Source organism: Thalassotalea piscium (genome assembly GCF_030295935.1).
In the GTDB taxonomy this organism is placed as follows: domain Bacteria; phylum Pseudomonadota; class Gammaproteobacteria; order Enterobacterales; family Alteromonadaceae; genus Thalassotalea_B; species Thalassotalea_B piscium.
The window spans coordinates 403,701-461,371 of the sequence record NZ_AP027362.1 but is presented as its reverse complement, the minus strand read 5'-3'; the positions used below and the strand labels follow the sequence as shown (position 1 = coordinate 461,371).

Annotated in this window: 55 protein-coding genes (2 of these 55 cut by a window edge); 25 read left to right on the top strand and 30 right to left on the bottom strand. The window is 38.2% G+C overall.

Annotated features, from left to right (window positions below):
* The 6 genes from hutC to QUD79_RS01870 all read left to right on the top strand — a co-directional run.
* Positions 1–34, top strand: partial view of a histidine utilization transcriptional repressor HutC gene (gene hutC / locus QUD79_RS01895; protein WP_184425999.1) — the final stretch only. 686 nt of this gene lie to the left of the window's left edge; 34 of the gene's 720 nt are visible here — the last part of the coding sequence; its start codon lies beyond the left edge, outside the window; it ends in the stop codon at positions 32–34.
* A gap of 20 nt (positions 35–54) precedes the next feature.
* On the top strand, positions 55–1,755 hold the full coding sequence (gene hutU / locus QUD79_RS01890; protein ID WP_184426001.1) for a urocanate hydratase: 1,701 nt from the start codon (positions 55–57) through the stop codon (positions 1,753–1,755).
* Positions 1,755–3,302 carry a histidine ammonia-lyase gene (gene hutH, locus QUD79_RS01885; RefSeq protein WP_184426003.1) on the top strand — a complete coding sequence of 516 codons (1,548 nt, stop codon included), beginning with the start codon at positions 1,755–1,757 and terminating at the stop codon, positions 3,300–3,302. Before hutU ends, hutH begins: the two co-directional genes overlap by 1 nt.
* Before the next feature lie 525 nt (positions 3,303–3,827).
* Positions 3,828–4,289, top strand: a complete 462-nt coding sequence (locus tag QUD79_RS01880; RefSeq protein ID WP_184426005.1) for an NfeD family protein — start codon at positions 3,828–3,830, stop codon at positions 4,287–4,289.
* Positions 4,290–4,347: 58 nt separating this feature from the next.
* On the top strand, positions 4,348–5,265 hold the full coding sequence (locus tag QUD79_RS01875; RefSeq protein ID WP_184426007.1) for an SPFH domain-containing protein: 918 nt from the start codon (positions 4,348–4,350) through the stop codon (positions 5,263–5,265).
* Positions 5,265–6,200, top strand: a complete 936-nt coding sequence (locus QUD79_RS01870) for an SPFH domain-containing protein (RefSeq protein WP_184426009.1) — start codon at positions 5,265–5,267, stop codon at positions 6,198–6,200. The genes QUD79_RS01875 and QUD79_RS01870 overlap by 1 nt, the downstream gene beginning before the upstream one ends.
* A gap of 115 nt (positions 6,201–6,315) precedes the next feature.
* On the opposite strand, the gene QUD79_RS01865 is transcribed toward QUD79_RS01870, so the two are convergent.
* The 5 genes from QUD79_RS01865 to QUD79_RS01845 form a co-directional block, all read right to left on the bottom strand.
* Positions 6,316–6,720, bottom strand: coding sequence for a DUF1801 domain-containing protein (locus tag QUD79_RS01865; RefSeq protein WP_184426011.1), 405 nt, complete (start codon positions 6,718–6,720; stop codon positions 6,316–6,318).
* 109 nt (positions 6,721–6,829) lie between these two features.
* A complete protein-coding gene (locus QUD79_RS01860; protein ID WP_184426013.1) occupies positions 6,830–7,129 on the bottom strand; it encodes a hypothetical protein in 300 nt (99 codons plus the stop codon).
* Between the two features lie 59 nt (positions 7,130–7,188).
* Positions 7,189–8,025 (bottom strand): NAD(P)H-binding protein, encoded by an 837-nt coding sequence (locus tag QUD79_RS01855; protein WP_184426015.1) that lies wholly within the window; start codon positions 8,023–8,025, stop codon positions 7,189–7,191.
* Positions 8,026–8,039: 14 nt separating this feature from the next.
* A complete protein-coding gene (locus QUD79_RS01850) occupies positions 8,040–8,510 on the bottom strand; it encodes a nuclear transport factor 2 family protein (RefSeq protein ID WP_184426017.1) in 471 nt (156 codons plus the stop codon).
* Complete coding sequence (locus QUD79_RS01845) at positions 8,510–9,409, bottom strand: bifunctional GNAT family N-acetyltransferase/hotdog fold thioesterase (RefSeq protein ID WP_184426019.1); 900 nt, start codon at positions 9,407–9,409, stop codon at positions 8,510–8,512. The genes QUD79_RS01850 and QUD79_RS01845 overlap by 1 nt, the downstream gene beginning before the upstream one ends.
* Positions 9,410–9,453: 44 nt before the next feature.
* Between QUD79_RS01845 and QUD79_RS01840 the strand changes: the two genes are divergently transcribed.
* Positions 9,454–10,197, top strand: a complete 744-nt coding sequence (locus QUD79_RS01840) for a class I SAM-dependent methyltransferase (RefSeq protein ID WP_184426021.1) — start codon at positions 9,454–9,456, stop codon at positions 10,195–10,197.
* Between the two features lie 40 nt (positions 10,198–10,237).
* On the opposite strand, the gene dtd is transcribed toward QUD79_RS01840, so the two are convergent.
* The 3 genes from dtd to QUD79_RS01825 are packed head-to-tail and all read right to left on the bottom strand — an operon-like array spanning position 10,238 to position 12,543.
* The gene (gene dtd / locus QUD79_RS01835) at positions 10,238–10,675 is read right to left on the bottom strand and encodes a D-aminoacyl-tRNA deacylase (RefSeq protein ID WP_184426023.1); all 438 of its coding nucleotides are present in this window, start codon (positions 10,673–10,675) and stop codon (positions 10,238–10,240) included.
* The gene (pip, locus tag QUD79_RS01830) at positions 10,672–11,640 is read right to left on the bottom strand and encodes a prolyl aminopeptidase (protein WP_184426025.1); all 969 of its coding nucleotides are present in this window, start codon (positions 11,638–11,640) and stop codon (positions 10,672–10,674) included. The genes dtd and pip overlap by 4 nt, the downstream gene beginning before the upstream one ends.
* Positions 11,641–11,655: 15 nt before the next feature.
* Complete coding sequence (locus tag QUD79_RS01825) at positions 11,656–12,543, bottom strand: virulence factor BrkB family protein (RefSeq protein ID WP_184426027.1); 888 nt, start codon at positions 12,541–12,543, stop codon at positions 11,656–11,658.
* A gap of 86 nt (positions 12,544–12,629) precedes the next feature.
* On the opposite strand from QUD79_RS01825, the gene QUD79_RS01820 reads away from it, so the two are divergent.
* Positions 12,630–12,854, top strand: a complete 225-nt coding sequence (locus QUD79_RS01820) for a hypothetical protein (RefSeq protein ID WP_184426029.1) — start codon at positions 12,630–12,632, stop codon at positions 12,852–12,854.
* A gap of 5 nt (positions 12,855–12,859) precedes the next feature.
* The gene (locus QUD79_RS01815) at positions 12,860–13,504 is read left to right on the top strand and encodes a DUF2959 domain-containing protein (RefSeq protein ID WP_184426031.1); all 645 of its coding nucleotides are present in this window, start codon (positions 12,860–12,862) and stop codon (positions 13,502–13,504) included.
* Positions 13,505–14,006: 502 nt separating this feature from the next.
* On the opposite strand, the gene QUD79_RS01810 is transcribed toward QUD79_RS01815, so the two are convergent.
* The 3 genes from QUD79_RS01810 to typA form a co-directional block, all read right to left on the bottom strand.
* Complete coding sequence (locus tag QUD79_RS01810; protein ID WP_184426033.1) at positions 14,007–14,165, bottom strand: hypothetical protein; 159 nt, start codon at positions 14,163–14,165, stop codon at positions 14,007–14,009.
* Between the two features lie 26 nt (positions 14,166–14,191).
* The gene (locus tag QUD79_RS01805; protein WP_184426035.1) at positions 14,192–14,377 is read right to left on the bottom strand and encodes a hypothetical protein; all 186 of its coding nucleotides are present in this window, start codon (positions 14,375–14,377) and stop codon (positions 14,192–14,194) included.
* Between the two features lie 353 nt (positions 14,378–14,730).
* Entirely contained in the window at positions 14,731–16,551 is a 1,821-nt protein-coding gene (gene typA, locus QUD79_RS01800; RefSeq protein WP_184426036.1) for a translational GTPase TypA, read from the bottom strand.
* 298 nt (positions 16,552–16,849) lie between these two features.
* On the opposite strand from typA, the gene glnA reads away from it, so the two are divergent.
* The 4 genes from glnA (at position 16,850) to glnG (ending at position 21,445) form a co-directional block, all read left to right on the top strand.
* Complete coding sequence (gene glnA, locus QUD79_RS01795) at positions 16,850–18,256, top strand: glutamate--ammonia ligase (protein WP_184426038.1); 1,407 nt, start codon at positions 16,850–16,852, stop codon at positions 18,254–18,256.
* Positions 18,257–18,367: 111 nt separating this feature from the next.
* Positions 18,368–18,895 (top strand): DUF4124 domain-containing protein, encoded by a 528-nt coding sequence (locus QUD79_RS01790; protein WP_221435261.1) that lies wholly within the window; start codon positions 18,368–18,370, stop codon positions 18,893–18,895.
* 67 nt (positions 18,896–18,962) lie between these two features.
* Positions 18,963–20,051, top strand: a complete 1,089-nt coding sequence (glnL, locus tag QUD79_RS01785; protein WP_425584432.1) for a nitrogen regulation protein NR(II) — start codon at positions 18,963–18,965, stop codon at positions 20,049–20,051.
* Positions 20,048–21,445, top strand: a complete 1,398-nt coding sequence (glnG, locus tag QUD79_RS01780; RefSeq protein ID WP_184426042.1) for a nitrogen regulation protein NR(I) — start codon at positions 20,048–20,050, stop codon at positions 21,443–21,445. Before glnL ends, glnG begins: the two co-directional genes overlap by 4 nt.
* A gap of 26 nt (positions 21,446–21,471) precedes the next feature.
* Here glnG and QUD79_RS01775 read toward each other — a convergent pair whose 3' ends face one another.
* The 7 genes from QUD79_RS01775 to QUD79_RS01745 form a co-directional block, all read right to left on the bottom strand.
* Positions 21,472–21,852, bottom strand: a complete 381-nt coding sequence (locus tag QUD79_RS01775) for a MerC domain-containing protein (protein WP_184426045.1) — start codon at positions 21,850–21,852, stop codon at positions 21,472–21,474.
* Positions 21,853–22,178: 326 nt separating this feature from the next.
* Positions 22,179–23,153 carry an elongation factor P--(R)-beta-lysine ligase gene (gene epmA / locus QUD79_RS01770; RefSeq protein WP_184426047.1) on the bottom strand — a complete coding sequence of 325 codons (975 nt, stop codon included), beginning with the start codon at positions 23,151–23,153 and terminating at the stop codon, positions 22,179–22,181.
* Positions 23,154–23,566: 413 nt separating this feature from the next.
* Positions 23,567–23,716 carry a hypothetical protein gene (locus QUD79_RS01765; protein ID WP_184426065.1) on the bottom strand — a complete coding sequence of 50 codons (150 nt, stop codon included), beginning with the start codon at positions 23,714–23,716 and terminating at the stop codon, positions 23,567–23,569.
* Between the two features lie 223 nt (positions 23,717–23,939).
* Complete coding sequence (gene panP / locus QUD79_RS01760) at positions 23,940–25,586, bottom strand: pyridoxal-dependent aspartate 1-decarboxylase PanP (protein ID WP_184426049.1); 1,647 nt, start codon at positions 25,584–25,586, stop codon at positions 23,940–23,942.
* 384 nt (positions 25,587–25,970) lie between these two features.
* The gene (trmB, locus tag QUD79_RS01755; RefSeq protein WP_184426051.1) at positions 25,971–26,657 is read right to left on the bottom strand and encodes a tRNA (guanine(46)-N(7))-methyltransferase TrmB; all 687 of its coding nucleotides are present in this window, start codon (positions 26,655–26,657) and stop codon (positions 25,971–25,973) included.
* 25 nt (positions 26,658–26,682) lie between these two features.
* Positions 26,683–27,456, bottom strand: a complete 774-nt coding sequence (locus QUD79_RS01750) for an ABC transporter permease (protein WP_184426053.1) — start codon at positions 27,454–27,456, stop codon at positions 26,683–26,685.
* Complete coding sequence (locus QUD79_RS01745) at positions 27,456–28,400, bottom strand: ABC transporter ATP-binding protein (RefSeq protein ID WP_184426055.1); 945 nt, start codon at positions 28,398–28,400, stop codon at positions 27,456–27,458. The genes QUD79_RS01750 and QUD79_RS01745 overlap by 1 nt, the downstream gene beginning before the upstream one ends.
* Positions 28,401–28,576: 176 nt before the next feature.
* Here QUD79_RS01745 and QUD79_RS01740 point away from each other — a divergent pair, with 176 nt between their 5' ends.
* The 3 genes from QUD79_RS01740 (at position 28,577) to QUD79_RS01730 (ending at position 32,951) form a co-directional block, all read left to right on the top strand.
* Positions 28,577–30,892 (top strand): S9 family peptidase, encoded by a 2,316-nt coding sequence (locus QUD79_RS01740; protein ID WP_184426057.1) that lies wholly within the window; start codon positions 28,577–28,579, stop codon positions 30,890–30,892.
* 142 nt (positions 30,893–31,034) lie between these two features.
* Complete coding sequence (locus QUD79_RS01735) at positions 31,035–32,417, top strand: IS4 family transposase (protein WP_286288804.1); 1,383 nt, start codon at positions 31,035–31,037, stop codon at positions 32,415–32,417.
* Between the two features lie 192 nt (positions 32,418–32,609).
* Entirely contained in the window at positions 32,610–32,951 is a 342-nt protein-coding gene (locus QUD79_RS01730) for a DUF4389 domain-containing protein (RefSeq protein ID WP_184426942.1), read from the top strand.
* A 99-nt stretch (positions 32,952–33,050) separates the two neighbouring features.
* Here QUD79_RS01730 and efp read toward each other — a convergent pair whose 3' ends face one another.
* Positions 33,051–33,620: an elongation factor P gene (efp, locus tag QUD79_RS01725; RefSeq protein WP_184426940.1), complete on the bottom strand. Its 570-nt coding sequence runs from the start codon at positions 33,618–33,620 to the stop codon at positions 33,051–33,053.
* A gap of 47 nt (positions 33,621–33,667) precedes the next feature.
* Between efp and epmB the strand changes: the two genes are divergently transcribed.
* Complete coding sequence (gene epmB, locus QUD79_RS01720; RefSeq protein WP_184426938.1) at positions 33,668–34,684, top strand: EF-P beta-lysylation protein EpmB; 1,017 nt, start codon at positions 33,668–33,670, stop codon at positions 34,682–34,684.
* A 31-nt stretch (positions 34,685–34,715) separates the two neighbouring features.
* On the top strand, positions 34,716–35,027 hold the full coding sequence (locus QUD79_RS01715; protein WP_184426936.1) for a hypothetical protein: 312 nt from the start codon (positions 34,716–34,718) through the stop codon (positions 35,025–35,027).
* A 51-nt stretch (positions 35,028–35,078) separates the two neighbouring features.
* On the opposite strand, the gene QUD79_RS01710 is transcribed toward QUD79_RS01715, so the two are convergent.
* The 3 genes from QUD79_RS01710 to QUD79_RS01700 form a co-directional block, all read right to left on the bottom strand.
* A complete protein-coding gene (locus QUD79_RS01710; RefSeq protein ID WP_184426934.1) occupies positions 35,079–35,573 on the bottom strand; it encodes a DUF3016 domain-containing protein in 495 nt (164 codons plus the stop codon).
* Between the two features lie 190 nt (positions 35,574–35,763).
* Positions 35,764–37,146 carry an IS4 family transposase gene (locus tag QUD79_RS01705; RefSeq protein ID WP_286288804.1) on the bottom strand — a complete coding sequence of 461 codons (1,383 nt, stop codon included), beginning with the start codon at positions 37,144–37,146 and terminating at the stop codon, positions 35,764–35,766.
* A gap of 144 nt (positions 37,147–37,290) precedes the next feature.
* Positions 37,291–40,149, bottom strand: coding sequence for a TonB-dependent receptor domain-containing protein (locus QUD79_RS01700; RefSeq protein ID WP_184425221.1), 2,859 nt, complete (start codon positions 40,147–40,149; stop codon positions 37,291–37,293).
* 167 nt (positions 40,150–40,316) lie between these two features.
* Here QUD79_RS01700 and QUD79_RS01695 point away from each other — a divergent pair, with 167 nt between their 5' ends.
* The 3 genes from QUD79_RS01695 (at position 40,317) to QUD79_RS01685 (ending at position 45,619) form a co-directional block, all read left to right on the top strand.
* Complete coding sequence (locus tag QUD79_RS01695; RefSeq protein WP_184425219.1) at positions 40,317–42,548, top strand: S9 family peptidase; 2,232 nt, start codon at positions 40,317–40,319, stop codon at positions 42,546–42,548.
* A 588-nt stretch (positions 42,549–43,136) separates the two neighbouring features.
* Positions 43,137–43,847 (top strand): VC0807 family protein, encoded by a 711-nt coding sequence (locus QUD79_RS01690; protein ID WP_184425217.1) that lies wholly within the window; start codon positions 43,137–43,139, stop codon positions 43,845–43,847.
* 191 nt (positions 43,848–44,038) lie between these two features.
* Entirely contained in the window at positions 44,039–45,619 is a 1,581-nt protein-coding gene (locus QUD79_RS01685) for an AbgT family transporter (RefSeq protein ID WP_184425215.1), read from the top strand.
* 64 nt (positions 45,620–45,683) lie between these two features.
* On the opposite strand, the gene QUD79_RS01680 is transcribed toward QUD79_RS01685, so the two are convergent.
* The 5 genes from QUD79_RS01680 to QUD79_RS01660 all read right to left on the bottom strand — a co-directional run bounded on the left by QUD79_RS01680 (position 45,684) and on the right by QUD79_RS01660 (position 49,922).
* Complete coding sequence (locus QUD79_RS01680) at positions 45,684–46,349, bottom strand: DsbA family protein (protein ID WP_184425213.1); 666 nt, start codon at positions 46,347–46,349, stop codon at positions 45,684–45,686.
* The gene (locus tag QUD79_RS01675) at positions 46,346–46,861 is read right to left on the bottom strand and encodes a disulfide bond formation protein B (protein WP_184425211.1); all 516 of its coding nucleotides are present in this window, start codon (positions 46,859–46,861) and stop codon (positions 46,346–46,348) included. The genes QUD79_RS01680 and QUD79_RS01675 overlap by 4 nt, the downstream gene beginning before the upstream one ends.
* A 459-nt stretch (positions 46,862–47,320) precedes the next feature.
* Positions 47,321–48,973, bottom strand: coding sequence for a chaperonin GroEL (gene groL / locus QUD79_RS01670; protein ID WP_184425209.1), 1,653 nt, complete (start codon positions 48,971–48,973; stop codon positions 47,321–47,323).
* 89 nt (positions 48,974–49,062) lie between these two features.
* Positions 49,063–49,353: a co-chaperone GroES gene (locus QUD79_RS01665; RefSeq protein ID WP_184425207.1), complete on the bottom strand. Its 291-nt coding sequence runs from the start codon at positions 49,351–49,353 to the stop codon at positions 49,063–49,065.
* Positions 49,354–49,448: 95 nt separating this feature from the next.
* The gene (locus QUD79_RS01660) at positions 49,449–49,922 is read right to left on the bottom strand and encodes an FxsA family protein (protein ID WP_184425205.1); all 474 of its coding nucleotides are present in this window, start codon (positions 49,920–49,922) and stop codon (positions 49,449–49,451) included.
* Positions 49,923–50,095: 173 nt separating this feature from the next.
* On the opposite strand from QUD79_RS01660, the gene cutA reads away from it, so the two are divergent.
* Complete coding sequence (gene cutA / locus QUD79_RS01655; RefSeq protein WP_184425203.1) at positions 50,096–50,407, top strand: divalent-cation tolerance protein CutA; 312 nt, start codon at positions 50,096–50,098, stop codon at positions 50,405–50,407.
* A gap of 3 nt (positions 50,408–50,410) precedes the next feature.
* Complete coding sequence (locus QUD79_RS01650; RefSeq protein ID WP_184425201.1) at positions 50,411–52,270, top strand: protein-disulfide reductase DsbD; 1,860 nt, start codon at positions 50,411–50,413, stop codon at positions 52,268–52,270.
* Positions 52,271–52,495: 225 nt separating this feature from the next.
* On the opposite strand, the gene QUD79_RS01645 is transcribed toward QUD79_RS01650, so the two are convergent.
* The 3 genes from QUD79_RS01645 to QUD79_RS01635 are packed head-to-tail and all read right to left on the bottom strand — an operon-like array spanning position 52,496 to position 56,614.
* Positions 52,496–54,937, bottom strand: a complete 2,442-nt coding sequence (locus tag QUD79_RS01645; RefSeq protein ID WP_184425199.1) for a bifunctional diguanylate cyclase/phosphodiesterase — start codon at positions 54,935–54,937, stop codon at positions 52,496–52,498.
* Between the two features lie 2 nt (positions 54,938–54,939).
* Complete coding sequence (locus QUD79_RS01640) at positions 54,940–56,166, bottom strand: hypothetical protein (RefSeq protein WP_184425197.1); 1,227 nt, start codon at positions 56,164–56,166, stop codon at positions 54,940–54,942.
* Complete coding sequence (locus QUD79_RS01635; RefSeq protein ID WP_221435231.1) at positions 56,144–56,614, bottom strand: type 2 periplasmic-binding domain-containing protein; 471 nt, start codon at positions 56,612–56,614, stop codon at positions 56,144–56,146. Before QUD79_RS01635 ends, QUD79_RS01640 begins: the two co-directional genes overlap by 23 nt.
* A 302-nt stretch (positions 56,615–56,916) precedes the next feature.
* Between QUD79_RS01635 and aroQ the strand changes: the two genes are divergently transcribed.
* Entirely contained in the window at positions 56,917–57,372 is a 456-nt protein-coding gene (gene aroQ / locus QUD79_RS01630) for a type II 3-dehydroquinate dehydratase (RefSeq protein ID WP_184425195.1), read from the top strand.
* Between the two features lie 70 nt (positions 57,373–57,442).
* Positions 57,443–57,671: the 5' portion of an acetyl-CoA carboxylase biotin carboxyl carrier protein gene (gene accB / locus QUD79_RS01625; protein WP_184425193.1), read on the top strand. 218 nt of this gene lie beyond the right edge of the window; 229 of the gene's 447 nt are visible here — the first part of the coding sequence; it begins with the start codon at positions 57,443–57,445; its stop codon lies off the right edge, out of view.

Sequence of the window (57,671 nt, the reverse complement as noted above, 5' to 3'; positions counted from 1 at the left end):
TAAGTATCGCCTAGGTAGCCACTTAGTATTTTGAACACTAAATTAGGAACAGCCATGACTATCGACAAACGTATTGATGAAAGTAGAAAAATTCGCGCCGCACGTGGTAGTAAAATCACTGCCAAAAGTTGGTTAACAGAAGCCGCTAAACGCATGTTAATGAATAACCTTGATGAAGAAGTGGCAGAGCACCCGCAATCCCTTGTTGTTTATGGTGGTATTGGCCGCGCAGCAAGAGACTGGGAATGCTACGACAAAATAGTAGAAACGCTTGACCGTCTAGAAGATGACGAAACCCTATTAGTACAATCAGGTAAGCCTGTTGGCGTATTTCGTACCCATAGCGATGCGCCGCGCGTGTTAATTGCCAACTCAAATCTTGTACCTAATTGGGCAAACTGGGAGCACTTTAATGAGTTAGATAAGCAAGGGCTAATGATGTACGGTCAAATGACTGCAGGCTCTTGGATTTATATTGGTTCGCAAGGAATCGTTCAAGGTACTTATGAAACATTTGTTGCTATGGCAAAACAACACTTTGGAGGAAGTGCCAAAGGTAAGTGGGTACTAACTGGTGGTTTAGGTGGTATGGGCGGTGCTCAGCCACTTGCAGCAACAATGGCAGGATTTTCAGCTTTAGTGGTTGAATGTGACGAAACCCGTATCGATTTTCGTATCAAAACACGTTACGTAGATAAAAAAGCAAAAACATTAGACGAAGCATTAGCCATTATCAACACAGCCAATGCAAAAGGTGAAGCTATTTCAGTTGGCCTTTTAGGCAATGCTGCAGACATATTTCCAGAATTAGTTAAACGTGGCATCACCCCTGATGTAGTAACCGACCAAACCTCAGCTCATGATCCACTTAATGGCTATTTACCACAGGGTTGGACCATGGACCATGCCGCACAAATGCGCTTGAAAGATGAAGCTGCTGTTGTAAAAGCTGCAAAACAGTCAATGGCAGTACAAGTACAAGCAATGCTAGACCTACAAAGTGCAGGAGCTGCAACCACAGACTACGGTAATAATATTCGTCAAATGGCGTTAGAAGAAGGTGTTACCAATGCATTCGACTTTCCAGGCTTTGTACCCGCCTATGTTCGTCCATTATTTTGTGAAGGAATTGGACCATTTCGCTGGGTTGCTTTATCGGGTGATCCTGAAGACATTTATAAAACCGATGCTAAAGTTAAAGAGTTAATACCTGACAACCCTCACCTTCACAACTGGTTAGATATGGCACGTGAGCGCATAGCCTTTCAAGGTTTGCCGGCTCGAATCTGTTGGGTGGGTTTAAAGGATCGCGCTCGTTTGGCTGTTGCCTTTAACGATATGGTAAAAAGTGGTGAACTTTCAGCGCCAGTGGTTATTGGTCGCGACCATTTAGACTCAGGCTCTGTTGCCTCTCCCAACCGTGAAACTGAAAGTATGAAAGACGGTTCAGATGCTGTTTCAGACTGGCCTTTACTTAATGCCTTATTATCAACCTCTGGTGGTGCAACGTGGGTAAGCTTACACCATGGTGGTGGTGTAGGTATGGGCTTTAGCCAACACTCTGGTGTTGTGATTGTTGCAGACGGCACAGAGGCAGCTGAAAAAAGATTAGCCCGAGTACTATGGAACGACCCAGGTACTGGCGTAATGCGCCACGCTGACGCAGGGTATGACATTGCAATTAACTGCGCAAAAGAACAAGGTCTAGACTTACCAATGATAGACGGTGCCAACGGTAAAAGAGGAATAAAATAATGAATGATATAAACAAGTTAAATATAGTACCGGGGCAATTAACCTTGGCACAATTACGTGCTGTTTCTAAGTTTGATGGCATTGAATATAGCTTAGATGAAAGTGCCTTTGACGGTATAAATAAAAGTGCAGAAGCCGTACAAAATGTCATTAAAAAGAACCAAGTAGTTTATGGCATTAATACAGGTTTTGGTTTATTAGCTAGCACTCGCATTAAAGAAGAAGAGTTAGAGTTATTACAACGATCTATTGTGCTTTCGCACTCAGCAGGCTATGGCGAATACATGGAAGACGCTACCGTACGCTTAATGATGGTATTAAAAATCAATTCATTATCTCGCGGTTATTCTGGCATTCGTTTAGAAGTTATTCAGGCGTTAATAGCGCTACTAAACGCAGAGGTTTACCCTTGCGTTCCTAAAAAAGGCTCTGTGGGTGCCTCTGGTGATTTAGCGCCTTTATCGCACATGGTATTGCCTTTATTAGGTGAAGGTGAAGTCTCTTACAATGATGACATTATTCCAGCGGTTGATGGATTAAAAATTGCCGGGCTTGAACCTATTACTCTTGCTGCCAAAGAAGGCTTAGCATTATTAAACGGTACACAAGCGTCAACAGCATTTTCATTAGAAGGGTTATTTTACGCTGAAGATTTATTTGCTGCAGGTGTAGTCATTGGGTCAATGTCTGTTGAAGCGGCATTAGGCAGTCGTGCACCATTTGATGATCGTGTACATCAAGTTCGCGGTCAAAAAGGTCAAATAGATGCGGCAACAGCTTATCGCGCTATTTTAGATGATAACTCAGAAATTGGTTCATCGCACATTGACTGTGAAAAAGTGCAAGATCCATACTCATTGCGTTGTCAGCCACAAGTAATGGGTGCATGTTTAACCCAAATTCGTCAAGCTGCCGAAGTATTACACGTAGAAGCCAATGGTGTTACAGACAACCCACTTGTATTTGCAAACGAAGGTGACTTCATTTCTGCAGGTAATTTCCATGCTGAACCTGTTGCCATGGCGGCAGACAACTTAGCGTTAGCCATTGCAGAAATTGGTTCATTGTCTGAGCGTCGTATGGCATTACTCATTGATGCTAACTTAAGTAAACTTCCACCATTTTTAGTTGAAAATGGCGGCGTAAACTCTGGTTTTATGATCGCACAAGTAACATCAGCAGCTTTAGCGTCTGAAAATAAAACCTTAGCGCATCCCGCTTCAGTTGACAGCTTACCAACATCAGCCAACCAAGAAGACCATGTGTCGATGGCGTGCTTTGCTGGTCGTCGTTTAACTGATATGGCCGAAAACACAACAGGTGTTTTAGCGGTAGAATACTTAGCTGCCGCACAAGGGCTAGACTTTAGAGCACCATTAAAAGGCGCACTAAAAGTAGAGCAAGCAAAAGCAATACTACGTGAATATGTGTCTTTCTATGATAAAGACAGATACTTTGCACCTGATATCGCAGAAGCAGCAGGTATTATTGGCGAAGGTGATTTAAATGAGTTAATACCTACCGGTCTACTACCTAGTTTTTCATAGTTCTTCTTTACAGCAAGAAACAATACTAAGAGTCAAAAGTAAGTGCCAGCAAATAAATTGCTGGCACTTTTTTATTTTGCAGTATAAATTGAAACGCCCTATTGACATAATATGTCATGACTGCTAACGTTATCCCCACAAAGTTAACTGCTATTAATAAGCTAGTGTACTGAGTGAAAGTACTGAGTGAAAATACTTAGCTAAGCTATTTAGACCAGTTTCATTAATTAAGTGATCTACTTTATACGCAGTGAAAATAGTCAAATACAGGCGTTTATTTACATAACTAATTGTTCAGGACAATAATGCTCCTGCATTGTCCACATAAGCTACATCCATGTAGTGATAATTATAAAATAAATAACGCAGTAGTTGATTGGTTTAGCCGGTAGAAATGATCACATAGTTATTGATATTGGTATAAACTAAGCCTCTTAGCTAAATTATTCGGCTAACGTCCTCAGTAGTGTAATAATAAAAAAGAGCATAATTATGTTAACCAATTGCTCACAGAGGGTATAAATAATGGAATACATCTTATTTTTTCAAACATGGTTAGTGCTAGCCGTTATTTTTGCTTTTTTAGAAATATTTATTCCTGGCGGTATTTTACTTAACCTTGCTATCGCCTCAGTATTAGTATCACTTGGTGTTCACCAGCAATGGCTAGACACATGGGTGTTAACGCTTACCACTTGGTTTATCTGCGCATCAATTCTCCTATTTGCACTTTACTTTGTTACCGATAAATTTTTTCAGGGTGAGCAATCGATAAATAACGTTGATGATGAACTCGATATGTATGGAAAAGAGGTTGAAGTTATTGAGAGTATAGGCCCAGGAATAACCGCTGGGCGTGTGATATTTCAAGGAACCACTTGGAGTGCACTAGGTGACGGCTCTGAAATAGCCAAAGGCTCTAAAGTAACGATTATTTGTAAAGAAAATATCTCATTAGTAGTAGAGCCAAGTAATATTAAGCTTTAACACTAATCAATAACAATAACAAACGCCATTTCGGCACAGCATAACGCAAGGAGTTTTTATGCTAGCAACTATCACTTTTATTTTTCTTGGGCTATTAGTCATAGTACTCAAGCTTGTTCTTATTGTTCCCATGCGTGAAGTATGCGTAATTGAACGACTAGGAAAATTTCGCGCGGTAATGCAACCTGGTTTGCATTTTTTGATCCCTTTCTTTGATCGCGTCGCTTACCGACATGAAACCCGCGAGCAAGTACTGGATATTCCGTCACAAAGTTGTATTTCTAAAGATAACATTCAAATAGATGTTGACGGTTTAGTTTACATTCAAGTAATGGACGGTGCAAAAGCCAGTTACGGTATTGAAGACTACCGACGTGCGGGCATTAATTTAGCACAAACCACCATGCGCTCAGAAATAGGCAAGCTAGGCTTAAGCCAGACCTTTTCCGAACGAGACACACTAAACGAGACTATAGTACGTGAAATTGACAAAGCGTCAGATCCATGGGGTATTAAAGTATTGCGTTACGAAGTAAGAAATATAACCCCGTCAGCAAATGTTGTGCATACCTTAGAAAAACAAATGGAAGCAGAACGACAAAAGCGTGCCGAAATCACCTTAGCTGAAGCACAAAAAGAATCAACAATAAACTTATCTGAAGGTGAACGACAAGAGGCGATAAACTTATCTGAAGGCGATAAGCAAAGACAAATTAATGTCGCTCATGGTCGTGCTAAAGAAATCGAAATAATCACCAAAGCAACAGCCGAAGGCATGGATATTATCGCGCAGGCGGCTTCTGTACCAGGTGGTAACAAAGCTATTAAAATGCGGTTAATGGAGCAATTCATTAAAGAAACAGGCAAAATATTAAATACCGCCGACATCTCTGTTTTACCGACAGAAGTGGCTAAATTAGAAGGTTTTTTTAACGGTATGGAACAAGTAACACAACAAGTTCAGGAAGCAAAATAATGAATCCACTTAGCGCAGAACCATTAGAAATATTTGTATTAATTATTTGGGCTTCAATCTTTTTGTTTTTGGCCTTTAAGTTTATTCAAGCAATTTGTTTAGTGCCAACACAATCAGCATACGTAGTAGAGCGATTAGGGAAATACAAATGCACCCTAGAAGCAGGGTTTCATGTTTTACTCCCTTTTATCGACCGTGTTGCATTTATACAAGACCTGAAAGAAGAAACAATTGATGTACCACCACAAGAATGTTTCTCGATGGATGAAGTAAACGTTGAAGTAGATGGCGTAATTTATATACAAATAACTGACCCGTTAAAAGCAAGCTATGGTATTACCGATTACCGCTTTGCCGCAATGCAACTTGCCCAAACTACTACCCGTTCGGTTATTGGTACCTTAGAACTTGACCGCACCTTTGAAGAACGAGACATAATCAGTGCTAAAGTTGTAGAAGTGTTAGACAAAGCAGGTGAGGCATGGGGTGTACGCGTGCATCGCTACGAGATTAAAAATATCACCCCTCCTTTAACTGTTAAGAACGCCATGGAATTGCAAGTAACTGCTGAACGTGAACGCCGCGCAATTTTAGCCAAAAGTTTAGGTGACAAAGCAAGTCGTATTAATCGTTCTGAAGGTCAAATGACAGAAATGATCAATATTTCTGAAGGTGAGAAGCAACGACAAATTAACTCTGCAGAAGGTAAGGCAGAAGAAATTATCGCTATTGCTAAAGCAACAGGCGAATCTATTCGAAGAATTGCTCAGTCGATTGAACAGCCAGGTGGCGAAGAAGCATTAAACATGCAACTTAGCGAGCAATATTTAGACAAGTTAAAAGGTTTAAGTCGCAAAGACAGAAAAATTATTTTACCAAATAATTTACTCGACTTTAATCAATGGATTAACACCCTTGGCTTAGATAAAAAATAACCAATTAAGCACTCTCGGTTGAGTTATGCCGGGAGTGTTTTTTAAATTTACTCTAACCGCACATACTACGATATTGCTATTCGCTCTTTTGCTGTTACTAAAAAGTGCCTGTGATCTACGATCCAAGTAACGGTAGGTGTTTCACACTGTGGTACTTAAGTGCTAATCCGATACAATGCCCCAATGGCCCTTGTTCAACTTTAGCATCTAGAGGAATAACAATTGCTCTTTTTCCTTCATATTCAAAATCATCGTGATAAATTTCTTTGAAAGTATCGATCAAAGTTGTCTGGCAATGAAAGTAAACCTTTATGACATCAGAGTCTTTGGATTTCCAGTCTATTCGAATTGTACTACCACCTTTAACAAGGTAGCTGGCCTCACCCCACTTGCAAGCCTCTTCAACTTCACCTAAACCGTTTTCTTCGGCGACGGTAAAAATTAGGCGGCGAATATTATCAAGCTGCCTTTGAGCCTCTATAGGGTAGAAAGAAAATTTATACTCTAGTTCAGGATCCACGCAACCTCCGAATTAATGATACGTAATAATTGAAGATCAACCAAATAATCAATAAATGATCAGTTAATCGAAATACTATTACTGGTTTTGAATAATTGGGCTCTCAGCATTAAATAAACCAAATAAAATAAGCTATTAGCCCTGCTAATAAGAACGAACTCGCTAACCAAAACTTGTCGCTAACAGGTCGTTTATTTACGGCGCTATAAGCTCGATAATGACTTATGCCAATATAAAATAAAGTAGCGATTAGAGCCGTTGCAAAATGTACTACCAAGGTTAAAGGGGCAAAGTTTTCTTCCCAAAGAAAAACAATTTTAGAGGTGGTTACATAAAACAAATCAAGTACTGTGACATGCAGCCATAAAATTAAAAATACAAGTAAATAACGCTGGGTGTTTTTTGTCATCGTTATGCCAAAGTTAAACCAAATATAAAAAGTTGAAAAGTAAGAGAGGCATAACAGGATTACTTATTACCCGTTGAATTAAGCCAAGCTAACAAGTCGTCATACTGAAATTGGTATGATAACAGCTGTCTAATTTTATCACTAACTACACGCTTACTTTTAGTTTCTTTGTCGGCTGGTTCAAATTCGGGCTTATTATTTCCTATACTTACCGCTGCTTGTTGATAAAAGTGCTGCTTCAACACCTTCATGTTACTGGCAATATTAAAACATCCTGTAATATTAGGTTGTTCAATAATCTTAGCGATACATGTTACTACATCAGCTTGGTGAACAAGGTTTACGTAAGCATTTGGCTCGGTTAACACACGCCCTTGTTTAAAAAAATTACCTGGTAATCGATTAGGGCCAACCAAACCTGCTACCCTTAAAGAAACCGCTGCCAAGCCACTTTCTAATACTATCTTTTCAGCTTGATACAGTTGTGCAACTTTGGCTTGTGTTATGTCTAATTTAGCATCTTCTGTTACTTCTCCGATTAAGCCGCCATAAATGGCGGTGCTGTTAACTAAAATAATATGTTTAACGTTGCCTTTTTTGGCGTGTGCCACAACTTGAGCTAACTTTAGTGCATAATCAGTTTTTCCTGAGCGCATTTGCGGCGTAATAGCAATTACAAGTGTCTGACAATTAAAGCATTGATAGGTATTGGAATCTGCGGTGTTTAACGGCAACACTAAACGCTCTGCAATGGCCCCAAGTGCTGATATTTGGGTAAGCCGTTCTAATGATTGACCTGTACCCACTACCGTATAGTTATGTGCCAATAAATGCATTGTTAATGCTTGTCCCAACCAACCACATCCAATAATGGCAACACTTTTATTTATAGACATTATGCGCCTTGTTGTTAGTGAGTTAGCTTACGAAACTGCTTAATTGAAGTAACAACTTCAGAAGAAACATCGTTTGGTACAACAAAGGTTAAGTTGTATTGTAAAATTTTCCAACCATTGGCTGTATTTATTAACACGCCGCTACCTCGACAATGACCATAAGCTTCATTCATTAATAGTTCATCAAAAAATATCACTTGGTCGGCTTTTGCAGTTGTTAAGTTGCGTTCAATCACTTTATAAGTCCAGCCTCTTCCCTTGCTAAAATAAGGCTCAACAAAGTCTTGAAAAGTTTCTTTTGTCCATCGCTCTGTGCCGTCTGTACCTAATATAATGGCATTGTCTGCCATGGTGTTAAAGTAACGTTCAAAATTAGCGTCTGATGCGGCTTGATGATATTGATCAAGCACTTGGCTAGCGGTGTTTTGTGCCACGCTATAGGTAGAAATAACCGTTAGCATAATAATTACTATATATTTTAACATCAGTTCATTTTCCTGTTTTTAACTACGTAGGTAGCAATAAATTGTGCCGCGACTTTTTCTCCGCTAGTGATATTTACGGTTAGGGTAACTTTTTCGTTTCGGCCATTTTTAAGTCGTGTAAATTCTGACAATTCATTTTTGTCTGAGGTGGTAGCATAAGCTATCCCTTCTACAGGCGATAGGTATTTAACTTCGGCTTCTGCTAACACTATGTCGCCTTGTAGTTGCTTTTCATGTAACTGCAGAGCAAGCCAACCCCAACCAGCCAGTGTTGCTAGGGTATAAATACTACCAGCGAACATTGTATTGTGAAGGTTTTTGTTAATGTTTAAATCGCACGTGGTAACAAGCTTTTTTTGATCATAATAGGTGATATTAATACCCATTGCCTTGCTCATAGGAATAGTGGTATGCCAAGTGTGCTCAAGCTCTTTAACTGCTAACGGGTGTTTACTTATTGCCGATTTAAGTAGCTTATGCATGGCTATGTGCTTAATTTCACCAAACAGCACATGTGAAACTAGGTCACCTTGGTAACCTAATTTTTGATAAAACCCTACTGCTTGCTCTCTTGCATTGAGCGTTATGGTAGCGACACCAAACTTTTTAGCGACTTGCTCTAACGCATCAATAATTACACGCCCTAAACCTTGCCCGTGAAATGAGTCTGCTACCGCCATATAACGAATTTGTGCATTATTGTGGTTAGTAAAGTGCAATCGTCCTATAGCAATAACTTGGCCTTGCTCATTAATTACCATTCTGTGAACAGACTGTGTTTCAAGTTCATCTTGCTCACTTCCTAAAGGTTGCTGCCAAGGCGCTCTTAACGTTTGCCAGCGTAGTTGATAATACTGTTCATATTCTTGCGGATTTTGTGGCGCTCTACATTCAATCATCTACTAAGCTTAAGTATAACTATTTATCAGTTGAACTATATTAAATGAAATTACAGAAACATCTAGCACAAGGACGCATAATTTACTTTAAAGCAGGTCAGCAACAACTTACTATTACTGAAAGCAACCATTATCGGTGGTTAAGCTTAAACGATGTGGTGCAAAGTATTATGTTAAAGCGGCACCCTTGCCAACTTGTATTGCCTCATCAGCTGGCTATGGTTTTACCGCTGCAGTTTTTTAAACCACACAATATTCTTGAAATAGGGCTAGGTGGCGGTGCGCTTATCCGCTTTATAAAGCAATTACTACCTCACTGTAACTTTACCAGCTTAGAGTTAGACAAAAGTGTAATTGATGCGTTTAATTGCTTTTTTAATCCTGCACAGCATTACACAACTATTATTAACGAAGGCGCAGAATGCTGGTTGAAAACTCAACCTTGTGTGAACGTTGACTGGCTAATAATTGATGTATTTTTAACGATGAATGACTCTGTTATTTCATCTGGGTTAGTTAATATGGTGCTTAATAAAACGCAAGAGCAAACGTTAATAACGCTAAACCTCCCTAATGAGCAAGCACACAGTGTAAACGCCTTATTAAAACATTTGAAGCAAATAACAGGGGCGCAAGTGCTGTATTTTAATGTGCCACATTATAAAAACATTGTAGTGCATATTTTACCTGTAATGAACGAGGCGTTAACTGATAACCCCCTTTCGCCACTAAAGCCTTATCAACAAAGTCGTTGGCATTCGCTATGGCAACATGGCATACAGCTGTAAATTAACGTCAGTTCGAAACTAAACCTAATATGCAGTTAAGTTATATACTTAAGGTAAAAGTAACCGGGCCATCGTTAAGTAAGCTCACTTTCATATCAGCACCAAAAATACCTGTTGGCACTGTAAATCCTTGGCTTCTCAATTGCTGACAAAAATATTGATATAATGCTTTACTCATTTTAGGCTCAGCAGCACTAGTAAAGCTTGGCCGCAGTCCTCGGCTGGTGTCGGCTGCTAAGGTAAATTGAGACACTACTAATAGATCTCCGCCTACTTGCCCAACATTTAAATTCATTTTTCCTTTTTCATCTTCAAAAATACGATAGCCTGCCACGCGCTCTGCGAGCCTTTTAGCTTTTTGTTCAGTATCTTCGGGCTCAACAGCTAACAGCACTAATAACCCTTGTGCTATTTCCCCTGTTATTTCTCCCTCTACGACAACATTTGCCTGCGTTACTCGTTGTATTAGCGCTATCATTCTTTATTCTCGTATAAAAAATTGGCCATTGTATCTGTTGCTTTGCAAATGGCGTTAATCGTTTGGCTTTCAAAACCACTGTGCCCTGCTTGTGGAAGTATTTGTAAGGTGGCATTACTCCATGCACTCACTAGTTCATCAGCATTACCTAATTGACACACCATATCGTAACGACCATGAATTATAATCGCTGGTATATCAACAATTGCATTTATGTTGTTAAGTATATAATTTTCTTCAAGAAAGCTACTATGATAAAAATAGTAGTTAGAAAGCTGAGCCATGCATAACGCTTTATGCGTGTCTTCTACTTTTAGTAAACCTATTTGGTGGTACTCAAGTGTTGATAAGCGCAATTCCCATAAATACCACGCTTTACTTGCTGCTGCTTTTGCTAGTTCATTGTCGCCACTAAAAATATGGTGATAAGCCTTTAAAGGGTTTGACCGCTCACCTTTTGGTAATGGTTGTAAAAACTCACGATAATACTCAGGATAAAATCGCGCTGCACCGCTTGGTTGATAAAGCCAGTTATATTCTTTTTCTGTAGCTAAAAACACCCCTCTTAAAATAAATGCGAGTACTTGCTTAGGGTACTTAATACCGTAACATAAGGCTAATGTTGTTCCCCATGAACCACCACAAACCAACCATTTATCAATAGCTAAATATTTTCTTATAGTTTCAATATCTTCTACTAAGTCAGCGGTTGTATTGCTTATTAAACTTAACGTAGGGGTTGAACGACCACAACCACGCTGATCAAATACTATGATGCGATACACTTCTGGGTCAAAGTAGCGCCGATGATTTTCACTTGAACCACCACCCGGGCCACCATGAAGATAAACCACAGGAAGCCCTTTGGGATTACCGCTTTGTTCAATATATATTTGGTGTCCATCTGATAAGCTTAACCACTCTTCTTTATACGTGGCTAAATACGGGTATAAACAATGAGACATGTTAACTCCCTAAAATTATAGTGGCTCGGCTTCTGACTCTGGTTCAGGTTCAGCTTTAGGTTTCTTGCTATTAAATTCTTCTAAACTTACTGTAAATAATGCACCAAACAAAACAACTAACCAAGACAAGTAAACCCATAAAAACAATATAGGTATACTGGCTAATGCGCCATAAATAGCCTTGTAAGATGGCAAGTGAGTCACATAAAGCGCAAAACCTTTCTTGGCAAATTCAAATAATACTGCCGCTAACAACGCACCAAAAAAAGCGTATTTAAACTTAACGACTTTATTTGGCACAATCATGTACAAAATTAAAAAAGCTACTAATGAGGCTATTATGGGTAATGCTCGCATTAAGTAATTTGAGAAACCCAAAATATCGTAATCACCTAATGAAACCAACGAGACAATATAGGTAGTTGCAACAAGGCTACTTCCAACAAGCACGGGCCCTAAAGTAAGTATCATCCAATACATTGAAAAAGCCGTAAGCAATCTTCTCTTACGGGTAATTTTCCAAATATTGTTTAACGCTTTATCAATAGATGAAATCAATAAAAGAGCAAAGAAAAATAAGAATGAAATTGCGATTGCAGACATTTTAGAAGCATTAGCAACAAAACCGGTAATATGCCCTTTAACCGCATCGCCAGCTGCAGGTAAAAAATTTGCATAAACAAAGTTTTCAATAATAACTTTTATGTCCGCAAAAATAGGGAACGCTGTCATTACCGATAACGTTACAACAATTAAGGGCACTAAAGACATTAACGTAACATAAGCCAAGTAGCCGGCACTAACGTGTACTTGCTCGGTCTGTATTTTGCCAATAAAAAATCGAAAAAAATCAGTAGTTTTCTCTTTTATTGAACGAATAGGTATTTTTTTAGGTAATTTCATTTTTATAGTAAATAATTTATTAATAACTACAGTATATTATGATATTACTAATACCAAGTTAAATAAATTAAATAAAAGAGGTCACTATGTCAGGACAAGGTTCAGGTGGAAATGTTATTGCCGCAATATGTAATGTGTTTTTCCCCGGTTTAGGGCAATTAGTACAAGGAAGAATATTAGCAGCAATCTTTTTCTTTCTCGGAATGGCAATTTCTTGGGTGCTAGTTTGGGTAGCAATTGGTTGGCTACTGGTTCCTATTGTTTATTTATGGTCTATTATTGATGCTGCACGTTTTAAATCATCGGATTAGCTATTATGACCAAGATCAACGCTTTTATTATTGCACTTTTACTCACATTAACAGCGTGTTCTAGCGCTTATTACTCTGCTATGGAGAAAGTTGGCATTCACAAACGTGACATTTTAATTGACCGCGTTGAAGAAGCTAACGATTCACAAGAAGAAGTAAAAGAAGAGTTTGCGAGTGCATTAGCCCAGTTCTCATCATTAATTACCTTTGATGGCGGCGAATTAGAAACGCATTATCAACAAAGCAAAGCACACTATGAATCAAGTGAGCAAGCGGCAAAAGATGTTTCTGATCGGATTGATGCCATTGAAAATGTAGCTGAAGCATTATTTGATGAGTGGCAAGATGAAATTGAGCAATACTCAAACGCATCGCTTAAGCGCCAAAGCCAAAGTAAATTACGACAAACGCAGCGTAATTATCGTAAGGTGATTATTGCCATGCAAAGTGCTGAGAAAAAAATGGCGCCCGTACTAACCGCTCTAAAAGATAATATGCTGTATTTAAAACATAATTTAAATGCGCAAGCGGTGGGTGCTTTAAAAGGTGAATACCAATCGATAAAGCGTGATATTGACGTATTAATTAAAGAAATGAACAACTCAATTGACGACTCGCAAGCGTTTATTAACACATTAAAGGCTCAGTAGTCCTATATTAAGTCGTTTTATATTAGGGCGTGTTGATCTTTCGAGTATAAATTTTGTACGAGTTAAACATGATTTAATTGAGGCGTAGCGAGTAAAGTGTAGTTATTCTACATAAATGAGCTAGACAGCTTCAGCGTCCTGCTCACGCTAAGTACCTACTTCCATGTGGGCACATCTTCGCGTCCTGCTCACGCTAAGTACCTACTTCCATGTAGGCACAGCTTCCGCGTCCTGCTCACGCTAAGTACCTACTTCCATGTAGGCACAGCTTCCGCGTCCTGCTCACGCTAAGTACCTACTTCCATGTAGGCAACAAAAAGTAAATCATGTTTAAACGTATCCGTAGAACAGCGCCTCTTTGGTTTTTCTACGGTGTTTTTACTTATTTATGGGAAACAACCCCATTACATAAGTTCAGCCCTGTATAAACACCAAATAAATCGCTGCAAAAATGTACAACAAAAATAAACACGCCCTAGCTATACTCAAATTGCTTCAAAGTTTAAATTGAAGCTTGTTTGGGTATAGCGCTTAACTCTTCATGTATATGATTAACTTCTGCTAAAAGTTCAGAAAGCTCTTTTATTTGTTCAGAGCCTGCAGAGCCCTCTTCGAATAATTGACTTAACTTTTGCAGCTGTTTTAATTGCTCGGGAGACATAATCCATACGCTCTTATTATATTTAGTTATTTAGCTTTAACTTCTGCTCTTGTATTTTTTCGCTGATAGCTGCCGCTATTGGTATCACGCCCATCATTGATATATTCTTGGTATAAAGCAGTTAACTCATGTTGTTCAACACTATTTGCGTTATTAGAGAGCATTTTTTCGAACAAACTATTTAAGCGCTCTACTTTAGGGTGATCCATCATTCCTTTCCTCGTGATAGTCCAAATTAATATAATCGTAAATCACATTGAAAATTGATTAAATTAATTATCACAGCATTAAGGGCAGTCTATCACTACTAATAAAGTCGGCTAGTGAGTGAATAAATGTTTACGAAAGCAAAAAGCAGTACAGGATTTAAAAACAGAAAAAAAGATTATATAACATATGGTTAAAGAAATAGGATTTGATAAATATTAATAACTGAATAGCATAACTGACAGAAGGTTGAGAGATGTCTTACAATTTAGGGGGCAATATCTCACCCAATATAATTAAATAAAAAAACGCCGCTTTAATTAAAGCGGCGTTTTACTTAATAAACTTAGCGCGTTAACTATTTTTTAGCTGCGCGGCCTTCACGTTTACGATCACTCTCTTTCAAGAACTTTTTACGAATTCGAATGCTTTCAGGCGTAACTTCAACTAGTTCGTCGTTATCAATGAACTCTAGTGCTTGTTCAAGCGACATAACAATAGGTGGAGTTAATGTTTGTGCTTCATCAGTACCTGATGAACGAACGTTGGTTAACTGCTTACCTTTTAATGCGTTTACCGTTAAATCGTTATCACGGTTATGAATACCAATAATTTGACCTTCATAAACATCAACACCATGCCCTATAAACAAACGACCACGTGATTGTAAGTTAAATAAAGCATTAGTTAACGCTTTACCTGTTGCGTTAGCAATCATTACACCGTTCAAGCGTTGACCAATGTCACCGCCTTTATGAGGCCCATATTCTAGGAACGTATGATAGATCAAACCTGAACCAGAGGTTAATGTCATAAATTCAGTTTGAAAACCAATTAAGCCTCGGCTTGGCATGATAAAGTCCATACGAATACGGCCTTTTCCATCAGGTGCCATATCAGTTAGCTCTGCTTTGCGAACACCCATTTTTTCCATAATTGGGCCTTGATGCTGCTCTTCAACATCAATCGTTACAGATTCGTAAGGTTCTTCAAGCTGTCCGTCTACTTCACGAATAATTACTTCTGGACGTGAAACGGCTAATTCAAAACCTTCACGTCGCATATTTTCAATTAGAATACCTAAATGAAGTTCACCACGACCTGATACTTTAAATTTATCGGCATCATCTAATTGCTCAACACGTAATGCAACGTTATGAACTAATTCTTTGTCTAAACGGTCTTTAATATTGCGAGAAGTTACAAATTTACCTTCTTGACCGCAAAATGGTGAGGTATTTACTTGAAACGTCATATTAATGGTTGGCTCATCAACCGATAATGGTGGTAATGGAGCAATTTCATTAGGACAGCAGATCGTATCTGAGATTTTTAATTCACCTAAACCTGTTATTGCAATAATATCACCTGCATGAGCGATTTCACTTTCATGACGCTCTAAGCCTAAGTAGCCAAACACTTTACCTACTTTGCCGTTATGCATTTTACCATTAGCGCCTTGCACTGTAACTTGTTGGTTAGGCTTTACTGAACCACGAGTAATACGGCCAACACCAATAACACCAAGATAAGAGCTATAGTCTAATTGTGAAATTTGCATTTGAAATGCACCTTCCGCATCAGCATTTGGGGCAGGTACTTCATCAATAATCGTTTGAAACAATGGTGTCATGTCTGTGCCAACAACACCTTCTTCTGTAGATGCCCAACCGTTAATGGCCGACGCATAAACAACTTTAAAGTCGAGTTGGTCATCAGTGGCGCCTAAGTTATCGAATAAATCGAAAACTTGATCCATAACCCAAGCTGGACGAGCACTTGGCTTGTCAATTTTATTAATAACAACAATTGGTTTTAAACCTTGGGCGAATGCTTTTTTAGTTACAAATCGCGTTTGCGGCATTGGACCTTCTTGAGCGTCAACAATCAACAATACTGAATCTACCATTGACATAACACGTTCAACTTCGCCACCAAAGTCAGCATGACCTGGAGTATCTACAATATTTACACGGTAGTCATTCCAGTTAATAGCTGTGTTCTTAGCTAATATGGTAATACCACGTTCTTTTTCAATGTCGTTTGAATCCATTGTACGTTCTTCAAGACCGCTTCTAGCATCTAGCGTACCGGACTGACTTAATAATTTATCGACTAGGGTAGTTTTACCATGATCAACGTGGGCGATAATCGCAACATTACGTAATTTCTCTAACACAAGCTTTGCTCAATAGGGCTATAATTGGGCGCGTATTATACAGTAAATACTCTTATAAATATAGCAACAATTTATATCAGCCGTTATTTTATTCATTATTGTTATCGTTAGTTGCCTAGGGTTTAACCTCTTTAAATGCACTTAAATGATCCATTTACCGCACCATTTAGGTGCAAACCAATGGATTGATTATCATCATTCCCTTATATACCAAGGTTTTCATTATTGGCACAATATTCGCTATACTCTGCGTAAGAATACTTTACAATGCAAAGAATAACCTAAGTGGAGAGACAATATGTCACAAGCGGTATTAGATCTAATTAAAGAAAATGACGTCAAATTTATTGACCTACGTTTTACTGATTCAATAGGTAAAGAGCAACACCTTTCTCTTCCTTACCACCAAGTTAATGAAGACTTTTTTGAAGATGGAAAAATGTTCGATGGTTCTTCTATCGCTGGCTGGAAAGGTATAAACGAATCAGACATGGTGTTAATGCCTGACCCTTCCACAGCTGTGTTAGACCCTTTTACAGAAGAAGTTACGTTAAATATTCGCTGTGACATTTTAGAGCCAGCAACTATGCAAGGCTATAGCCGTGACCCACGTTCTGTTGCACATCGCGCAGAAGAGTACCTTCGTTCTACCGGCATTGCTGATACAGTATTAGTTGGACCAGAGCCTGAGTTCTTTGTATTTGATGATGTTCGTTTTCATACTGACATGAGTGGTTCATTTTACAAAATTGATGATAAAGAAGCCGCGTGGAATTCAGGTACTACGTATGCTGAAGGAAACACAGGCCACCGTCCTGGCGTAAAAGGTGGATACTTCCCTGTAGCACCGGTTGACTCTTCTCAAGACTTGCGTTCAGCTATGTGCTTGGTAATGGAAGAAATGGGCTTAGTGGTAGAAGCGCATCACCATGAAGTTGCTACAGCAGGACAAAATGAAATAGCTTGCCGCTTTAACACTATGGTTAAAAAAGCTGACGAAGTACAAATTTATAAATATGTTGTTCATAACGTTGCTCATGCCTACGGTAAAACAGCAACATTTATGCCTAAGCCTTTAGTTGGTGATAACGGTTCAGGAATGCATGTACATATGTCTTTAGCTAAAGATGGCGTAAATTTATTTTCTGGTGATAAATATGGTGGTTTATCTGAAACAGCACTGTATTACATTGGCGGTATTATTAAACATGCAAAAGCATTAAATGCGTTTACTAATCCTTCTACCAACTCATATAAACGCTTAGTACCTCATTTTGAAGCACCGGTTATGCTTGCTTATTCTGCACGTAACCGTAGCGCATCAATTCGTATTCCAATTGTACCATCGCCTAAAGCCACTCGAATAGAAGCGCGCTTTCCAGATCCAACAGCAAATCCATACTTAGCCTTTACTGCGCTATTAATGGCAGGACTTGATGGTATTAAAAATAAGATCCATCCTGGCGATGCTATGGACAAAGATCTTTATGACCTTCCTGCAGAGGAAGCAGCTCAAATTCCACAAGTAGCCATATCACTTGGCGATGCATTAGATGCACTTGAAGCTGACAGGGACTTTTTAACTGCTGGTGGCGTAATGGACGATGACATGATTGATGCATATATCAACTTGAAGCGTGACGATGTTAACTTACTAAACATGACAACTCACCCTGTAGAATTTGATATGTACTACAGTTTATAAAGCGTTTTAGTTACGAATTAACAAAAAGCTCACTTAGTTGAGCTTTTTTTGTGGCTATAATAAGCAATATTAGATAAATTATAACCACGGCTATGCAAGGATGTTTATTAATTGACTCTTTTTACTCGATTTATTTTTATTGCAATCTTTTCTGCGTTTTGCGCAGAAGTTGATGCAGGGTCAACTAAAGTTTATGTTTGGCGTAATGCCGAAGGCATATTAGTTTATTCAGATAGCCCTAAGCCTGGTGCCGAAGAAGTTACTGTTCAAAACCCTAATATATCGAACTCTTCTATCGATACTTCTATTTTAGATATAACACCAAAGGTAGTTGAAAGTAACTATGAAGTAGAAATTATTCAACCCGTTAATAACGCTACAATTCGTGACAATACGGGCTCTGTTTATGTCTCAGGTCGCATAAAGCCTATTTTCAAAAGAGGCTTAAAAATTAGTTTATTGATCGACGGAAAACCCTACCTAGAACCTCAATCTCACTCTATGTTTGTACTACGAGACATAGAGCGTGGTGAGCATCAAATTCAAATGAACTTGCTCGATGATAAAGGCAAGATTATTGCATCATCAACACCAATCACCTTTTATATGCATAGAGCGTCGGTGATTAAAGCAAATTAGTGATTTTTTTACGCTAAACAAGTAAACTAAAAATTCATAACGCACCATAATGGTGCATAGAGGTTTGGTGTTGAGCGATACTAAAAGCGTTAAACAAATTAAATTAGCCTATCAACAGAGAATACCTAATCAATTGGTAACTGCTGTTCTTGTGCTTGACCAAAATCTAGCCATTCAGTATGCAAACCCTGCCGCTGAGGCTTTATTAATTAGAAGCTTTAATAAGCTCTATAATCAGCCACTAGCAAATTTATTTATTAATGATCCAATCAAGCAAGAGCGACTTAACCAACTGCTGCTATCTGGCCAAGAGTTTAGCGACAGCGATGTTATATTAGAGCTATTTGTAAACTATAAAATAACGATTGAGTTAATGGCTTCAGCCGTTACCTTTGAAGACTTGCCACATATATTATTAGAGCTTAAGCAAATTGATCAGCAGAAAAATATTAATGCGGAAGCATTTCAGCACCAACAGTGGGAGTCTGCTCGTGATTTAATTAGAGGGCTTGCACATGAAATTAAAAACCCCCTTGGTGGTTTAAGAGGTGCAGCGCAGTTATTAAGTAAAGAGCTTACCCAATCGCAACAAGAATATACAGAGATGATCATTGAGCAGGCCGATCGCTTAACCAACCTTGTCGATAGACTGTTAGGGCCAAACCAATTACCCAACATGACCCAGCACAATATTCATTCTGTTTTAGAAAAAATTTATAATGTTGTTCGCTTTGACAATAATGAAGGCATTAGTTTTGTGCGCGATTATGATCCGTCATTACCTGAAGTCACTTTTGACGATGATAAACTTCAACAAGCGCTTTTAAACATCGTAAACAATGCAATTCAAGCCCTTGAACACAATGGTACCATAACATTAAAAACACGTGCAGCTACTAATAAAACGATTAATGGTAAGCGTATAAAGTTATGTGCAAGTATTTGTATAATTGACAACGGGCCTGGTATTCCAACCAAAATCAGAGATACCTTGTTTTATCCTATGGTATCGGGGAAAACGAATGGTACCGGTTTAGGCTTATCCATTTCTCAAACACTCATTCACCAACACGGTGGTAAGTTATCTTACTCAAGTAAGCCAGGTTATACCGAATTTGAAATATTACTTCCAATTATCAACGAGGCAAGTTTATGAACAATGAGCAAGTATGGATTGTTGATGATGATAGCTCAATCAGATGGGTGCTAGAAAAAGCATTATCTAGTGCAAATATTACCAGTGCATCTTTCGATAGTGCTGACAATGTTCTCACCGCCCTTGTTCATGATCAGCCTGATATTATTATTTCTGATATTCGAATGCCCAATATGGACGGTATGGCGCTATTAAATAAAGTTAACCAACAATACCCTGATATACCTACCATTATCATGACTGCGCACTCTGATTTAGAAAGCGCGGTTAACGCATATCAGGGTGGCGCGTTTGAATATTTGCCTAAACCCTTTGATATTGATGATGCGCTTGCTCTAATTCAACGCGCGCTCATTCATGCCAGTGAAACAAGCACCAATAACAAACAACAGATAGCAACCCCGTCTTCCGTTGGTATAATTGGCGAAGCCCCGTCTATGCAAGAGGTATTTCGTGCTATTGGTCGTTTGTCTCGATCTAGTATTAGTGTGTTAATAAATGGTGAGTCTGGTACGGGTAAAGAACTAGTAGCGCATGCGTTACATATGCATAGCCCAAGGTCTGCATCCCCCTTTATCCAGCTTAATATGGCCGCTATACCTAAAGATTTGATTGAGTCTGAATTGTTTGGCCATGAAAAAGGAGCTTTCACTGGCGCAAACTCTGTAAGACATGGGCGTTTTGAACAAGCTCATAATGGCACATTATTTTTAGATGAAATAGGTGATATGCCGTTAGATATACAAACGCGATTACTTAGGGTGTTGTCTGACGGGCAATTTTACCGTGTTGGTGGCCACTCACCAATAAAAGTAGACGTAAGAATAATTGCTGCCACACATCAACATTTAGAAGTACAAGTGAATAATGGCGACTTTCGTGAAGACTTATTTCATCGTTTAAATGTGATCCGTATTCATCTGCCAAGTCTGAGAGAGAGACGCGAAGATATTAAGCAACTTGCTGATCACTTTTTAACATTAGCTTCAAAAGAGTTAAGTGTTGAACCTAAAAACCTACATCCAAAAACATTAGCATTTCTCGAACAATATCATTGGCCAGGCAACGTAAGGCAACTTGAAAACCTTTGTCGGTTCTTAACGGTTATGGCAAGTGGTAAGGAAATTATTCTTAGTGACTTACCTGCTGAAATTACAGCCTTACCAACTGCAAGCAACTTAACCGAAAATAGTTGGCAAGAATTTTTGCGTCAGTGGGTTAACGAGCAACTAAAGCAAGATACTGACAATATTATCGAAAAAGTTCAGCCAGAGTTTGAGCGTATTTTACTGCAGTGTGCATTAGCTCATACGCAAGGACACAAACAAGATGCGGCTAAAATTATAGGTTGGGGTAGAAATACACTATCGCGAAAGCTTAAAGAGTTAACATAAAACGTAGCAAGATAATCTGCTTAGCGTTATTGATGACACTCTTTTGTTTCACAGGGTTTACAGCTGTTACATAACTTAATATTTAAGAAGTGAGCAGTCACAATGAGTAATGCACCTAAAGCTATAATAAAAGGTTGTACGGCTTCAGAAAAGTCGTGTTTTTGCCAGTAAATAATTACCCCCAATATCAAAAGATAAAATGGGTATAGTTTGCGATGATAGCGTTTAAAACCAGAAAGCATTGCAATTGAGCCAAGAACAGCCGTTATAATTAAAAACACATGCTCCCAAACGTGATCAGCTAAAAAGCTCACACCCAATAACGGGAGAGCAGGCAATATGACAGGTAATAATATACAGTGTAACGCACATAATGACGTTGCTGTAATACCTATTCTATCTAACATGCTGATTATCCAATACTCAAACTTTAATATTGAGATATTATCACACTTGATACATTATCACAAAACGATATTTTATAAATATTGATAAATAACCTGAGTTCTGGATAACGGATGTACGATCAACACAGATAAAGTTATATTTTTAAATTGCTTATTACAGAACAATCGTATTGCTTATGTAGTTATATATCAATGTTATAAGTGTTGAGTGAATCAAGGCAAGTTTGCGTACCTAATAGCGAGCTATTAGTAGCAAACTTAACGCAGATACGCGCAAAAATCGTGACATTGACGTGCTTAGCTTATCCAGAACTCAGGTTAAATAATTAGGCACGCTCAATATTAAACGTAATAACTTCGCTTATGGTGTTTTTACCAAGTGCTATCATCAGCAGTCGATCAACACCTAGCGCAATACCTGAGCATTTTGGCAATCCCTTCTCCATAGCCTCAATCAAATTATTATCAATCGGTTTCAACGCTTTACCTAATCGTTTTCGTGTTTCATTATCACGATGAAAGCGGTTTAACTGCTCTTCTGGGTCGGTTAACTCTTCATATCCATTAGCCAGTTCAACCCCTTTAAAGTAGCATTCAAATCGATGGGCAACTCTTGGATCACTCTCAGATACGCATGCCAAGGCTGCTTGTGTTTTCGGAAAATCAACAATGACACAGGGAACTACCTTGCCAATGATAGTTTCTACATACTCAGAAAAAACATACTGCAACAAGGTGTCTTTTTCTGTTTCTTGGCTGATCCAATCATCATTAACACCACGCAAAGCTAAAAACCTCTGCAATTGTTCAATAGAGCATTGCAAAGGGTCGATAGTAGTCGCCTCTAAAAATGCATTTTGATAACTTTTAATTTCCGGCTGTTCGCAGGCTAAAAGTGTTGTTAATAAGTCACTTACTTCAGCGATTAACTCATTGTAACTAAAACCGACTCTATACCATTCAAGCATGGTAAATTCAGGATTATGGAACGCACCGTACGCCTCTTTTCTAAATGCTTTACAAATCTGAAATATCGAACCGTAACCGTGAGCTAGTAGTCGCTTCATTGCGAACTCTGGCGACGTTTGAAGGTATAGAAGCCTGTGCTCATGAATAGGAGTGTCTGGGAAATGTTCATAGGCAGTGTCGAACACATCTAAATGAACATCAGTTACCGTACCATTTGACAACAACGGTGTTTCTACTTCTATGACGTTTCTTTGATAAAAAAACATCCTAATTTCTTGGATAAACTCAGCTCTTTGCTTAGCAACTTCCCATGTCAATAATGGCACACTCATAAAATACTCTAAAAATTATAATTAATAGCATATAAAGCTGCAATGCATGCTATGTCAACGAATTAACATGTCTTGCAATCGAAGAAGTCCATACTGGGTATAAACATTATGCACTAAAAAGGCCAAACAGTTTTTGTTTGGCCTTTTTAGTATACCTAACCTGAACTCAGGTTAAGCAAAGTTACTCAGTAAGCTATTTTTGAGCCTATCTACGTTGAATTTGTTGCCAATAGCCCGCTATTGGATCAAAAAATTCGCCTTGATATTCACAAAACTATCAATACTGAGAAATAAAGGTTAGCTTTTTAAACAGTGAATAAAATTAAACTATTGAAAAAAATAATGTTTTATGTGAGAAAATCAACATTCATTAATCCGAGTTCAGGTTACCTATTACATTAAACGTTCTAACGTTACTCGTAAGAGCGCTCTAACCAGATAATTTGTAACTTAAGATCAGCAATTTCTTCGCGTGCTTGCGCTAATTGTTGCTCTAGCGAAATCGCGTCATAGTTATTTTTATTTGACTGTTCAGGTGTATATTGTCTTTCGCTCGTTTGCATTACATTCTCCATAACAGACTTTTGTATGTGTGATGAATTATTACACAGATAGCTTCATAAAAAAACAATTTCGTAAACTAAGATACTCAAACGAAATCAAAACAAAGCTACAACAAGTTACGAACTAAAATAAAAATATAAAATTCAAGAGGTTAACTAAATCTAAATCAAAAGAAAATAATGATTAAAACTTTCACTTCGAAACTAAAACACTCATATCTTCTTAAAGCCGGCTAATTGCTTTATCAAACAGTTGAGGCAAAAGGCTGATACTTTCTTGTGCAAGTTCGGTTTGCTCTTGCAATACCTCATTTAAAATAGCTTTTGTTGTTAACGGATTTGCGAGCACTACCCGAAAAACAACTGTTTTACGATTAGCGTACTTACTAACTTCTATCCGCGTGCGAGAAACAAACGACTTACCATTTTCACGCTGTCGTTTTTGAATAAACTTAGTTAATTGATCGAGCAATTGATTAATAGCTAACTGTTCATTTTCACAGCAGCGCTCTAAATACAGCTGCACTTGCTTTGGATTATAACGATAAGTTAATAAACAGAGCTCTGGTTTAGTAATTAATTCAAAATCTTCATGTTGTTCAATAAGCTGAGCATAATAATGTGCTTTTTCTAAACTCTGATTAATTAATAGCTCATATCCTGGGCGGCTAATAACATGCAAACTCGCATAAACTAACATTGCCATACCCGGTCTTGAGCCTTCGAGCGTGTGCGAGCCCAAGTCTTTTGAGCCCTTTCGCAAAATATATTCAGCATGATGAGCAATAGAGTTAGCACAAGACGGGTCTTTAAAAACAACTAAACCTGCCCCCATAGGCACGTACATTTGCTTATGCGCATCAATTGTGACCGAATCTGCAAGTTCAACACCTTTAAGAATATTTCGGTGCTTATTAGAAAGCAATGTTGCCCCGCCCCATGCAGCATCAACGTGAAAGTGGCTGTTAAATTCTTGGGCAATACCTGCCATTTCTTCAAGCGGATCAACATTGCCTGTTTCTGTAGTTCCGGCAACACCAACAATACTTAGAATAGCGATATTTTTCTGCCTTAGCTCAAGACACTTTGCTCTTAACTTTGTACAGTCTATACGGTTGTTTTCATCTGTAGGTATTGCAATAACGCTATCGCGCCCAATACCAAGTACATCGGCCGATTTTTTTAATGAATAATGACCACGATTAGACACTAACACAACTAAGCCATTATATTGATAATGGTTTAATGCTGCGAATAGCCCCTGCTGTGATACGCCTTTAAAGTTACCATCGGCTTTGAGTAAATTATTTCGAGCAACCCACAGTGCTGTAATATTAGCAACAGTACCACCCGAGCAAAAAGCGCCAAGCGAATGATCAGCACTGTGCATCCAATGCTGATAAAAGTCATCATTTTCTTGATAAACTAATCGATGCATCATGCCTAATACTTGTCTTTCAAGCGGAGTAAATGCTTTAGACGTCTCAATTTTAACTAAATTTTGGTTCAACCCTACCATCAGCTTAGATAGTGGTAGAATAAAATAAGGAAGTGCTGAGGTCATATGGCCAATAAAGCTTGGACTTGAGGTATGAACTGACTTTGCCACCAACTTGTCTAACAAATGATGCATATGATCTGAAACGTAAGCTGGCTCTTCAGGTATAGCTGAGCTTGCAAAGTCTTTTTCAATTGATGTTAATAAATGATCTTTAGCAACAATATGATCACCAAGAAAGCCCGCTAGATTTTGCGATATTTCTTGTTCTATTCGCCCCAAAGTTGAGTCAGGCGCTTCTGGAATAGTAAAAATGCGGTGTAGCGACTCTTCTGTAGCTGTAGCTTTTGGCGCACGCTTATTCGCGGTCATAGACATTCACTTTATATAATTAGGGCTGTGAAAACGATTTATAATAAGATCGGCACTTTAATAAAATTTACCGTAAATGTCTTGTATTTTTCGTGCTTATTATCAACTAGCTTAGTAAAGAGGCAAAGTATACTAATGCTAATTCAATCATTACCAAGCTACTAAATGCCACCATTAATACATTTTTTTTAATATTACGATTCATCACTCGACTCCTTTATATTTATTTATAATATTAGGTTACAAGTAACATACCAAAACATAACCACTTGTTATTAAACAATAAAAAACACATCAGATGAATAGCAGGCACAAATAGTTTTGTTTATAGACTAAAAGTTAGTCTTTTTCACCACACCCTCATCGTTAAGGGTAAGTGACAATTTATTTAATAAGTAGTTGCCAACATTGCTGGCCGCTCGCTCTATATTTTGCTTCAAATGGCGTTAATGCTTGCTGATCTTCAACTAGTGTAATGTCTCCGTGCTTACCCGCTAACGATGCAGCAAATTGAAACTCTTCTAAATACAAACGCCAATTACTACGCAAAATTAGGGTGTTGCAAAGTTTGAGCATCTCTGGAAAAACAGCGCTACCATGCCAACGTCTTTGAATATGTTTAGATTTAGGCCAAGGGTTTGGGTAAAGAATATAATGTTTACTCACCTGCCACTTTGCTGCAACAGCTAAACGATAAAAATCATTTAAGTCGGCTCTCACCAGCATAAAGTTTTCAACTTGATGTGTGTTAGTTTGATCAACTAGTACACTGTCATTTCGGTTAATGCGATGCGCAGATTTATCAACACCAATCACCAAGGCCGTTGGGTTCATTTTCGCGAGTAAACGGGTACTTTGGCCAACACCACAGCAAGAATCAAAAATTATCTCGCCTTGGTGTTGTTGCACCCTTTCGTTTACAAGGTTAAACGCTTCTTGGGTGTGCGCTTGAATAGGTTTTTGCGACGCATGAATTAGGTGCTTAAGCACTATTTTTTCAAGATTTTCATGCACGCCTGTTTGGTTAGTTACAATTGCTTTAGAGTCACCCACCGTTTCAGAATTTGTCATTGATCCTATACTCATTAACTTAGGCTTAACTACGCAAACCAATACCTTTAGTGATCAGTGTCATGGCAATAGCAAACAATGTCACAATAAAAATTAATAATACACCAAACGAAGCCGTTAAACTGACATCAGAGGTGCCTAAAAAGCCGTATCTAAACGCATTAACCATATAAACTATTGGATTTAATTTTGACACGCCTTGCCAAAACTCAGGTAGCAAACTAATCGAATAAAAAACCCCACCTAAATAGGTCAACGGAGTTAAAATAAACGTAGGAATTATTGATATATCGTCAAAGCTACCCGCAAAAATAGCGTTAATTAGCCCGCCTAAAGCAAATGTTGCCGAGGTTAAACAAACCGTAGCAATTATTACCCATATATTATGTATTTGAATATCAACAAAAAATAGCGCGACAACGGTTACGATTAAGCCAACTAATAAACCACGAGCCATTCCGCCGCCAACATACCCGGCTACTATCACCCAGTTTGGCACAGGGGCAACTAACATCTCTTCAACATTACGTTGCCACTTTGCGCTGAAAAAAGAACTGGCTACATTTGAATATGAATTGGTGATAACACTCATCATGATAAGCCCTGGCACAATAAACGACATATAATCGAAACCACCCATTTCACCAATACGAGCACCAATAAGCGAGCCAAAAATAACAAAATATAAGCTAATAGTTATGGCTGGCGGTACAAGAGTTTGCACCCAAATGCGCAAAAACCTATGGGTTTCTTTATGTAAAATACTTTTTAAAGCAACAATATTTCGTGCTGAAGACATTATTTAGCTCCTACCGCTTGTTCTGTTGATAACTTACTATTGCTCACTAAAGTAACAAACAACTCTTCGAGTCGATTAGACTTGTTGCGCATACTTTTTACATCAACTCCTTGTTGCGAAAGTTGAATAAAGACTTGGTTAATACTTTGTGATTTTTTAACGTCGACTTCTAAGGTGTGTTCATCAATAATGCGGTAATCAAACCCGTCTAATTCGGGAGTTAAATTTAATGCATTATGATCCAATACAAAGGTTTCAATATCTAATGTCGCTAACAACGACTTCATTGTGGTATTTTCAATGATGCTGCCAGAGTCAATAATCGCAATATTTCTACACAGCATTTCGGCTTCTTCTAGATAGTGCGTCGTTAAAATAATTGTTATACCTTGTTTATTTAACTCTCGTAAAAACTCCCACATTGAGCGACGAAGTTCAATGTCAACACCAGCAGTAGGCTCGTCGAGGATTAGCATTTTAGGTTCATGCATTAACGCGCGCGCTATCATTAAGCGCCTTTTCATTCCGCCTGATAGCATTCGCGCGGCGTCATTTCGCTTATCCCATAAGTCGAGTTGTTTTAAATACTTTTCAGCTCGTTGAAATGCTAACGCACGATTAACACCGTAGTAGCCAGCTTGATTAACTAAAATGGTGATTAACGACTCAAACTGGTTAAAATTAAATTCTTGTGGCACTAAGCCTATATAACTTTTGGCTGCTTCTAGGTCTGTATCAAGATCGTGTCCAAATACTTTTACCTGCCCAGAGGTTTTATTTACCAACGAAGTTATAACACCAATAGTGGTCGACTTACCTGCACCGTTTGGACCTAATAGTGCGAAAAAGTCACCTTCATTTACTGTTAAATCAATACCTTTTAATGCTTCAAAGCCACCTTTATAGACTTTTTTTAATGCAGATATTTCAAGTGCTTTTTGCATAGTTAACCTTTTGATTTTCTGTAAATAAAATTACCAATTTCACTCTAAATTGGGGCAAGTTCTTTTTTTTCAATAAAATGTCGGTTAAATAGTAAGAAATAGTCGACCAATTACATTGTTAAAACTTTGTATACAATTTAAAGTACGTTATAAAATTTAACCTATGTTGAGATGAGATGAAAAAAATTATTCATTGGTTCGCCTATACAAGCATCGCCATTACTTTAACCGCTTGTCAAAGTACCTCGGTAAATAATACCACCCATTCAAATAAAACCACAGCAGTGCCACAATTGACTGTTGAAAAAATATATCAAGATAAAGAGTTTAAGGCTGACAGCATTGGCCGTATTCGCTGGTTAACTGATGGTTCAGGCTACACCACGATAGAAAACTCAGCAACAAAGATAAAAGATGATACGGGTAAAACAAAAAGTATTGGTAAAGACATTGTTATCTATAACCCAGAAACATTAGAGCGAAAAGTATTAATAAGCGCGGAGCAGCTTACACCAAAAGGTGAAGACAAGCCTTTAGCTATTGATGACTATATTTGGTCTGACGATAAGAAAAAGCTACTTATTTATACAAATAGTAAACGAGTATGGCGCTCTAACAGCCGAGGCGATTATTGGGTACTAACGCTTCAGAGTAATCAATTAGCACAATTAGGTAGCAACTTAGCGAAACCTAGCACGTTAATGTTCGCTAAGTTTTCGTCTGATGCAGAGAAGGTTGCTTATGTGTTCGAGAACAACATCTACGTTGAAACCCTCGCTAATAATAAAATAAAACAGCTAACACATGATGCAGGTAATGGCATTATCAACGGCTTATTTGATTGGGTTTATGAAGAAGAATTTACGATAAAAGACGGTTTTCGTTGGAGCCCTGACGATAGCAAAATAGCGTATTGGCAACTTGATACTAATGGCAGTAAAGACTTTATCATGATTAATAACACTGATGAACTTTACCCTACTATCACTAAATTTCCTTACCCTAAAGTTGGAGAAACAAATGCGCTTGCCAAAATTGGTATTGTCGACTTAACAACATCTAAAACCGTTTGGGCTCAACTACCTAATAACTCACGCGATATGTATATTCCACGTATGAACTGGAGTGGTAACAGTAAAGAGATATTAGTACAACATTTAAACCGTAAGCAAGATACAGATCATTTATACCTAACTAACGCCGACACTGGCACCGTCAGAAAAATTTATACTGAAAAAGATGAGTTTTTTCTTGATGGTATAATAGATGCTAAGTGGATTGAAAATGGCCAGTCTTTTATCTGGACAAGTGAAACAAGTGGCTGGCGTCATTTTTATAAAATATCTAGAGATGGTAAAACAAAACTAGACTTAACTCCTGGTAATTTTGATACGGTAAGTATTGAAGCTGTTGATGAAAAAAATGGTTGGTTGTACTTCATTGCTTCTCCTGAAAATGTAGCGCAACGTTATTTATATAGAAGTAAATTAGATGCAAGTGTAGTTAATCAAAAGCTCACTCCTGATGAGTTTGCTGGTTCAAATAGCTACCAAATATCTGACGATGGTCAATGGGCAATTCATTCACATTCAACGTTCGAACAACCCACTCAAATAAGGTTGATTAAAGTTGACGGTCATCAAACTAAGCACCTGATGATGGACAATAAAGCGTTGGTAGAAAAGCTCGCATTACTCAATAAAGCGACTACCGAGTTTTTTCAAGTAACAGCTCAAGACGGCCTTGTGTTGGATGGCTATATTACTCGCCCTGCTGATTTTGATCCCAGTAAAAAATACCCAATCATTTTTTATGTTTATGGTGAAGCGTGGGGACAAACCGTTCAAGACAGATGGCGTGGAAACGCTTACCTTTGGGATCAAATGTTAGCCAATCAAGGCTATATACTAGCATCAATTGATAACCGTGGTACTCGAGCACCTAAGGGCAGAGAATGGCGTAAGCAAGTTTATGGTGCGGTAGGTGTTTTATCTTCTCGCGACCAGTCTGATGCATTAAAAGCTATGGCGAAACGATGGGACTATATCGATACAGATCGAGTCGGCATTTGGGGGCACTCTGGTGGTGGTTCAATGACGTTAAATATGATGTTTCGCTACCCCGAACAATATCATGTTGGTATTTCTTTAGCTCCGGTGCCAGATCAAAAGCTATACGACACTATTTACCAAGAGCGTTACTCTGGATTATTACCTGAGTATGAAGAAGGCTACAAACAAGGATCACCAATAACCCATGCTAAAAACTTACAAGGCAAGTTGTTATTAATTCATGGTACCGGTGACGACAACGTGCATTATCAAGGAGCTGAACGCTTGATAAACGAGCTTATAAAACACAATCGTCAGTTCGATTTCATGTCGTACCCTAATCGTAGCCACGGTATTTATGAAGGTGCGGGTACAACCTTACATTTAAAAACCATGATGACAGAATATTTCAACGAGCACTTGATGAATAAGTCTCACTAAACTATAAGCTACTTTTCTATCAAAGCCTGCAATTGCCTGTCTTTCCTACACAAATCCCTCGATAAAAATCGAGGGATTTTTTTATGAACTTATTGTACAGAACGTGATCTGATCCATTTATTCAGTGATGAGGTGGATTTCTATGTTTACAACAAGTTCAGAGCAATGGGCAGAAGAAACATTTTTACATGCAAAATTGGGCGATACCCGCAGAGCTAAACGACTTGTTGTGTTAGCCTCTAATCTTTCCAACAAGTTAGGGCAATCACTCGTGCAATCATCTACGTCCACAGCCGATATTGAAGCGGCCTATCGTTTTACTCGTAATAAAGCTATTGATGCTCAAGCTATAGCTGAGGCTGGCTTTAAGGCAACAGCAGCAAAAGTTAAAGATTATGATTGCCTACTTGCTTTAGAAGACACCACATCACTTGAATTTAAACATCAAACGATTCGCGATGAAATGGGGCATACCACTTCGAATAAGCGTTCGCGTGGCATGCATGCTCATTCCGTATTGCTATTTGCCCCTGAGCAGCAGCATGTTGTTGGTCTGATTGAGCAAAAACGATGGACACGAGACGTCAGTTTGTACGGCCAAAATAATCGCCATGCCAGCCGAGCGTACGAAGACAAAGAAAGCTATAAGTGGGAGCAAGCATCAGAAGCGATGACTCCCCGTCTAGGTTCAACAATGAATAAGGTAATTTCAGTGTGTGATAGAGAGTCAGATATTATTGAATACCTGACTTATAAAACAGCGAGGCAGCAACGTTTTGTCGTGCGCTCAATGCAGAGTCGTTGCATTGAACAAAGTGAAAATAAACTTTATCAATATAGTGAGTCGTTAAAATCAGCAGGTCAACGTATTGTTTCGGTGAGGCAAAAAGGCGGACGCAAAGCGCGGGAGGCTTCTTGTCAAATACGTTATGCCAAAGTTGATGTAAAAATGCCAGCGAATAAAAAAGGCGCTTCGGTATCTCTCTATTATGTGGGTTGTCAGGAAGAAAACAATGACCAAGGATTAAGTTGGCACCTGTTAACATCTGAGCCTGTGACGTGCAAAGAGGAAGCCGAAAAAGTATTGACCTACTATGAAAAACGCTGGTTAATTGAAGAGTTCCACAAAGCGTGGAAAAGCGGCGGTACTCAAGTAGAAGATTTACGTATGCAAAGTAAAGACAATTTAGAAAAGGTGATTGTGATATTAGCGTTTATTGCCGCACGCCTTCATCAACTTCGTTACCTTGGCCTTAATAAGAAAGAAGCAGAAAAGCATAGTTGTGAAACGGTTTTAAGTCCGTTAGCGTGGAAGTTGCTATGGACAAAACGAGAAAAATCAAAACCACCGACAACGGCACCAAGCCTTTATTGGGCTTACATTAACCTTGGGAAGTTAGCGGGTTGGCACGATTCAAAACGTAATGGCCGTGTCGGGTGGGAGCGATTATGGGAAGGATGGTTTAAATTGCAAACCATCCTTGAAGGCTATGAATTAGCCCAATCTCTTGATCTGAAAATGTGATCAAGAGACAGGCAATTGCGGGCTTTTTATTATTTGAATAAAAGTTAGCGTTTTTCACTACTTCATTAGATTATTAACATTTCCCCTTAACCCTAAAGAAACTTAAGTGACTGATAAATAAATATAAATAAGATTGGCCCTAACATTGCTATATAAGGTTCAGAGATAACACAAATACTTTAGGAGTCTGCAATGAGACAAGATTTAGAAGATGAACTATTTGGCCAAGAAAAAACAACAGAAAAGTCTTGGAAACAATTTGGTATATGGAAGCGCGGCCTAGTAATGCTTTTCTTCGCTTTTATATCTGGCTTTGTCCGCTTTTTTATTAGCTTAATTGCTATTTTTCAATTTATTACTTTATTGTTTACTAACAAGCCTAATCGGCCGTTATTGAAATTAGGGCAAAGTTTAAATACTTACACTTATCAAATTAATCAGTTTTTAACGATAAATACTGAGCAATACCCTTTTCCTTTTACTGACTGGCCTGATAGTGCAATAAGTCGAATGCCACCTTCAGAGCATGTCTAATAAATTGCTGTTGGTAAGGTTGGAGAATTCAATTAATAGGGTACTGATAAAAAAGCTCACCAAGGTGAGCTTTGTTGTAATTACTTACTTAAGCGAGAGTTACTTACCTGCGCGAGAAACATAATCGCCGGTGCGAGTATCAACTTTAACCACTTCACCTATCTGTACAAATAGCGGCACTCGAACTACAGCTCCTGTCACTAAGGTTGCAGGTTTACCACCGGTACCCGCTGTATCACCCTTTAAACCTGGGTCTGTTTCAGTAATTTCTAACTCTACAAAATTAGGTGGCACCACTGAAATAGGGTTACCATCCCAAAAGGTAATGGTACAAAGATCACCTTCTTTTAACCATTTAACATTATCGCCAACTGCTTTTTCGTCAGCTGCAACTTGCTCAAAGGTCTCATTATTCATAAAATGCCAGAATTCGCCGTCGCTATATAAATAAGCTAACTCAGTATCCATTACATCAGCGCCTTCACATGAGTCACCTGATTTAAAGGTTTTCTCTAATACTTTGCCTGAAATGAGTTTGCGAATTTTTACGCGGTTAAACGCTTGGCCTTTACCCGGTTTTACGATTTCGTTATCTAAAATGTTACATGGTTCGCCATCGATCATTAATTTAAGACCGTTTTTGAACTGGTTTGTACTAAAAGTTGCCATAAAATTTCTCTTACTAATTTAATCGAGAGCTTAACTTGAATGTTGAAATGCCGCAGATAATACCTCAAATTAGCAATAATTTGCACACTTCTTGGCAAAAAGAATTAGCAAATGTAGTAACTGACCCAAAAGTACTGCTTGAAATGCTAGCAATATCACCTGATTTATATATCGAACACTTTAAAGCAAGAACGCTATTTCCGGTACGTGTGCCGCGCCCTTTTATTGCAAGAATGACAAAAGGTGACATTAATGATCCGCTACTAAAGCAAGTAATGCCACTATCAGATGAGTTTGTATTAACAGAGGGCTTCACTTCAGATCCGCTAGAAGAGCATGATACGGTAGCAGAGGGATTGTTACATAAATATAAACACCGCGTATTGATGATAGTAAAAGCAGGGTGTGCCGTTAATTGTCGCTACTGTTTCAGACGCCATTTTCCTTATCAAGACAACAGCCCCAATAAACAGCGATGGCAAGCCGCGCTTGACTATATTAAGCGCCATAAAGAAGTGACAGAAGTTATTTTTAGTGGAGGCGATCCGTTAATGGCCAATGACGAGCATTTACAGTGGCTAATTAATCAAATAGAAGCTATTGCACATGTGACTCGTTTGCGTATTCATACTCGCTTGCCGGTTGTTATACCACAACGAATTACCACCACACTTATTACTATGCTGGCCCAAACTCGTTTAAAAGCGACAATGGTGTTACATATAAACCATGCTAGTGAAATTGATCAACACTTTATCAGCGCAATAAATTTATTACGTAATTCGCGTATCCCTTTATTTTGTCAGAGTGTTTTACTAAAAGGTGTCAATGACAATGCTGACACGCTTTGCCATCTGAGTGAGCAACTTTTTGATAATGGTATACAACCTTACTATCTGCATATGTTTGACAAAGTACAAGGCGCAGCTCATTTTGAAGTACCCGAAAAAGAAGCCGTTGGAATAGTGAAAGAAATGATGGCAATATTACCCGGTTTTTTAATGCCAAAACTTGTCAGAGAAATTGCAGGTGAAACTAACAAAACGCCAATCAATTTGGCATAATATCATTAACAAAAAGTAATTAAGTATTCTTATGAGCGAAACAGTAAATAAACAACTGATCAGTAACATTTCTATTATTTTAAAAAAGTCATTAGCGGCTGATGCAACGTTAACTGACTTACGAGAAAAGAAAATGGCTGGCTTTGACGCTATTTTCAAAAAAGACGCGGGCTTTAACTCCACCGCTAATACCTTTCAACCTTATGTGCAAGAAGTTGCAGATGATTTGATGCAATGGCAAAAAACTCAAGACCAAGCGTTATTAATTGCATTAGTAAAAAAAATAGAACAGTTATTTACTGTTTTAGGTAATTTTGAACATAGTTATCAAGAACCACAGTAATAGTAACGCTATCAACAGATATAAAAACGCCGCTAATCGCGGCGTTTTTTATTAAAGAAATTCGGTAAAGGTATCTTTAAACCAACTATCGAGCATTTTTTTCTCATGCGCTAAACTTGAGCTGTTATATCGACTTGAGTTGCGCATTAAAAAGTTCATGTCTTTTAGTTTTATTTCATTTTCTGAAACCACAACTTTGTCTGCTGATAGCAATTGATATGAGAAATCAATTCTCGGATAAAATATATCTTTAACAATGCGTAATCGGTTAATACCACCTTGATTAACATCACCAGCTAAGTCTAAATCACTAACCTCAATTTTTAACATATAACCTTGCGGTAATTGCTCGGCTAACTTATTAAAATGCTGCTCTAATTGACTAAATGTTCTTTCTTTGAATTTTGTACGATGGCCGTCACCAGCGTCAACATCTCGATATTTATCAGGGTTCTGCCACACCACTTGGGCTTCGCCTGCATTAGCTTGCGGTAGAAAAGCGACAAAAACAGCCGCTAGCGTTAGCGTTGAGAATAAATTTTTCATAATTTTGCTCCAATAAAATCTTTTAACAGCTCGCTCTTTATACTAGCACTTTATAACTGAATTATAACTGAACGCTTAAATGTTATAGTGTAATAAATGTAACTGTGCGTTTAAGTTATACTAGCTTTAATAAATTTCCTCAATGCTATGCGTCTAAAGATAAAAAAGCCTGCAGGTGCCTGTCTCTTGATCACATTTTCAGATCAAGAGATTGGGCTAATTCATAGCCTTCAAGGATGGTTTGCAATTTAAACCATCCTTCCCATAATCGCTCCCACCCGACACGGCCATTACGTTTTGAATCGTGCCAACCCGCTAACTTCCCAAGGTTAATGTAAGCCCAATAAAGGCTTGGTGCCGTTGTCGGTGGTTTTGATTTTTCTCGTTTTGTCCATAGCAACTTCCACGCTAACGGACTTAAAACCGTTTCACAACTATGCTTTTCTGCTTCTTTCTTATTAAGGCCAAGGTAACGAAGTTGATGAAGGCGTGCGGCAATAAACGCTAATATCACAATCACCTTTTCTAAATTGTCTTTACTTTGCATACGTAAATCTTCTACTTGAGTACCGCCGCTTTTCCACGCTTTGTGGAACTCTTCAATTAACCAGCGTTTTTCATAGTAGGTCAATACTTTTTCGGCTTCCTCTTTGCACGTCACAGGCTCAGATGTTAACAGGTGCCAACTTAATCCTTGGTCATTGTTTTCTTCCTGACAACCCACATAATAGAGAGATACCGAAGCGCCTTTTTTATTCGCTGGCATTTTTACATCAACTTTGGCATAACGTATTTGACAAGAAGCCTCCCGCGCTTTGCGTCCGCCTTTTTGCCTCACCGAAACAATACGTTGACCTGCTGATTTTAACGACTCACTATATTGATAAAGTTTATTTTCACTTTGTTCAATGCAACGACTCTGCATTGAGCGCACGACAAAACGTTGCTGCCTCGCTGTTTTATAAGTCAGGTATTCAATAATATCTGACTCTCTATCACACACTGAAATTACCTTATTCATTGTTGAACCTAGACGGGGAGTCATCGCTTCTGATGCTTGCTCCCACTTATAGCTTTCTTTGTCTTCGTACGCTCGGCTGGCATGGCGATTATTTTGGCCGTACAAACTGACGTCTCGTGTCCATCGTTTTTGCTCAATCAGACCAACAACATGCTGCTGCTCAGGGGCAAATAGCAATACGGAATGAGCATGCATGCCACGCGAACGCTTATTCGAAGTGGTATGCCCCATTTCATCGCGAATCGTTTGATGTTTAAATTCAAGTGATGTGGTGTCTTCTAAAGCAAGTAGGCAATCATAATCTTTAACTTTTGCTGCTGTTGCCTTAAAGCCAGCCTCAGCTATAGCTTGAGCATCAATAGCTTTATTACGAGTAAAACGATAGGCCGCTTCAATATCGGCTGTGGACGTAGATGATTGCACGAGTGATTGCCCTAACTTGTTGGAAAGATTAGAGGCTAACACAACAAGTCGTTTAGCTCTGCGGGTATCGCCCAATTTTGCATGTAAAAATGTTTCTTCTGCCCATTGCTCTGAACTTGTTGTAAACATAGAAATCCACCTCATCACTGAATAAATGGATCAGATCACGTTCTGTACAATAAGTTCATAAAAAAATCCCTCGATTTTTATCGAGGGATTTGTGTAGGAAAGACAGGCAGGTGCAGGCTTTTATCTATTAAGTTTGTCTGTTAATTAAAAACTGTAATTAACGCCAGCGTAAAATGCACGCCCTAATAAAGAGTAGTTTAATGCACCCCAGTTAGTGAAAGGGTTATCTAACCAGGTTTCGTCAGTTACGTTATTCACACCAACATAAATATTCGCTGTTGGTGTTAGGTCATAGCCCACCCACAAGTTATGAACAATAGAGTCTTCTATTTCTTGATTTTCATAACGGTCAGGGTTTAAGTCATTATAACGTGGGCCACCTTGAGTGAACTTAGTTGTCCAGCGCACACTTAATTCATCTAAATTATAGGTTGCCATTACATCTGTTTTCCACTTAGGCGCACCCAATGAACCTAGAGCGTCAGACTTAAGTGGTTTACCTTCAACAAAGTCGTACTCTGTGTATGATTTTTCTAACTGGCGTGTAACACCCATAGCAAGGGTAAATGTACCAGGTAAATCGAATGATTTAGCCATATCAATGGCATAATCGGCTTCAACATCCACTCCACGACGTCGTGAGTTATCGGCATTTAAGAAGGTATCACGCACTGATAACACATCACCGTTGCTATCGCGTTCAATTTGAGCACAATATTCATTATTAATTGACTCTAAATCAACACAGTTACTTAGCACACTACTGGCACCAAAGCTTACAATCAGATCAGCTAAGTCAATATCATAATAATCGATAGACACTCTTAGGTTATCAAGATAGGTAGGCTGAAAAACAAAGCCAGCAGTTAGCGTAGTTGCGGTTTCTTCACTTAACTGGGTATTACCTGAGCTAATAATTTTACCACGCTTGCCTTTTAAATTTGAATCCCAGCCATCGGTGATCCCTAAAGATTTGCAGTTAGCTTTTCTTCGTCCGTCAGACGGTCCACCATCAATTTGATCAGAGTCACACGGGTCGGTTAAATCGCTATAGCCAATCGATAAACCAGAAAACATCTCACCAAGTTGCGGTGCTCTAACTGCACGTGAGTATGTTGTTCTAAAGCGTAAATCATCATTAATTGCCCAGTTAACACCTAGCTTTGAACTGGTAAAACTTGCTGACTCGGTTGAATATTTGGCATAACGAACAGCCCCTTCAACTTCGATGCTTTTAGCAAAGGCCGCATCTGCAACTACGGGTATTAAAAACTCACCATACACTTCTTTAATATTACGGCTTACATCATCAATTCCTGTCATTTGTGATGACAATTTACCTGATGACCAAAGCTCTGATGGGCGGTAATCTAGACTTTCGTAACGAAGTTCTGCGCCAGCACTAACTTGTATACGACCTGCAGGTAATTCATAAACATCACCTGAAATATTTGCAGCAAAACCATGCCCTTTTACGTCAGTTGTTGTTTCATGGCTTGCCATTACGTAGTCTAAAACATCTTGTGATGCCGGTTCAAAAGGACTAAAGCTTGGACAATTGCCTTGTTCTTGGCATGGACCAATTAAAGTAAAGTTGCCACTGTTAAAACGGTCGTTACGTAACGCATTGTCGCTATTAAGTTTTGCTTTAGTAAAGCCAGTTGTTACATACACATCCCAGCTCCAGTTGTCATTTATGTCACCTTCTAACGTTAAACTGGTTGAGAAATATTCACGTTCGTTTTTATGACCGCGCCCACCTGCTTCATCAAAAGTGTAAGGGAGTAGTAACCAGTTATCGCCGTATGCATTAAGTGTATCTTGAACAGAGTCTGGCACCGTAATTCCGTCAGCAGTTAACGTTTCAACCGTTGTCCAGGTATCCCAAACAAATGGCGGGTCTATTTCATCTTGTGATTTAGTTTTTGAATACATCACATCAATTGCCATTGTTACTTCATCAAAAATATAGCCAAAACGTGCATAAGCATTGGTACGATCATACGGGTTTCTTGCCATTCCCCATTCTACTGGATCAAAACCGCTACCATCAGTAGCTAACCAACCATCTACCACACTTGTGTTAGGTGTTCTAAGGCTTGCCACACCATCGTCTAATTGATACCAATCTGCCCCTCCCGTTGCTGTATTCCACACACCGAATACATTTTTATCTGCACCAAAATTAGGGTAGGTTAAGTCTGTAGCAATAATTTGATCGGGTATTCCGTCGTTTGGACCTGTATTAGCAGGGTTTGGAATAAAGCGTTTAGTATTTGCAGAGCCTGGACGGTCTTTGTAATACAAAGCTTCCTGCTCAAAATAGTCAACCGACATCGAAAAGTTACCACGCCCGTCATCAAAGTTTAGTCCGTGGGTAACTGTTAGTGAGCGACTACTAGCGCCACCAGCATCTGTACCACCAACTTGAGAACGAATCGCTGTTCCTTCAAAATCTTTTTTAAGAATAAAGTTTACTACACCCGCAACTGCGTCTGAGCCATATACCGCCGAACCACCACCTGTTAATACTTCAACACGCTCGATTAATTCCGACGGAATAATACCAATATCAGTTAACATAATATTGCTATCATTAGTGATAGAAATTGGGCGTTTACCATTAACTAGGTTTAACGTACGCGTAGGGCCTAAATCACGTAGATCTGGCGCATTAATACCTGAGTTACCAAAAGAATAATTACCGTCTGTTGCATCAAAGCCTTTACCAAACTGTGGCATTGTTGAAAGTACGTCATTCATATTTAACGCACCTGTCATTTGAATAGACTGAGCACTAATAACCGTTGTTGGGCTAGGCGCGTCAAATGTTGTTCGTGTTAAGCGCGATCCTGTTACTTCAATTTTTTCTATCTCGGTATTTTGTACTTCATTATCATTTTCTTGTGCATAAACATGCCCTGAAGATACTGCTGCACCAATAGCTAACGCTATTAAGGTTTTGCGAGATGAAGACGATTTACAATTATTTTTTATACTCATGATGTCCCCCTTAGTTATGGTATTACTGTTTATAATTTGACTATATATTTATACTATATACTTTATTGTCATATATTGTATACAATATATGACAATAAAGATCTAGCACAATTGTATAAAGTGCAAATAATGTATTGAGAAATTCACGGCTAAATAAGAGAAGTAAAATGAATAAACTATTAGTAATGTTGTTAGGTATGTTAGTGCTTGGGTGTCAATTGTCGCCCGCTAGCACTTCAATAAAAGCTGCTAACATAGAACGAGCACAGTTATTTTCTCCCGAAAACTTAAAAGGCAAAGTTCATAATTTATCTATTACGCCACACTGGATAAATAATAAGGACCATTTTTGGTTTGAACGCTATTCTTCTGAAAACGGACAAGAATTTGTTTTAGTTTCTTCAGAAAGTAAGCAGGCGCTGTTTGAACAAACCTTGCTTAAGCATGCCCTTAAGCCATTTATAGAGATAGACTGGCGCACTAAACCATTAGATCAGGTGAGTTTTGATGGAAACATGCTCTCTTTCGCTATCGAAAAAGATAAATATACCTGTGCTATCAATACCAAGCCCTACTCATGCTTACTTAATAATAGCGTTGATAAACCTGTTGCAAAGTACCTTTCACCGAATAACCAACACTATGTAAAGGTTGTAGATTATAATTTGTACTTATGTAGTGCTGAAACCAGTACTTGTAAGCAAATGACTGATGATGGCTCAGAAAGCGAGCCTTACGCTGTAAAACATCCTTACCCTGAAGCCTTATTAGCCAATTCAAATTACGAGCCACAAGACAACTTACAAGTTTATTGGTCTGACGATAGTAAGTACTTAATAAGTTATAAACTCTTTAGATCAGGCGTAAACAAATTAACACTTACAGATAGCGTGAGCGATAACGGTTTTAGTGTGAATACCGTTAGCTACTATTACCCGAAAGCTGGTGACAGTATATTACCAAACGCGCAAATTTATTTAATTGATACTGTTGCCCAGCAAGGGAAGTTACTCGATGCACCTAAAATTATGCAAACATATTATGGCGGTGCAATTTGGGGAGAGTGGCATAACAACGATTTTTATTACCATGATCGCCGTCGCGGAAATCGTGAATACCACTTAAGAAAAGTAATTGCCAAAGAAGCCCGTGTTATTTCTTTAATCAAAGAAACTGATGAAGAGTTTATCGACCCTTGGGTTCAAACCTTTAAAAATTTAACGCAATCTGAACAGGTAATTTGGAGCTCTCAACGCAGTGGTTATCAACATTTATATTTATATGATGCTAACAATGGGGCGCTAATTAATCCGATCACCAAAGGGCAATACACAGTTAGAGATATTAAAGGCGTTGATGAAGAAAAAGGTGTGCTTTATTTTGAAGCATCAGGGAAAGAAGCCAACGAAGATCCGTATGTTCGCCACCTTTATCGTATTAACCTTGATGGTTCAAATTTAAAGCTACTGACACCAGAACCGTTAGAGCACAGCGCTATTATCTCACCTAATTATAACTATATTATTGACAGTTATTCTGACCCAAGCACTCCAACGCAGTCGTGGCTTAGAGATGCAAGTACCGGAAAAAAACTACTTAAGCTAGATCAGGCTGATATTAGCGAGTTAACAGCTATTGGTTGGCAACCACCTGAACCGTTTACAGTATTAGCCGATGATGGTAAAACTCCCTTGTACGGTTTGATATATAAACCCAGTAATTTTAATGATAAAAAGTCTTATCCTATTATTGATGATACTTACACTGGTCCGCACAACTTCTTTACACCAAAGTCATTTAACACCTATACCAACCAACGCCCTGCCCTAGCAGAGCTTGGCTTTATTGTAATAAAAATGGATGGTAGAGGTACAAATAAGCGCGGTAAAGCATTTCATCGTCATAGTTATAAAAACCTTGCAGCAGGTACTGACGATCATGTTTGGGCAATACAACAACTGGCAAAAAAGCGCCCCTACTTTGACTTATCAAGAGTAGGTATATTTGGCTTTAGCGCTGGTGGCTACGACACCATGCAAGCAATGTTGCGCCATAATAATTTTTTTAAAGCAGGGGTGAGCGCATCTGGTAATCATGATTTTCGTGTTGACAAGTCTGGCTGGAATGAAATTTGGATGGGTTGGCCAGAAACAGAGCACTGGGATCAACAATCAAATTATACGAATGTAGAACGGCTAAAGGGAAAGTTACTCCTCGCCCATGGAGAGTTAGACAGTAATGTACATCCCTCAGCAACGTTACGTTTGGTTGATAAGCTAATCAAAGCAAATAAAGAATTTGATCTGCTGATTATGCCTAAGATGGGGCACGTACTGGATAACAGCCCCTATTTTGTTGAAAAACGCTGGCGCTTCTTTATTGAACATTTACAACCCTAGTCAATGAAGCTGAGCTACTTTATTTAGAGTAATACCAGTTTCATTAATTAAGTGATCTATTTTATACGCAGTGAAAACAGTCAAACACAAGGCATTTATTTTCATAACTAGTTGTTTAGGGCAATTATGTTCCGGCATTGCCCACATAAGCTACATCCTTGTAGCGATAATGATAAAATAAATAACGCAGTAGTTGACTGTTTTAGCCAGTAGAAATGATCTCATAGTTAGTGAGATTGGTATAAGCCCCTTAACAGTAGAATGTTAAGGGGTGAAATCATAAAGATGCTACTAGCGTCTCAATTTGAAGGATTATTATTAGGGCGTGTTCTGGCAGTAAATAGTAACTAGCGCTAAATTACGCTTCTTTGATAAATAAGTGTTAAATGCAATCCCTTTATTCTCTCTTTTTAGCTACAATACCCGGCAGATAAACAAGCTTCGATAATAAGCATTATAAATATACACCTCTACAGTTAACACCAATCAAGAGGTAGACTGCTCTTAATAGCCCAATATATGTATGCACATATTGAGATCAGATACGTTACATAGTAAAAATAACTTGGGATACTCAGGAACACAGTAATGTCAGAGACTAATCAAAGCACAACGCCGCAAAAGAAAAATAACACACTGCTAGAGTTGTTTTTTAATATCGTGATCCCGTCAATTATTTTAATGAAACTATCGAGCCCTGAATACTTAGGCACAGTAACTGGGTTAATTGTTGCTTTAGCGTTTCCTGTTAGTTATGCCATTCATGACTTTATTAAAACGCGATCATTAAACTTTATTTCATTATTGGGTTTTTTAAGTACATTATTAACCGGCGGCATTGCCCTGTTTGAGCTTAGTGTCGAATGGTTAGCGATTAAAGAAGCCGCAATACCAGCGGTAATAGGCACTGTTGTATTAGCCTCTGGTTTTTTTGGTAAGCCGTTATTAGCAAAACTATTATTAAACCCCTATATATTTAAATTAGAGTTAATTTACGAAACGTTAGCGCAAAATGGCAATACAGAGCAATTTAAACGAAAAATCAATAATGCCAACCTCATTTTGGCGAGCACGTTTGGCTTTTCGTCCACCATGAATTACATTTTAGCTAAATGGATAGTTACTAGCCCAACAGGTACTGTTGAATTTAATGAGCAACTGGGCGAAATGACTTTGTTAAGTTACCCTGTAATTGCGATCCCTTCATTAATAATGATGTTTGGTATTTTATTTTACGTGATTAAAGTAATTGCAAAATTAACAGGATTAACGTTTGAAGAAATGTTAAATGCCAGTTAATACCCGACCCGATTAAAAATAGTGTTCAATAAAAAACTTTAGCTCCCCCAAGTTTTGACTTTAATGGCAGCTGCTTTTGTCTTTTGTGGTGTATTCAATGGGCAAGTTATTTGCCATTATTAAATTGTTTTAGCTTTTTAAGTAGATAAAGTGGTAAGTTATGATTTTTAATCATTTATTACCCAAAACTTATGACCTTAGAAAATACACAGCAAGCGCCCAAAGATAGTTGGTTTAACCGCTTTTTAGCATCGGTAGAATACTTAGGCAATTTACTCCCGCACCCCATCACATTATTTGCCTTATTTTGTTTGTTCATCATCGTCTTTAGTGGCATTGCTGATTGGTTTGGCTTAAGTGCGATAGACCCAAGACCCCTTGGCTCGGCAGGAAGAGATCCTGATGGCGTGATAGAAGTGGTTAGTTTATTAAGCGCTGAAGGTTTGCAAAAAATCGTCACTGGATTAGTCACTAACTTTACTAATTTCGCCCCGCTAGGAACTGTGTTAGTTGCTTTGCTTGGTGTAAGCGTTGCTGAGCATTCAGGGCTTTTATCGTCAGCACTTCGCGGCATGGTAATGGGTGCGTCAAAACGTTTCGTTACTTTTATGATAGTGTTGGCCGCTATTTTATCTAATACCGCTTCAGAGCTTGGCTATGTGGTGTTGATCCCGCTTGCTGCAATGATATTTCACAGCTTAGGTCGTCATCCACTCGCTGGCTTAGCGGCTGCTTTTGCAGGGGTTTCAGGTGGCTATAGTGCGAACTTACTGTTAGGCACTATTGATCCTCTTTTAGCGGGTATAACAACCCCTGCAGCCCAAATTATCGATCCTAATTACCAAGTAGGGTCAGAGGCTAACTGGTATTTTATGATGATATCTACGCTTTTAATTGCATTTTTAGGTACTTTTATTACTGAAAAAGTTGTTGAACCGAGATTAGGCAAATACAACGAAGATGAGGCAAGCGAGGTACTAAATTCTAACATTGAGCATTTATCAGCTCTTGAGCGTAAAGGATTAACTTACGCAGGACTGACTTTTCTATTCTTAGTTATTTTATTGGCGTTTACTATTATTCCTGAGAACGGTATTTTGAGAAACACTGAAACAGGCTTAGTTAAAGGCTCTCCATTTTTAAAGGGAATTGTTGCCTTTATATTTGTTACCTTTGCTATCCCTGGCTTTGTCTACGGTAAAATCGTGGGCACCATGAAGAATGATCGTGATGTAATTAATGCCATGAGTAAAAGTATGAGCTCGTTGAGCATGTACATTGTTTTGGTGTTTTTTGCGGCTCAATTTGTCGCATTTTTTAATTGGACAAACTTAGGTACTATTTTAGCAATAAACGGTGCTGAACTCTTACAAGCGTTAAGCATGACAGGACCAGAAGTGTTTGTATTATTTATTTTAATGTGTGCGATAATTAACCTCACACTTGGCTCTTCTTCAGCACAATGGGCTGCAACCGCACCAATATTTGTTCCTATGCTAATGCTAATTGGGTACGCACCTGAAACTATACAAGCCGCTTATCGTATTGGCGACTCTGTCACCAACTTAATAACACCAATGATGAGTTATTTTGGCTTGATACTAGCAGTTGCCACTAAGTATAAAAAAGACATGGGGATCGGTACATTAATCGCAACTATGTTGCCTTACAGCATCACATTTTTAATTGGTTGGATAGCACTATTTTATCTTTGGGTATTTGCGTTCGGATTACCCGTTGGGCCTGAATCACCTATCTATTATCAACCTTGATTGCAGGGTATTTGTATAATACATAGGTTTAAGGCAGATAAATTATTTATCTGCCAGCACCGACTTAAGGTGATGTTTTACTATTGCTTGCTTTAACTTCTGACTGAACGAGCTGCTGAAGTTGTTTATAACCAAAATGAACTAGAGGCTTTCCATTAACAAAAAATCCGGGGGTTTTGTTCACATTAAGGTGTTTGGCATCCGACATGTCGAGTTTAACCCGTCGTAACACCTCTGCGCTCTGGATATCTGCTCTTAATTTTTCCATATCTAGACCTAAGCCACCCAGTTGATTCCAAAATTTTTCTGGTCTAGATACATGATGATCTATCCACAAATCTCTAGTTTCATAGGCACGCTCTAACGTTTCCCAAAAAAGATTCTGCAAGCGCGAGGCTTCTAAAATGGCAACGATCACATCTGAATTTTGGTGTAAAGGTAAATAACGCAACACCAAATTCACTTGACCAGGGTTGTCTTTCATTAACTGCTTTACAAAAGGATAAAACGCACTACATGTTCCACAGGCTGGATCAAAAAATTCAACAATAGTTACCTTCGCACCTGGTGGGCCCATCATTGGAGAGTGATCACGCTGTATATAGTCACTATTTATTTGCGAAACACTGCTAAGCTCATTATTTTTCTGATTGTTATAAATGGTCGCTGCCACGATAAAAAGTACAATAAAGGAAATTAAAGTAACAGCAATTATCATATTCTTTTTCATTGATAAAACCTTCTGCGGTAGATAATTAAAAGCACAATTATGGCACTGTAGGCAAAAATTGATAGCATTGGAATAGTGATAAAACCCATAAGTTCCAAATTGATTTTTGCACAAGACAACTCTTCACTGCATGGCTGTAGCGATTCTGGAATAATCCCCTGATAAACAAGATAGTGATAAATAGCAAACCCCAAGCCAATAACAGCCAACGGGAGCGTATAACGAACCACTGAAAGGTCTAGTTTATTGTCTTGCGGGAACATCCCTACCAAGAACAACACCGCCAGCGGGTAAATAAAAACGCGTTGCCACCAGCACAAGACACAGGGTTTTAACCCCATAATCTCACTCAAAAACAAGCTACCAAATAAAGCAGCCATCGCAATTAGCCAGCAGATAAAAATTAATCCCCAGCCCTGCTGTCCCTTAGTTTTTAATTTATCTTCAGTAACGTTTTTAATAATATTTCTCTTAGGTATATAAAACTGGCTGACATTTTCAAAGGCTATCATAACAGCTTATCTTATTTAACACTGTCTACGAAAAGCAAATGCAACAACACGCTATTGATTTATTATACCAGTTTCATTAAATAAGCGATCTATTTTATACGCAGTGAAAACAGTCAAATACAAGGAATTTATTTTCATAACTAGTTGTTCTAATTATAAAATAAATAACTCAGTAGTTGTTTGTTTTAACCAGTAGAAATGATCACATAATTAGTGAGATTGGTATTATATCTTCTGTTGATCAAAATAAAGCACTACATAATTACTTTACTCTAATATATTCTGAAAATAGAACAAAAAACCTGCCGAAGCAGGTTTTTATCTTTTAAGGGTTAAGTAGCTAATGCTATTTAGGCGCAGAGAAAATTGTTTAATTCAAGGCGCTTTATTTACGACATTTAGTGTTTCTTAAACGAGTAATAAAGCAACGATGAAGTAGGCAATTTAATCAAGCATAAATTACATCATGCCGCCCATTCCGCCCATACCACCCATGCCGCCCATATCAGGCATTGCTGGGCCAGCGTCTTTAACAGGTGCATCTGTGATCATCGCTTCAGTTGTTAGCATTAAGCCGGCTACTGATGCTGCAAATTGTAATGCTGAACGCGTTACTTTTGTTGGATCAAGAATACCCATTTCAAGCATATCGCCGTAAGTAGAGTTACTTGCGTTATAACCGTAGTTACCTGTACCGCCAGTACGTACTTGGTTTAACACTACTGAAGCTTCATCGCCTGAGTTAGTCGCAATTTGGCGTAATGGCGCAGACATTGCGCGAATAGCAACTTTAATTCCGTGTGTTTGGTCTTCGTTGATACCTTCAAGGTCTTTAATTGCGTCTGCAGCTCTTACTAATGCAACACCACCACCAGCAACTACACCTTCTTCAACTGCCGCGCGTGTTGCATGTAATGCATCTTCAACACGGGCTTTCTTCTCTTTCATTTCCACTTCTGTTGCTGCACCAATTTTAATTACAGCAACACCGCCAGCAAGTTTAGCTAAACGCTCTTGCAGCTTTTCTTTATCGTAGTCTGAAGATGACTCTTCAATTTGACCGCGAATTTGAGCAACACGTGCTTGAATGTCTGCTTCTTCACCAATACCGTCGATAATAGTGGTGTTGTCTTTTGAAATTACAACACGCTTGGCTTGGCCTAAATCTTCTAAAGTTGCTTTTTCAAGCTCCATACCTATTTCTTCAGAAATAACAGTTGCCGCTGTTAGTGTAGCAATATCTTGCAACATAGCTTTACGACGATCACCAAAACCAGGCGCTTTAACAGCTGCTACTTTAACAATACCGCGCATGTTGTTTACAACTAATGTTGCTAAGGCTTCGCCTTCAACGTCTTCAGCAATAATTAATAGTGGTTTACCTGCTTTTGCAACACCTTCAAGGGTAGAAAGCAACTCACGAATGTTAGATATTTTTTTATCAACTAACAAAATATAAGGATTTTCTAATTCAACTGAACCACTTTCTTGGTTGTTGATGAAGTATGGAGATAGGTAGCCACGATCAAACTGCATACCTTCAACCACATCTAATTCGTCAGTTAATGCTTGACCTTCTTCAACGGTAATTACACCTTCAGTACCTACTTTTTCCATAGCAGTTGCAATGATTTTTCCAACGGTTTCATCCGAGTTAGCAGAAATTGTACCTACTTGCTCAATAGCTTTGTTATCTGTGCACTGTTGAGAAGATGCTTTAAGCGCTTCAACGGCAGCGATAACCGCTTTGTCGATACCACGTTTCAAGTCCATTGGGTTCATACCCGCCGCAATTGATTTCAAGCCTTCGTTAACAATTGCTTGTGCTAATACAGTTGCTGTAGTTGTACCGTCACCAGCTTCGTCATTGGCTTTAGACGCTACTTCTTTAACCATTTGTGCGCCCATGTTTTCGAATTTATCTTCCAATTCAATTTCTTTAGCTACTGATACACCGTCTTTAGTAATTGATGGACCACCAAATGATTTATCTAATACTACATGGCGACCTTTTGGTCCCAATGTTACTTTAACTGCGTCTGCAAGAATATTAACGCCTTTAAGCATTTTTACGCGTGCGTCGTTACCAAATAAAATATCTTTTGCTGCCATTTTCTTTTCCTTTAATCTTGTATATTGTCAGCAGAGTTAACATTAACTCTGCGCTAATAAATTGGGATAATATCTGAAGGTATTAGCGGTTATTCAACTACTGCTAAAATATCGCCTTCAGACAATATTAATACGTCTTCACCATCAATTTTTTCTGTTTTAACGCCGTAACCTTCATTGAAGATTACTTGATCGCCAATTTTAACGTCTAATGCTCTAACATCACCGTTTTCTAAAATACGACCGTTGCCAACAGCAATAACTTCACCGCGAGTTGACTTCTCAGCGGCACTTCCCGTTAGGACGATACCACCAGCAGATTTAGATTCTACTTCTTTACGTTTAACAATTACGCGATCGTGTAATGGACGAATGCTCATTTATTTTCTCCTGAGACTATATTTAATAGGGTTAATTTTCTATGTTTCAAAGATGGGGATTATTTATTGCTTCACAAGCCCTTTTTAAAATTTTTTTACTCTTTACGTTCATATTCACCATCAAGCGTTTTACCCTGATGATGATCTATATTTTGTTCAAAAGGATGATTTACCGACGACTGATGAAAGTGTGCAGAGCCTGAAGCAACGCCATTTACTACAATATGTTTTTGCACTGTCTTAATAATCCCTTTACGAGTCGCTGGAAGTAACAGCACTAAACCAAAAATATCAGTAACAAAGCCTGGCGTTACTAACACGATACCAGCAATTAAAAGTAACATGCCTTCTACTATTTCATCTGATGGCATTTGCCCTTTCGCCATTTTTTCTTGTACTGATTGTAAGGTGGCTACACCTTGCTGTTTTACATATTTAGCACCGACCCATGCGGTTAAAATAACAATACCTATGGTAGGCCATAAGCCCAGCCAAGAGCCAACTTGCATTAAGACTGTAATTTCAATAATAGGGATAATAATAAATAAGAGAAATAACACTCTAAACATAAATAAGACTCGTAAATTTTATATGAAATATATATGGGGGGTTATCGGTCTATTTCAAGTAGGTACGATTAATCGCTAGATCATTAGTGAATCTAAGTTTACTAATATGCGCTAATTAACGTATTCTACAGTTATCTATCTGTGAGTTAGTAAACGTTAAGGTAATTAAGATAATGTTTCAGCTGATATTGTGTACCTGCCCAAACGAACAAGTCGCAAAAGAAATCGCCACTTGTTTAGTTGAAGAAAAATTAGCCGCATGCGTAACATTGTTACCCAACGTAACGTCTGTGTATCGCTGGCAAGAAAAAGTCGAATGTCAAAATGAAGTGCAATTAATCATAAAAACCAAAAAAGATAAATTTAATCAATTATCTGATCGCATTAATGTGTTGCACCCGTATGATGTACCTGAGATTGTTGCTGTAAATGTTCATCAAGGCAACTTACAGTATTTAAACTGGATTAGTGAGTCGTTAAAATAACCCATGAATAAACTATTTTTTTTCTGTATTAGTATACTGCTAAGTACATTAATATCTTTGCCAGCAAGCGCGCAGAAGTCTATTTTCGATACTTCTTCATCTACATTATTTTCAAACGAAAGTGAATTTCTCAAGCCAGAGCAAGCATTTCAATTTAGCTTCTATCAGCAAGGCAAAGCACTCACTATTAGTTTTGAAATTGCCGAGGGTTATTATCTTTATAAAAATAAATTTAAATTTACTGCTGACAATACCGAGTTTTCTGCCCCACTATTACCACAAGGAATAGAGCATGAAGATGAGTTTTTTGGTGTTCAAGAAATTTATACACAAGATATTGATCTATCCATAGATTTAACCCATGTAGGAGATAATGCAAGTATTTCGGTGAGGTACCAAGGCTGTGCTATGAAAGGTCTTTGCTTTCCACCTGAAATACAAACCATTAATTTATCGTCTATTAATTCTAGCGATACTAATAAAGCGGTGTTGAGTGCATTAGGCACCGGTAACTCTAAAAACGACTCAACAAAACGCGACTTCAGTGATCAAAGCAGTGGTGCAGAATTAAACAATTCAACAAGTGGAAGCGAGCAATACCAACTTGTTAATATGCTCCAAGGTGATAATTTAACATTCACACTGATCGCATTTTTTGTGGGCGGACTTCTTCTTGCTTTCACGCCTTGTGTTTTTCCAATGTACCCTATTTTAACCGGCATTATCGTTGGCCAAGGTGATAAGCTTTCAAATAAAAAAGCATTTAAATTATCCTTTATATATGTTCAAGGTATGGCGATAACCTATACCGCATTGGGTATTGTGGTGGCACTTGCTGGAGCGCAGTTTCAAGCAATGTTCCAACACCCCGCTGTTTTAATTACACTAAGTGTCGTTTTTATTTTATTAGCGCTTTCAATGTTTGGTGCCTACAACCTTGCTCTGCCTAGCAGTTGGCAAAACAAGTTAAACAACCTGAGTAACAAGCAAAAAGGTGGGTCATCATTCGGTGTTTTTGTAATGGGTGTTATCTCTGGTTTGGTGGCCTCACCTTGTACTACAGCGCCATTAACAGGTGCATTGCTTTATATTTCCCAGTCAGGTGATGTTGTATTAGGAGCATCGGCGCTTTACGCGTTAAGTTTAGGGATGGGCTTGCCTTTACTGATACTAGGAAGCTCTGGTGGTAAATTACTACCTAAAGCAGGAAATTGGATGACAATCATTAAAAATATTTTTGGTTTGTTGCTGCTTGCTGTTCCTATTTTCTTATTAGAGCGTTTGCTAAATAACGACATAGTACAATTACTTTGGGCAGCATTATTAATCGTTTCAGGGGTGTACTTCTATATCGCAAACCATAAAAGTAAAATTAATATTGCGTTCTTCATTCGTAGCCTAGTTATATTTACTCTACTTTTTTATGGTGTAAATAAAGCGATTAACGTAATTAACCCTGGTACTAATTCTGAGCAATCAAATGTAAGTCATAACAGCTTTATCGATGTGACAAATTTAGGGGAGCTTAATTCCGCTATTGCTAATGCGAGTTCAGATGGAAAAACCGTAATGGTAGATCTTTATGCCGATTGGTGTGTTGCTTGTAAGGAGTTTGAAGAATATACCTTTCCTGACCTAGCTGTACAAAATGCTTTGAACAATACTGTACTTTTACGCATTGACTTAACTGATACAGGTAGCCCGGAAAGCAAAGCGTTAATGAAACATTTTAATGTGTTTGGTTTGCCCTCTATTTTATTTTTTGATTTACAAGGTCAGGAGCTCATTAGAGAGAGAGTAACAGGCTTTATGGAAGCTAAAAACTTTGCTGATCATATCAATAAAATCTTTAACGCAAGTTAGCCGCAATAAAGATAAATCAGAGGAGTTAAGTGTTACGTTAACTCCTCTTTCTTCAACTGAATTAATTCCAATTAACACTTCAATAAACGGTTAAATTGGTTTTCAAAGCACTTCTACCAATTGAAATAACTTGATTAGAGCTAACGCTACTCGCCAACTGCGTCCAAACTACAACACTTTAATATCCTATGCTTAGTCAAGATAGCCAAAAGGTTCGCATGAATATTAATGGTGCGCTTTTGTCTTCCAGTGTCCTTCATCAATATGACTATCAAGAAATGCAAACAGCTCTACCTCGGGCACTGGTTTTGCGAAGTAATACCCTTGTATTATGTCACATTCATTCTCTGTTAAACTTCTCAGCTGCGCACTACTTTCCACGCCCTCTGCTACCACTAAAAGCCCTAAATTTTTAACCATAGCGATAGTCGACATAATTATTTGGTAATCAGCGTGGTTCTCTAACATACCAAAGACAAAGCTCTTATCAATTTTAATTACATCAACCGGCATCCGCTTTAAATAAGCTAAAGAAGAGTAACCTGTTCCAAAGTCATCAATAGCAAAAGTAAACCCTAGGGCTTTAAGGTTATTCATCGTATCTATTGCTTTTTCAATGTCTGTTACTAACGTTTGTTCAGTGAGCTCTAATTCAAAACTGTTGGCTGGCAAGACAAACTCTGCAAGTAATGTTGAAAGGTATTGCGGTAAATTTATATCGCTAAATTGACCCGCCGAAAGGTTAATTGCAATACGTACATCTTTGTAGCCTTTATTTCTAAGCTCTTTACTCAATTCAAAGCAGCGGCGAATTACCCAATAGCCTAATTCGATCATATGCTCTGACTTCTCTATAATAGGAATAAAATCATCTGGCGAAACCATTCCTCGCTCAGGGTGATGCCAACGCAAAAGAGCCTCAAGTCCGTAAAGTTTTTTGTCTTGCGCCGATAACTGTGGTTGTAGGCTCAGACTAAATTGATTTTTTGCCAATGCTTGTCTCACTTCACTTTCAAGCATTACACGTTGAGCAACCCTTTGGTACATATCATCATGATACACATGGTACTGAGCACCGCCAGCATCCTTAGCTTCATACATTGCAATATCAGAATGACTAATTAACTGCTCAGGCTTAATTGTTTCGTCTTTAGAGTAAGCAATGCCAATACTGGTAGATACATAAAAAATACTACTACCGACTTTAATTGGCGCTTTAAAACGCTCTAGTATTTCTTCTGCAACGGCAATAGCGTCGTCAACATCTTCAATATGCCCTAAAATTACAACAAATTCGTCGCCTCCAAAGCGACAAGCAACATCAATATTACGAATACTTAACCTAACTCTGTTTGCCGCTTCAATTAATAACTTATCTCCCTCACCATGGCCATGGCTATCATTAACTTTTTTAAAGTCATCAAGATCAAGAAAAAGTACGGCAACACCTCTTTGGTATCGGGCAATATTTGCAACAACTTTTCTCAATTGATAATTGAGCATGTTGCGATTGGGTAAGCCTGTTAAGATATCGTACATAGCGATATTTTCTAGCTCTTTAGTTTTTTGCTCAACTTCGATATTCAGCTGCTCTAGCTCAAAACTAAGCTCTGTAGCAGCAGTAGCTACTACATCAAGTTCATCAGCAAAAATACGCGGATGCTTCAGTTTTATCCCTCGAAACTGCTCAAACTGTTTCGAGGCTAATAAAGGCAGAGCACTTGAAAGCGTTAAAATACGGTTAGTAAATGGACTGGCAACGAAATAAACAAAAAAAGCTAACGAAATAAAAATAATTAAAGAGGAAAGTAGAAACTGAAGGCGGTACTCGGTATAACCTTCTTTCAATTGAGTTACATCATCTATCAACGCTATAAAATACTGCTGTTCACCTCCAACATATAGCGGCATTAAGTTAATTAAATAACTCTTCTCGTTACTGTCTAACTGAACACCTTCATACTTTACTTTATCAACTGATGTAATACTGCTTTGTTGGTGCATATTAAAAAGTGTTTCTAGTAATTGCGTATCTGAAGCGGTCACTTTATTCACTTGATTCATTGTGGCAGCAATATCATTAGGAAAGTTTACAACGGCAACTTCACTTTTAATCGCTTGGTTAATTGCATAAATAATATCAACCAAAGATACAGTCATGGCCAAATAAGCAACTTCTCCGTCATAATTTAAAATGGGCAATACAATAATTTGTTCGCACATTTGTTGACAGTAAATTTGGTAAACAGGTTTCTCATCTACCATAGCTATTGCGATACTGTCGGCGACATAATCAGGTAGCTCATTGCTTTTAAAGAGTAACGTTTGTTTTGAGGACGCTAGCCAAGTATTTTTAACATTTAAGTTAAATTGCATCGCATCATATTGCGCTGCTAAGCTATTTGAAAGCTTACTAAAGCCCTGCTCTTCTTTTATATTAACTAAATCGACAAAAGCCTCTTGCCATAACCGAAATTTCTCTCGCGAAATATCACTATGAATTTTAAATTGCGCTAAGCCTTGTTTTAATGTTTCAGTTTGATATTGCTTAAATTCTTGATTTAGTCGTGACAGGGACATTACTGAAATACCTGCACTCAATAACATTAATGCAGTTATTACTAAAATTAAAAGCTTGGTTGGAACACTAACAAACATTTTCTTCATGATTAAAACCAATAGGTCATTTGCAAGGTCGATATTTGCCAGTATTCATTCATATTAACAGTAGGATCAGGAATAACAACCGGTGTTAATCTTGCTGTTCCCTTAATCCAATGTTGCTCTAGTTGCAGCTTAATGTTAGTGCTTATGTCGACGCTCAACCCAATGGTAAAGTCTCGCTGATAACCAAAGTAATGAGGGATAACTCCCTGGCTTGATGCCTCGAGCTTACTACCATTTTTATCATCTTTGTTTGCCCAATAATGCTCGTATCGAGTCAAAAGTTGTAGTTTATCGCTTAATCGATACTGACTTTGTACATAACCACCCTGTCCTTTCGATGACCGATTAAAGCCATTAAATAACAAGTTGGATATTGCTATTTTTTCTTGTAGAAGCTCAACACTTACTGTCCATAATTCACCTTGGTACTCTGCATTTGCATAATAACGGGTTAATGCTAAGTTACCATCAAGAAAAGCGTCATTTTCACCCGCACTATAACTAAAGTCAGCATTTGTAGTTGCAATGCCAAAGCGCCAATTAGAATGGCCCGGCCTAAAATAAATGCTCCCTTGAAAATCAGTGTCGTGGTTCAAATCTCCATCAGAAAAACGCCCCATAATAATGCGTGTTTGCTCTTTTGATGTAGGGGACTTGCCACTGCTAATATTAAAATCTAAATCACCTAATAATTCACTGCTATAAGTGCTTTTAATTGCAATACCATCTCCCCCAACTGACATGTCGCGAGTAGCGTCAAAGTAAACAGATTGTGGCAGTACAATACTAGGACGAGTCATCGGAACGTCGCGCGTGCTTGAATACAGCCAATGAAAGTTTTTAAAACGACCTAAATAAACATTAGTACTCCAGTTTTCATTACTGAATAAATCCCAATCAAGTAATAAGTAATCAATTCGTACTCCTTTATTAAATCGATTCCCTCCATTTAAATAGGCTGCTTGCCCTGCCACACGAAAGCTATCACTTAATTGATAAGAAGCATTTATACCTACCTCTGTTAACTCTGAAGACATTGTATTGTCGTCATTAACAAAATCTGAGCCATCAACAGCCATCAAGCCCTGAGAAATAAAGCCGTGAATGTTCAGATCTGTGCTCTCAAATACATTAGCTGCAGCAAAGCCACTACTGAGAATAGCTGCAGCAGCTAAACAAATATGAAGAAGGTATCGCTTCATCTTATTAATTATTAATAGTGATAACATTTATCTCTTCTTCCTTAATTATACTTTCAATATAGCCTATAGCACCTGGTGTGCGTTTAACTGCTAATAATAATTCCGTTGATGTTTCAACAACTGTTGGTGCAACGCCTAACCCTGAAAACGTTAACTTATTCCAAATTCGATCTAATTGATAAGGAAATACTTTCAACGATTCTTTGCAAAAATTCTGATGAGTTATCGATTTAGAAGGTAGAACAAATACAACAATTGGCACACCGTTAGACCACTTAACCTGACGCATAGAATAAATTCTGCGTAACTGAGACGTGGTTAAACTTGCCACGTTAACTGAAGGATGAGCGATAACTTCCACTGCCTGAAGACTTAACGACAAAGTACTCAAATAAATGAAAGCAACAATAAAAATAAAACGAATGATAACGATTTCCTTATCAGTGCTGTGAAATTGATATAGCTTACTTGACACAGGTTACTGTGGCTAACCAATAATATCTATTAAAATTCAGTTAGATAAAAAGTTATATTATTAAATACAGTCTAGCAAATGGTTCGAGAATGGCCAATTTTTTAACATAAATCTTATAAAATCTTTCACTTCAGCCCTGCCTTAACAGATTAGACCACTATTTTGCTGCTAATTTCTGTGAAAAGACTATAATAAGTATAGATAATGATGATTTACATTTTTTTTGCTCTCTTGGTTTTCAATAGTATATTTTTATGTAATGATTATGACAATAGTGGATTTTAAGAGCTTTTTTGGCGAATATGACAACTAAATCGAAGGTTTTATTACTAAATGGTCCTAATTTAAACATGCTCGGCAAACGTGAGCCTAGTGTTTATGGTGCTCAGACGCTTGATGCTATTGTTAAGGACCTAACAGTGAAGGCAAAAGATATAGAGTTGTTGCTAACACACAGTCAATCAAATTCAGAGTCGTGTTTAATCGAGTTAATACATCAATCAATCGAATGTATCGACTTTATTATCATTAACCCTGCAGCTTATACCCACACCAGTGTTGCATTAAGAGATGCTCTACTTTCAGTAAATATTCCATTTATTGAAGTCCACTTATCTAATGTACATGCTAGGGAGCCGTTTAGGCATCACTCTTACTTATCAGATATTGCCGTTGGCGTTATCTGCGGTTTAGGGGCCAAGGGTTATGAATTCGCACTTTTAGCCGCTAAACAATACTTAACTGAACAACACAAATAATGATTGGTTGTAAACGTATGCTTGTCCGCATAACAACAAATCAAAAATTTAACACAATCAAAGGTGTATTATGGATATTCGAAAAATAAAAAAACTAATTGAGCTTGTAGAAGAGTCTGGCATTAATGAGTTAGAAATTTCAGAAGGTGAAGAATCAGTACGTATCAGTCGTGGTGGCTCAATGGTTTCGGCTCCGATGATGCAGCAATATGCCCAAGCTCCGGCGCCAGCAGTAGCAGCTCCAGCAGCGGCACCAGTAGAAGCTGCTCCAGCAGCTATAACAGGTCATATTGTGCGCT

What these genes read in the sequence shown, in the direction of transcription:
- hutU (WP_184426001.1), top strand. Translation starts at nt 55, where the DNA reads ATGACTATCGACAAACGTATTGATGAAAGTAGAAAAATTCGCGCCGCA.
- hutH (WP_184426003.1), top strand. Translation starts at nt 1,755, where the DNA reads ATGAATGATATAAACAAGTTAAATATAGTACCGGGGCAATTAACCTTG.
- QUD79_RS01880 (WP_184426005.1), top strand. Translation starts at nt 3,828, where the DNA reads ATGGAATACATCTTATTTTTTCAAACATGGTTAGTGCTAGCCGTTATT.
- QUD79_RS01875 (WP_184426007.1), top strand. Translation starts at nt 4,348, where the DNA reads ATGCTAGCAACTATCACTTTTATTTTTCTTGGGCTATTAGTCATAGTA.
- QUD79_RS01870 (WP_184426009.1), top strand. Translation starts at nt 5,265, where the DNA reads ATGAATCCACTTAGCGCAGAACCATTAGAAATATTTGTATTAATTATT.
- QUD79_RS01860 (WP_184426013.1), bottom strand. Translation starts at nt 7,129, where the DNA reads ATGACAAAAAACACCCAGCGTTATTTACTTGTATTTTTAATTTTATGG.
- QUD79_RS01855 (WP_184426015.1), bottom strand. Translation starts at nt 8,025, where the DNA reads ATGTCTATAAATAAAAGTGTTGCCATTATTGGATGTGGTTGGTTGGGA.
- QUD79_RS01850 (WP_184426017.1), bottom strand. Translation starts at nt 8,510, where the DNA reads ATGTTAAAATATATAGTAATTATTATGCTAACGGTTATTTCTACCTAT.
- QUD79_RS01845 (WP_184426019.1), bottom strand. Translation starts at nt 9,409, where the DNA reads ATGATTGAATGTAGAGCGCCACAAAATCCGCAAGAATATGAACAGTAT.
- QUD79_RS01840 (WP_184426021.1), top strand. Translation starts at nt 9,454, where the DNA reads ATGAAATTACAGAAACATCTAGCACAAGGACGCATAATTTACTTTAAA.
- dtd (WP_184426023.1), bottom strand. Translation starts at nt 10,675, where the DNA reads ATGATAGCGCTAATACAACGAGTAACGCAGGCAAATGTTGTCGTAGAG.
- pip (WP_184426025.1), bottom strand. Translation starts at nt 11,640, where the DNA reads ATGTCTCATTGTTTATACCCGTATTTAGCCACGTATAAAGAAGAGTGG.
- QUD79_RS01825 (WP_184426027.1), bottom strand. Translation starts at nt 12,543, where the DNA reads ATGAAATTACCTAAAAAAATACCTATTCGTTCAATAAAAGAGAAAACT.
- QUD79_RS01820 (WP_184426029.1), top strand. Translation starts at nt 12,630, where the DNA reads ATGTCAGGACAAGGTTCAGGTGGAAATGTTATTGCCGCAATATGTAAT.
- QUD79_RS01815 (WP_184426031.1), top strand. Translation starts at nt 12,860, where the DNA reads ATGACCAAGATCAACGCTTTTATTATTGCACTTTTACTCACATTAACA.
- QUD79_RS01810 (WP_184426033.1), bottom strand. Translation starts at nt 14,165, where the DNA reads ATGTCTCCCGAGCAATTAAAACAGCTGCAAAAGTTAAGTCAATTATTC.
- QUD79_RS01805 (WP_184426035.1), bottom strand. Translation starts at nt 14,377, where the DNA reads ATGATGGATCACCCTAAAGTAGAGCGCTTAAATAGTTTGTTCGAAAAA.
- glnA (WP_184426038.1), top strand. Translation starts at nt 16,850, where the DNA reads ATGTCACAAGCGGTATTAGATCTAATTAAAGAAAATGACGTCAAATTT.
- glnG (WP_184426042.1), top strand. Translation starts at nt 20,048, where the DNA reads ATGAACAATGAGCAAGTATGGATTGTTGATGATGATAGCTCAATCAGA.
- QUD79_RS01775 (WP_184426045.1), bottom strand. Translation starts at nt 21,852, where the DNA reads ATGTTAGATAGAATAGGTATTACAGCAACGTCATTATGTGCGTTACAC.
- epmA (WP_184426047.1), bottom strand. Translation starts at nt 23,153, where the DNA reads ATGAGTGTGCCATTATTGACATGGGAAGTTGCTAAGCAAAGAGCTGAG.
- QUD79_RS01765 (WP_184426065.1), bottom strand. Translation starts at nt 23,716, where the DNA reads ATGCAAACGAGCGAAAGACAATATACACCTGAACAGTCAAATAAAAAT.
- panP (WP_184426049.1), bottom strand. Translation starts at nt 25,586, where the DNA reads ATGACCGCGAATAAGCGTGCGCCAAAAGCTACAGCTACAGAAGAGTCG.
- trmB (WP_184426051.1), bottom strand. Translation starts at nt 26,657, where the DNA reads ATGACAAATTCTGAAACGGTGGGTGACTCTAAAGCAATTGTAACTAAC.
- QUD79_RS01750 (WP_184426053.1), bottom strand. Translation starts at nt 27,456, where the DNA reads ATGTCTTCAGCACGAAATATTGTTGCTTTAAAAAGTATTTTACATAAA.
- QUD79_RS01745 (WP_184426055.1), bottom strand. Translation starts at nt 28,400, where the DNA reads ATGCAAAAAGCACTTGAAATATCTGCATTAAAAAAAGTCTATAAAGGT.
- QUD79_RS01740 (WP_184426057.1), top strand. Translation starts at nt 28,577, where the DNA reads ATGAAAAAAATTATTCATTGGTTCGCCTATACAAGCATCGCCATTACT.
- QUD79_RS01735 (WP_286288804.1), top strand. Translation starts at nt 31,035, where the DNA reads ATGTTTACAACAAGTTCAGAGCAATGGGCAGAAGAAACATTTTTACAT.
- QUD79_RS01730 (WP_184426942.1), top strand. Translation starts at nt 32,610, where the DNA reads ATGAGACAAGATTTAGAAGATGAACTATTTGGCCAAGAAAAAACAACA.
- efp (WP_184426940.1), bottom strand. Translation starts at nt 33,620, where the DNA reads ATGGCAACTTTTAGTACAAACCAGTTCAAAAACGGTCTTAAATTAATG.
- epmB (WP_184426938.1), top strand. Translation starts at nt 33,668, where the DNA reads ATGCCGCAGATAATACCTCAAATTAGCAATAATTTGCACACTTCTTGG.
- QUD79_RS01715 (WP_184426936.1), top strand. Translation starts at nt 34,716, where the DNA reads ATGAGCGAAACAGTAAATAAACAACTGATCAGTAACATTTCTATTATT.
- QUD79_RS01710 (WP_184426934.1), bottom strand. Translation starts at nt 35,573, where the DNA reads ATGAAAAATTTATTCTCAACGCTAACGCTAGCGGCTGTTTTTGTCGCT.
- QUD79_RS01705 (WP_286288804.1), bottom strand. Translation starts at nt 37,146, where the DNA reads ATGTTTACAACAAGTTCAGAGCAATGGGCAGAAGAAACATTTTTACAT.
- QUD79_RS01700 (WP_184425221.1), bottom strand. Translation starts at nt 40,149, where the DNA reads ATGAGTATAAAAAATAATTGTAAATCGTCTTCATCTCGCAAAACCTTA.
- QUD79_RS01695 (WP_184425219.1), top strand. Translation starts at nt 40,317, where the DNA reads ATGAATAAACTATTAGTAATGTTGTTAGGTATGTTAGTGCTTGGGTGT.
- QUD79_RS01690 (WP_184425217.1), top strand. Translation starts at nt 43,137, where the DNA reads ATGTCAGAGACTAATCAAAGCACAACGCCGCAAAAGAAAAATAACACA.
- QUD79_RS01685 (WP_184425215.1), top strand. Translation starts at nt 44,039, where the DNA reads ATGACCTTAGAAAATACACAGCAAGCGCCCAAAGATAGTTGGTTTAAC.
- QUD79_RS01680 (WP_184425213.1), bottom strand. Translation starts at nt 46,349, where the DNA reads ATGAAAAAGAATATGATAATTGCTGTTACTTTAATTTCCTTTATTGTA.
- QUD79_RS01675 (WP_184425211.1), bottom strand. Translation starts at nt 46,861, where the DNA reads ATGATAGCCTTTGAAAATGTCAGCCAGTTTTATATACCTAAGAGAAAT.
- groL (WP_184425209.1), bottom strand. Translation starts at nt 48,973, where the DNA reads ATGGCAGCAAAAGATATTTTATTTGGTAACGACGCACGCGTAAAAATG.
- QUD79_RS01665 (WP_184425207.1), bottom strand. Translation starts at nt 49,353, where the DNA reads ATGAGCATTCGTCCATTACACGATCGCGTAATTGTTAAACGTAAAGAA.
- QUD79_RS01660 (WP_184425205.1), bottom strand. Translation starts at nt 49,922, where the DNA reads ATGTTTAGAGTGTTATTTCTCTTATTTATTATTATCCCTATTATTGAA.
- cutA (WP_184425203.1), top strand. Translation starts at nt 50,096, where the DNA reads ATGTTTCAGCTGATATTGTGTACCTGCCCAAACGAACAAGTCGCAAAA.
- QUD79_RS01650 (WP_184425201.1), top strand. Translation starts at nt 50,411, where the DNA reads ATGAATAAACTATTTTTTTTCTGTATTAGTATACTGCTAAGTACATTA.
- QUD79_RS01645 (WP_184425199.1), bottom strand. Translation starts at nt 54,937, where the DNA reads ATGAAGAAAATGTTTGTTAGTGTTCCAACCAAGCTTTTAATTTTAGTA.
- QUD79_RS01640 (WP_184425197.1), bottom strand. Translation starts at nt 56,166, where the DNA reads ATGTTATCACTATTAATAATTAATAAGATGAAGCGATACCTTCTTCAT.
- aroQ (WP_184425195.1), top strand. Translation starts at nt 56,917, where the DNA reads ATGACAACTAAATCGAAGGTTTTATTACTAAATGGTCCTAATTTAAAC.